This is a genomic window from Arthrobacter sp. ISL-28, from assembly GCF_018613875.1.
Taxonomy (GTDB): domain Bacteria; phylum Actinomycetota; class Actinomycetes; order Actinomycetales; family Micrococcaceae; genus Arthrobacter.
The window spans coordinates 1-56965 of sequence record NZ_JAGGPJ010000003.1 but is presented as its reverse complement, the minus strand read 5'-3'; the positions used below and the strand labels follow the sequence as shown (position 1 = coordinate 56965).

The 56965-nt window shown below is 64.4% G+C and carries 53 protein-coding genes and 1 pseudogene (1 of these 54 cut by a window edge); 32 read left to right on the top strand and 22 right to left on the bottom strand.

What is annotated here, in order from left to right; all coding sequences use genetic code 11:
- Positions 1–2073 carry the 3' portion of an exodeoxyribonuclease V subunit beta gene (locus J7E80_RS02005; RefSeq protein WP_215049811.1) on the top strand. The gene continues 1104 nt to the left of window position 1, outside the view, so only the last 2073 of its 3177 coding nucleotides appear in the window; its start codon lies off the left edge, out of view; the stop codon is at positions 2071–2073.
- Positions 2074–2125: 52 nt separating this feature from the next.
- Here J7E80_RS02005 and J7E80_RS02000 read toward each other — a convergent pair whose 3' ends face one another.
- The 3 genes from J7E80_RS02000 to hisC (J7E80_RS01990) all read right to left on the bottom strand — a co-directional run bounded on the left by J7E80_RS02000 (position 2126) and on the right by hisC (J7E80_RS01990) (position 5796).
- A complete protein-coding gene (locus J7E80_RS02000) occupies positions 2126–2743 on the bottom strand; it encodes a DUF6308 family protein (RefSeq protein ID WP_215049810.1) in 618 nt (205 codons plus the stop codon).
- A gap of 488 nt (positions 2744–3231) precedes the next feature.
- The gene (locus tag J7E80_RS01995; protein ID WP_215049809.1) at positions 3232–4644 is read right to left on the bottom strand and encodes an amino acid permease; all 1413 of its coding nucleotides are present in this window, start codon (positions 4642–4644) and stop codon (positions 3232–3234) included.
- A 54-nt stretch (positions 4645–4698) separates the two neighbouring features.
- Positions 4699–5796 carry a histidinol-phosphate transaminase gene (gene hisC, locus J7E80_RS01990; RefSeq protein ID WP_215049808.1) on the bottom strand — a complete coding sequence of 366 codons (1098 nt, stop codon included), beginning with the start codon at positions 5794–5796 and terminating at the stop codon, positions 4699–4701.
- 93 nt (positions 5797–5889) lie between these two features.
- Here hisC (J7E80_RS01990) and J7E80_RS01985 point away from each other — a divergent pair, with 93 nt between their 5' ends.
- Both J7E80_RS01985 and J7E80_RS01980 read left to right on the top strand, forming a co-directional pair.
- Entirely contained in the window at positions 5890–6393 is a 504-nt protein-coding gene (locus J7E80_RS01985) for an Lrp/AsnC family transcriptional regulator (RefSeq protein WP_215049807.1), read from the top strand.
- A gap of 120 nt (positions 6394–6513) precedes the next feature.
- Complete coding sequence (locus tag J7E80_RS01980) at positions 6514–8187, top strand: thiamine pyrophosphate-binding protein (protein ID WP_215049806.1); 1674 nt, start codon at positions 6514–6516, stop codon at positions 8185–8187.
- Positions 8188–8397: 210 nt separating this feature from the next.
- Here the strand turns inward: J7E80_RS01980 and J7E80_RS24180 are convergent, their stop codons facing one another.
- A complete protein-coding gene (locus J7E80_RS24180; protein WP_285291779.1) occupies positions 8398–8532 on the bottom strand; it encodes a hypothetical protein in 135 nt (44 codons plus the stop codon).
- Between the two features lie 15 nt (positions 8533–8547).
- Positions 8548–9222, bottom strand: coding sequence for a DUF6308 family protein (locus J7E80_RS01975; RefSeq protein WP_215049805.1), 675 nt, complete (start codon positions 9220–9222; stop codon positions 8548–8550).
- Between the two features lie 696 nt (positions 9223–9918).
- Here J7E80_RS01975 and J7E80_RS01970 point away from each other — a divergent pair.
- The 3 genes from J7E80_RS01970 (at position 9919) to J7E80_RS01960 (ending at position 11970) form a co-directional block, all read left to right on the top strand.
- Positions 9919–10335 carry a hypothetical protein gene (locus tag J7E80_RS01970; RefSeq protein ID WP_215049926.1) on the top strand — a complete coding sequence of 139 codons (417 nt, stop codon included), beginning with the start codon at positions 9919–9921 and terminating at the stop codon, positions 10333–10335.
- Between the two features lie 113 nt (positions 10336–10448).
- Positions 10449–11072 carry a DUF4190 domain-containing protein gene (locus J7E80_RS01965; protein WP_215049804.1) on the top strand — a complete coding sequence of 208 codons (624 nt, stop codon included), beginning with the start codon at positions 10449–10451 and terminating at the stop codon, positions 11070–11072.
- 181 nt (positions 11073–11253) lie between these two features.
- Positions 11254–11970, top strand: a complete 717-nt coding sequence (locus tag J7E80_RS01960) for a zinc ribbon domain-containing protein (RefSeq protein WP_215049803.1) — start codon at positions 11254–11256, stop codon at positions 11968–11970.
- Positions 11971–12257: 287 nt separating this feature from the next.
- Here J7E80_RS01960 and J7E80_RS01955 read toward each other — a convergent pair whose 3' ends face one another.
- Positions 12258–12461 carry a hypothetical protein gene (locus J7E80_RS01955; protein WP_215049802.1) on the bottom strand — a complete coding sequence of 68 codons (204 nt, stop codon included), beginning with the start codon at positions 12459–12461 and terminating at the stop codon, positions 12258–12260.
- A 104-nt stretch (positions 12462–12565) separates the two neighbouring features.
- Between J7E80_RS01955 and J7E80_RS01950 the strand changes: the two genes are divergently transcribed.
- Positions 12566–12844, top strand: coding sequence for a hypothetical protein (locus tag J7E80_RS01950; RefSeq protein ID WP_215049801.1), 279 nt, complete (start codon positions 12566–12568; stop codon positions 12842–12844).
- Positions 12845–13285: 441 nt separating this feature from the next.
- Positions 13286–14986, top strand: a complete 1701-nt coding sequence (locus J7E80_RS23590) for a helix-turn-helix transcriptional regulator (RefSeq protein WP_251036326.1) — start codon at positions 13286–13288, stop codon at positions 14984–14986.
- A 106-nt stretch (positions 14987–15092) separates the two neighbouring features.
- Here the strand turns inward: J7E80_RS23590 and J7E80_RS01940 are convergent, their stop codons facing one another.
- Complete coding sequence (locus J7E80_RS01940; protein ID WP_215049800.1) at positions 15093–15824, bottom strand: hypothetical protein; 732 nt, start codon at positions 15822–15824, stop codon at positions 15093–15095.
- 376 nt (positions 15825–16200) lie between these two features.
- On the opposite strand from J7E80_RS01940, the gene J7E80_RS01935 reads away from it, so the two are divergent.
- The 5 genes from J7E80_RS01935 to J7E80_RS01915 all read left to right on the top strand — a co-directional run bounded on the left by J7E80_RS01935 (position 16201) and on the right by J7E80_RS01915 (position 19395).
- The gene (locus tag J7E80_RS01935; protein ID WP_215049799.1) at positions 16201–16812 is read left to right on the top strand and encodes a carbonic anhydrase; all 612 of its coding nucleotides are present in this window, start codon (positions 16201–16203) and stop codon (positions 16810–16812) included.
- 133 nt (positions 16813–16945) lie between these two features.
- On the top strand, positions 16946–17269 hold the full coding sequence (locus J7E80_RS01930; RefSeq protein WP_215049798.1) for a hypothetical protein: 324 nt from the start codon (positions 16946–16948) through the stop codon (positions 17267–17269).
- Positions 17247–18389: an NAD(P)/FAD-dependent oxidoreductase gene (locus J7E80_RS01925; protein WP_215049797.1), complete on the top strand. Its 1143-nt coding sequence runs from the start codon at positions 17247–17249 to the stop codon at positions 18387–18389. The genes J7E80_RS01930 and J7E80_RS01925 overlap by 23 nt, the downstream gene beginning before the upstream one ends.
- A gap of 126 nt (positions 18390–18515) precedes the next feature.
- The gene (locus J7E80_RS01920; RefSeq protein ID WP_215049796.1) at positions 18516–18839 is read left to right on the top strand and encodes a hypothetical protein; all 324 of its coding nucleotides are present in this window, start codon (positions 18516–18518) and stop codon (positions 18837–18839) included.
- A gap of 58 nt (positions 18840–18897) precedes the next feature.
- Positions 18898–19395, top strand: coding sequence for a DinB family protein (locus J7E80_RS01915; protein WP_215049795.1), 498 nt, complete (start codon positions 18898–18900; stop codon positions 19393–19395).
- Positions 19396–19727: 332 nt separating this feature from the next.
- Here the strand turns inward: J7E80_RS01915 and J7E80_RS01910 are convergent, their stop codons facing one another.
- Positions 19728–20927, bottom strand: coding sequence for a beta-propeller fold lactonase family protein (locus tag J7E80_RS01910; protein WP_215049794.1), 1200 nt, complete (start codon positions 20925–20927; stop codon positions 19728–19730).
- Between the two features lie 660 nt (positions 20928–21587).
- Here J7E80_RS01910 and J7E80_RS01905 point away from each other — a divergent pair.
- Both J7E80_RS01905 and J7E80_RS01900 read left to right on the top strand, forming a co-directional pair.
- Positions 21588–21965, top strand: coding sequence for a MarR family winged helix-turn-helix transcriptional regulator (locus tag J7E80_RS01905; RefSeq protein WP_215049917.1), 378 nt, complete (start codon positions 21588–21590; stop codon positions 21963–21965).
- Positions 21962–23236, top strand: a complete 1275-nt coding sequence (locus tag J7E80_RS01900; RefSeq protein ID WP_215049793.1) for an MFS transporter — start codon at positions 21962–21964, stop codon at positions 23234–23236. The genes J7E80_RS01905 and J7E80_RS01900 overlap by 4 nt, the downstream gene beginning before the upstream one ends.
- Positions 23237–24062: 826 nt before the next feature.
- On the opposite strand, the gene J7E80_RS01895 is transcribed toward J7E80_RS01900, so the two are convergent.
- Both J7E80_RS01895 and J7E80_RS01890 read right to left on the bottom strand, forming a co-directional pair.
- The gene (locus tag J7E80_RS01895) at positions 24063–25577 is read right to left on the bottom strand and encodes an MFS transporter (protein ID WP_215049916.1); all 1515 of its coding nucleotides are present in this window, start codon (positions 25575–25577) and stop codon (positions 24063–24065) included.
- A 99-nt stretch (positions 25578–25676) separates the two neighbouring features.
- Positions 25677–26108 carry an ester cyclase gene (locus tag J7E80_RS01890; RefSeq protein ID WP_215049792.1) on the bottom strand — a complete coding sequence of 144 codons (432 nt, stop codon included), beginning with the start codon at positions 26106–26108 and terminating at the stop codon, positions 25677–25679.
- A 294-nt stretch (positions 26109–26402) separates the two neighbouring features.
- Between J7E80_RS01890 and J7E80_RS01885 the strand changes: the two genes are divergently transcribed.
- The gene (locus J7E80_RS01885) at positions 26403–26909 is read left to right on the top strand and encodes an ester cyclase (RefSeq protein WP_215049791.1); all 507 of its coding nucleotides are present in this window, start codon (positions 26403–26405) and stop codon (positions 26907–26909) included.
- A 193-nt stretch (positions 26910–27102) separates the two neighbouring features.
- Positions 27103–28403 (top strand): annotated as a pseudogene (locus J7E80_RS01880) (hemolysin family protein).
- Positions 28404–28495: 92 nt separating this feature from the next.
- Here the strand turns inward: J7E80_RS01880 and J7E80_RS01875 are convergent.
- The 3 genes from J7E80_RS01875 to J7E80_RS01865 form a co-directional block, all read right to left on the bottom strand.
- Complete coding sequence (locus J7E80_RS01875; RefSeq protein WP_215049790.1) at positions 28496–29860, bottom strand: MFS transporter; 1365 nt, start codon at positions 29858–29860, stop codon at positions 28496–28498.
- A gap of 79 nt (positions 29861–29939) precedes the next feature.
- The gene (locus J7E80_RS01870) at positions 29940–30458 is read right to left on the bottom strand and encodes a serine protease (RefSeq protein ID WP_215049789.1); all 519 of its coding nucleotides are present in this window, start codon (positions 30456–30458) and stop codon (positions 29940–29942) included.
- A gap of 278 nt (positions 30459–30736) precedes the next feature.
- Entirely contained in the window at positions 30737–31342 is a 606-nt protein-coding gene (locus tag J7E80_RS01865) for a hypothetical protein (protein WP_215049788.1), read from the bottom strand.
- A 301-nt stretch (positions 31343–31643) separates the two neighbouring features.
- On the opposite strand from J7E80_RS01865, the gene J7E80_RS01860 reads away from it, so the two are divergent.
- From J7E80_RS01860 to J7E80_RS01820, 9 genes are all read left to right on the top strand, one after another.
- The gene (locus J7E80_RS01860; protein WP_215049787.1) at positions 31644–31796 is read left to right on the top strand and encodes a hypothetical protein; all 153 of its coding nucleotides are present in this window, start codon (positions 31644–31646) and stop codon (positions 31794–31796) included.
- A 34-nt stretch (positions 31797–31830) separates the two neighbouring features.
- On the top strand, positions 31831–32892 hold the full coding sequence (locus J7E80_RS01855; protein ID WP_251036325.1) for a hypothetical protein: 1062 nt from the start codon (positions 31831–31833) through the stop codon (positions 32890–32892).
- Between the two features lie 149 nt (positions 32893–33041).
- Complete coding sequence (locus tag J7E80_RS01850) at positions 33042–34046, top strand: LacI family DNA-binding transcriptional regulator (protein ID WP_215049786.1); 1005 nt, start codon at positions 33042–33044, stop codon at positions 34044–34046.
- A 249-nt stretch (positions 34047–34295) separates the two neighbouring features.
- Positions 34296–35306, top strand: a complete 1011-nt coding sequence (locus J7E80_RS01845) for a LacI family DNA-binding transcriptional regulator (protein ID WP_215049785.1) — start codon at positions 34296–34298, stop codon at positions 35304–35306.
- A gap of 74 nt (positions 35307–35380) precedes the next feature.
- On the top strand, positions 35381–36685 hold the full coding sequence (locus tag J7E80_RS01840; RefSeq protein WP_215049784.1) for a sugar ABC transporter substrate-binding protein: 1305 nt from the start codon (positions 35381–35383) through the stop codon (positions 36683–36685).
- On the top strand, positions 36682–37638 hold the full coding sequence (locus J7E80_RS01835) for a carbohydrate ABC transporter permease (RefSeq protein WP_215049783.1): 957 nt from the start codon (positions 36682–36684) through the stop codon (positions 37636–37638). Before J7E80_RS01840 ends, J7E80_RS01835 begins: the two co-directional genes overlap by 4 nt.
- On the top strand, positions 37631–38518 hold the full coding sequence (locus tag J7E80_RS01830; protein WP_215049782.1) for a carbohydrate ABC transporter permease: 888 nt from the start codon (positions 37631–37633) through the stop codon (positions 38516–38518). The genes J7E80_RS01835 and J7E80_RS01830 overlap by 8 nt, the downstream gene beginning before the upstream one ends.
- 31 nt (positions 38519–38549) lie before the next feature.
- A complete protein-coding gene (locus J7E80_RS01825) occupies positions 38550–39914 on the top strand; it encodes a glycoside hydrolase family 172 protein (RefSeq protein ID WP_215049781.1) in 1365 nt (454 codons plus the stop codon).
- 32 nt (positions 39915–39946) lie between these two features.
- A complete protein-coding gene (locus J7E80_RS01820) occupies positions 39947–41305 on the top strand; it encodes a glycoside hydrolase family 32 protein (RefSeq protein ID WP_215049780.1) in 1359 nt (452 codons plus the stop codon).
- Between the two features lie 128 nt (positions 41306–41433).
- On the opposite strand, the gene J7E80_RS01815 is transcribed toward J7E80_RS01820, so the two are convergent.
- Positions 41434–41916 (bottom strand): hypothetical protein, encoded by a 483-nt coding sequence (locus J7E80_RS01815; RefSeq protein WP_215049779.1) that lies wholly within the window; start codon positions 41914–41916, stop codon positions 41434–41436.
- A 142-nt stretch (positions 41917–42058) separates the two neighbouring features.
- Between J7E80_RS01815 and J7E80_RS01810 the strand changes: the two genes are divergently transcribed.
- Positions 42059–43651, top strand: coding sequence for a serine hydrolase (locus tag J7E80_RS01810; RefSeq protein WP_215049778.1), 1593 nt, complete (start codon positions 42059–42061; stop codon positions 43649–43651).
- 106 nt (positions 43652–43757) lie between these two features.
- Here J7E80_RS01810 and J7E80_RS01805 read toward each other — a convergent pair whose 3' ends face one another.
- From J7E80_RS01805 to J7E80_RS23585, 4 genes are all read right to left on the bottom strand, one after another.
- A complete protein-coding gene (locus tag J7E80_RS01805) occupies positions 43758–44126 on the bottom strand; it encodes a PH domain-containing protein (RefSeq protein WP_215049777.1) in 369 nt (122 codons plus the stop codon).
- 47 nt (positions 44127–44173) lie between these two features.
- Entirely contained in the window at positions 44174–44764 is a 591-nt protein-coding gene (locus J7E80_RS01800) for a TM2 domain-containing protein (protein ID WP_215049776.1), read from the bottom strand.
- Positions 44765–45031: 267 nt separating this feature from the next.
- Positions 45032–45448, bottom strand: a complete 417-nt coding sequence (locus J7E80_RS01795) for an ester cyclase (protein WP_215049775.1) — start codon at positions 45446–45448, stop codon at positions 45032–45034.
- Between the two features lie 79 nt (positions 45449–45527).
- A complete protein-coding gene (locus J7E80_RS23585; RefSeq protein WP_251036324.1) occupies positions 45528–46091 on the bottom strand; it encodes a DUF2182 domain-containing protein in 564 nt (187 codons plus the stop codon).
- On the opposite strand from J7E80_RS23585, the gene J7E80_RS23580 reads away from it, so the two are divergent.
- On the top strand, positions 46090–46296 hold the full coding sequence (locus tag J7E80_RS23580) for a hypothetical protein (protein ID WP_251036323.1): 207 nt from the start codon (positions 46090–46092) through the stop codon (positions 46294–46296). The two genes, J7E80_RS23585 and J7E80_RS23580, sit on opposite strands and share 2 nt — an antisense overlap.
- Positions 46297–46426: 130 nt before the next feature.
- On the opposite strand, the gene J7E80_RS01785 is transcribed toward J7E80_RS23580, so the two are convergent.
- A complete protein-coding gene (locus J7E80_RS01785; RefSeq protein WP_285291783.1) occupies positions 46427–47032 on the bottom strand; it encodes a DUF1326 domain-containing protein in 606 nt (201 codons plus the stop codon).
- 364 nt (positions 47033–47396) lie between these two features.
- Here J7E80_RS01785 and J7E80_RS01780 point away from each other — a divergent pair, with 364 nt between their 5' ends.
- On the top strand, positions 47397–48476 hold the full coding sequence (locus J7E80_RS01780) for a glycerophosphodiester phosphodiesterase family protein (protein ID WP_215049773.1): 1080 nt from the start codon (positions 47397–47399) through the stop codon (positions 48474–48476).
- Between the two features lie 74 nt (positions 48477–48550).
- On the opposite strand, the gene J7E80_RS01775 is transcribed toward J7E80_RS01780, so the two are convergent.
- Together J7E80_RS01775 and hisC (J7E80_RS01770) are read right to left on the bottom strand one after the other, a co-directional pair.
- Positions 48551–50197 (bottom strand): thiamine pyrophosphate-binding protein, encoded by a 1647-nt coding sequence (locus tag J7E80_RS01775; RefSeq protein ID WP_215049772.1) that lies wholly within the window; start codon positions 50195–50197, stop codon positions 48551–48553.
- 8 nt (positions 50198–50205) lie between these two features.
- On the bottom strand, positions 50206–51300 hold the full coding sequence (hisC, locus tag J7E80_RS01770; protein WP_215049771.1) for a histidinol-phosphate transaminase: 1095 nt from the start codon (positions 51298–51300) through the stop codon (positions 50206–50208).
- A gap of 320 nt (positions 51301–51620) precedes the next feature.
- Between hisC (J7E80_RS01770) and J7E80_RS01765 the strand changes: the two genes are divergently transcribed.
- Positions 51621–53039 (top strand): amino acid permease, encoded by a 1419-nt coding sequence (locus tag J7E80_RS01765; protein WP_215049770.1) that lies wholly within the window; start codon positions 51621–51623, stop codon positions 53037–53039.
- Positions 53040–53065: 26 nt separating this feature from the next.
- Here J7E80_RS01765 and J7E80_RS01760 read toward each other — a convergent pair whose 3' ends face one another.
- Entirely contained in the window at positions 53066–53401 is a 336-nt protein-coding gene (locus J7E80_RS01760; protein WP_215049769.1) for a cupin domain-containing protein, read from the bottom strand.
- 221 nt (positions 53402–53622) lie between these two features.
- Between J7E80_RS01760 and J7E80_RS01755 the strand changes: the two genes are divergently transcribed.
- Together J7E80_RS01755 and J7E80_RS01750 are read left to right on the top strand one after the other, a co-directional pair.
- Entirely contained in the window at positions 53623–55383 is a 1761-nt protein-coding gene (locus J7E80_RS01755; RefSeq protein ID WP_215049914.1) for a RecQ family ATP-dependent DNA helicase, read from the top strand.
- 483 nt (positions 55384–55866) lie between these two features.
- The gene (locus tag J7E80_RS01750; protein ID WP_215049768.1) at positions 55867–56574 is read left to right on the top strand and encodes a FadR/GntR family transcriptional regulator; all 708 of its coding nucleotides are present in this window, start codon (positions 55867–55869) and stop codon (positions 56572–56574) included.
- Positions 56575–56965 lie beyond the last annotated feature (391 nt).

Genomic DNA, 56965 nt, shown 5'->3' with positions numbered 1-56965 from the left:
CCTCTTCAGCTGGAGCTCTTCCTTCAGCTCAGCCGGCTCGTAGAAGAGGCCGTCTGGGTGGGCGACCCGAAGCAGGCCATTTACGGGTTCCGGGGCACGGACCCCGAGCTCATGGAGGCTGTCGTTAAGAAAGTGAACCACCGGGAGCAGCTGTCCCATACGTGGCGTTCCCACCAGGCCGTCGTTGACCTGAGCAACGCGGTGTTCGAGCCGGTGTTCGAACTGCATGGCATGCCGGCCGCGACCGTTCACCTCGAGCTCCCGAACGCACATTCTGATTGGTCGCCCGGCACGCTGGAGGCCTGGACGCGGCCGCAAACGAACGACGGCGAACGGCTGAAAGCAACAGCCGCAGGCGTGGCAGCTATGTTGGCGCGCCGACCAGAGGTGAACCCGAGCGACGTTGCTGTGCTAGCACGGTCAAACGCGGACGTCATGGCGCTTGCAGCAGCACTCCATGAGTTGGGAATCCGCGCCAGCCGCAATCCACGCATGTTGTCCGGCTCCCGGGAAGTGCAACTGGCCCGTGCGGGCCTGGCGTTCGTAGCTGACGGGTACGACACCGTAGCCCTAGCCGAGGTCGTAGCCCTGCACCCGGGACACTCCGCAAACGCAACTTGGCAGCAGGAATTGCTGTCGGCCTCCGATCCTGCGCCCGTACTCGAAGCGTGGAAAGCGGACCCCATTTTCAAATCCCTGGATGTCCTCCGGGAACGGGCAGCAACAGCGACGCCCACAGAGGTCTTCGACGCTGTGCTCGGTGCACTCGGGCTGCCCCGCTTGATCGCGGGATGGTCCTCCCCCGCCACCCGGCTGAGAAACCTGGATGCCGTCCGCGGTGTCATCAAGACCTACTACGAGCGGTGCCTCGCACTGCGCTCACCTGCAACCTTGCGCGGATTCCTCACGTTTTTCGGTTCGGAGGAGCAGCGGTCGGCCGACAACGCCGGAAGTGACGTTGTCAACGTCTTCACGTATCACCAAGCCAAAGGACTCGAATGGCCTGTCGTCATTCTGGAGGGGCTTGATAAGGATCTGCGGTTCGCGGCGTTTGGCGCGGCAGTAGAGCAGGACGGCGCCGTCGACCTGGCGCAGCCTCTGGCGGGCCGCTGGATCCGCTTCTGGCCCAGCCCTTTCCCCTATGGAGGGTCGCCGCTTGATGCCCGCGGAGACTCGAGCGATGTGGCCCGCGCTGCCGAGGAACGCGACCGTCGGAACATGGCCAGGCTCATGTATGTGGGCATGACCCGCGCAGTCGAAACTACCGTACTTACCGGCAAGAAGACCGTGCCGGGGCTCCTCAATAACTTGGGTGCTCCCTCGCTCCTGTCGTGGACGCCTGGCGATGAGGACAGCGCGGACGGTGCCATCCTGGTTGCAGATGGGACGATCCTCGCAGCACGCGTAGAAGAACTCGACCCCGTAGACGCGTCACTTGTGGCTGCGGACTGGATGCCCCATTTCTACGATGTGCCCGTTGATCTGCCGGCCCTGGTGCCGCGTCCGGCACGCTTCGCAGCGTCCTCCCTGGATTCCGTCGGGCACGAAGCTTGTGTCAATGCTGTGGCAGAACTCGGTCCCCGGCTTGCGGAGCACGGATCGGACGACTGGGGTGCCGTCGGCAGTGCCGTGCACGCCTATCTCGGAACGCAGTTCTCGGTCCTCGACCCGATGGAGCAGCGGAACCTCGCCGAGCGGATAATCAAACGCTGGCACGTAGAGGGAACGATCGACCCGTCACTGTTGCTCACTGCAGGGCTGAGGTTCGAGTCGTATCTGGACGCGGAGTTCCCCGGCTGGGTCAGGCACCGAGAAGCAGCGATCGGTTGGCGGCCTGAGAACCAGGTCATGGAAGGCTGGATTGACCTGCTGTTGGAGGGACCCGACGGATTCGTGCTCGTTGATCACAAGACCTACCCAGGCAATGACCCCGACGGACATGTGCGCGACAAGTACCTTGGCCAGATGGCCGCATACCGCGATGCCGTCCTCGCTGCGACAGGGAAACCGGTACTGCGGACACTGATCCATTTCCCGGCTCTGGGACGGGTTTACGAGATCAGACCGCGGTAGAAGCGGACTGCCGGAGGGATCATGTCTTGGGGGTTTGGGGCCTGAGCATTGGCTACAACCCTACCGATGCGCGGGCGCGGTTGGCGTTGCGCGATCGGCTGTAGCGCATCCAGACAGCGGCGTCGAGTAGTCGCAGGGTGGTAATCAGTGAAGAAAGATTTGCTGGTCGAAGCGACTCAATGGCTTCCCGCCGCGACTCGACAGCCAATGCTGCACGTAGTTCTTTGGCAGGGTTGGAGCCTAGCGGTAGTCCCCGCCGAACAACACTGTCAATTACAGGAATAAGACGTGGCCGCTTTCGAGCGAGCAGTTTGCTGGCCTTCGTTTCCCCGACGCCGGCATAGCTATCCAGAGCTTCGTGAAGGGCAAGCGCCGCCTCAAGGTCTCTGTCTTCCGCTTCCCATAAATCCACTTCAGCCGGTACTTCTGACAACATTTCCGACAGCTCTACGGCGTCCCGCTCCAAGATTGCGCGGACGGCACGCGGTTCGTATCTGACGTCAAGCAGGCTAACTGCAACCAAGTCAGATGGCCCGATTTCGTAACGGGCGTTATCGCCGAGCTCATCGAATGTCGCCCCGGCGAAAGGCCCATCTCTATCAAAAAAGTGACGCAAAAGTCCGTCTGAGGGGTTGGTTATTACATTATCGATTCGCTCACCCAGCGTCATGATGCCAAGCCTAATGGGGGCGTGTCTTTAACAGGAGAGGCTCCCCACGAGAGGGCCGTATTGTCCTAAAGCCGAGGTGATTCATCAGAGGCCCCCGATGTCGGTGACTTCAGCAATAGCGTGTAATTCATTTACGTCTGTCCCGGCTTCTTTGCGGGCCTCGCGTTCGTCATGGCTGCACTGTAAGCCCCGGCACCGACAACCAGAAGGCCGCAAGCACTTACAAAAATTTTTCCACTCGCTAAGGGCTTTCTGTAACTCTGTCAGGACCTGCAGTATCACTAAACCACTTGTTAGCTTCCCGCGCAGTCGCGGCTGGTGGATTCCAGTGTTATAGCCGACCGCGATGTCGATGAGAAACGGCCACCCGCTGCCCAGTCTTCTCGGACCGAGTCAACACCGGCATCGCATAGGGAAGGGCGCGCCCGGCCAAAGCCGGACGCGGCTTCGTGTGCCCCGAACCCACGACGTGGTTAACGGCACCTCATTCAGTCGATGAGCACCGGTGCCTTGGCGCGCTCCGAAGCTTCGACGCGGCCCGGAACATTGCGTGAACGGTGGTTCACCCAGTTCGCCACCGCCAGCAGTGCCACAAGCGCGAAAGTGCTCAGCAGCTGTGGGCGGGAATCCTCGCCGATGAAGCCCACCGTGAAGATCGCCGCGAGGATCAGCAGGCCAAGGGAGGTGAGCCACGGGAAGCCGGGCATCCGCAGGGGAAGCTCCGTTCCCTCGCGGTCGGCGCGGAGGCGCAGCGCGAGCTGGGCAAGGAGCGCCGAGGTCCACACCAGCAGGCATGTCGAACCCACGATATTCAGCAGGACCGGAAGCACCATTTCGGGGAAAGCCATCTCAAGCACAACCGTGACAACGCCGAAGGCAACGCTGGCCAGGACCGCGACAACCGGAACCCGGGCCTTGGACACGGAAGCGAGCAGGCGCGGCGCTTCACCCCGCTCGGCCAGGGAGAAAGCCATCCGGGAGGCACCGTAGAGGTTGGCGTTGAGGGCCGAGAGCAATGCCGCCACGGCTACCAAGGTGATTGCTGTGCCGGCGCCGGGCATGCCGGCGGCGTCCAGCACCGCGGCGAACGGGCTCTTCAGCCCCTCCGAACCCACGGGAACCACGGCCGCGATCACGAAGATGGCACCGATGTAGAACACCAGAATGCGCCACAGCACCGTCCGGACTGCTTTCTTCACACTGCGGGCAGGCTCGGCGGTCTCGGCCGCTGCCACGGACACGATCTCGGTGCCGCCGAAAGCAAACGCCACCACGAACAGCGCCGTGGCGATTCCGGCAAACCCGCTGGGCGCGAATCCTTCCCCGGTGAAGTTGGCCAGGCCCGGCGACTGCACGCCCGGCAGCCATCCAAAGAGCAGGGCGGCGCCCACCAGGAGGAATCCGACGATGGCCGCTACTTTCAGCAGGGCGAACCAGAACTCGAATTCACCGAAGTTCTTCACGCTGGTGAGGTTCACGGCGGTGAGCACCACGATGAACACGAAGGCCATCAGCCACACCGGCAAGGCGGGGAAGATGGTGGCCAGCAGGCCTGCCGCGCCGAGCGCCTCTGCCGCGATCACCACCACGAGCTGCAGCCACCACAGCCAGCCCACCGTGGCACCGGCCACCGGCCCGTAGGCCTTGGCTGTGTAGACGGAGAAGGCACCGCTGTCCGGGTTGGCCGCGGCCATCTCGCCGAGGGCCCACATCACCAGGATGATGAGCGTGCCGGCCACGAGGTAGGAGATGAGCACCGCCGGGCCGGCGGCCTGGATGCCGGCGCCCGAGCCGATGAACAGGCCCGCGCCGATGGCGCTGCCCAGGCCCATCATGGTGAGCTGGCGGGGTTTGAGGGCCGCGCCGAGGGCGCGGGCAGACGTCTTTGTCTGTTGTTCCATGGGGATTCCTCTTATGTGTAGGTGGAACGGGTTGGGGTAATGGTCAGTCGGTTGTCACGCCGCGTGGGCTGCGAGGAGCCTGAGCACGCGGTCGTTGGAGGCGGGGTCGGCAACGGTGATCCGCACGCCGTCGCCCTGGTACGCCCGGACCAGGATGCCGGCGCGGTCGAACGCGTCCACCAGCCTGGCCAGGAGGCGGTCATCCGCCCGGATCCAGAGGAAGTTGCCCTGGCTCGGCTGCAGTTTCCAGCCCTGGGCTTCCAGCTGCGCGGCCATCCGGACGCGCTCCTGCCTGACGGCGGCCACCCGCGCTTCCATCTCCTCCCCCGCGTCCAGCGACGCGATGGCGGCCTTCTGGGCCAGCGCGCTCACGGCGAAGGGAAGGGCGGTGCGGCGCAGTCCCTCGGCGATGGGCGGCGCCGCCACGGCGTAGCCCACGCGCAGGCCGGCGAGTCCGTACGCCTTGGAGAAGGTGCGCAGGATGCAGACGTTCGGGTACCGGCGGTACAGGGCCAGGGAATCGGGGCCGCTGCCTGCTTCGGCGTATTCCACATAGGCCTCGTCGACCACCACCAGGATGTCGGAGCGGACGGAGTGCAGGAAGGCCTCGATGCGGTCATGGCTGATCGGAACGCCGGTCGGGTTGTTGGGGGTGCAGAGCAGGATGACCTTCGTGCGGGCGGTGACGGCCGCGGCCATGGCCTCGAGGTCGTGGCCCTCAGCGCGGTCCAGCGGGATGCGGACGGGCCGGGCGCCCGCCAGCTCAACCAGGATGGGGTAGGCCTCGAAGGAGCGCCACGCGAAGATCACTTCATCCCCGGCATCGCACAGGCCGGTGATGATCTGCTGCAGGACGCCGACGCTGCCGGGTCCCACCGCCACCTCTCCGGCCGTGACGCCGAGGTGGCGGGCAATCCGTTCACGGAGTTCGACGGCGGCACTGTCAGGGTAGCGGTTCATCATACCGGCCGCTGCGGCCACCGCAGCGGCGGCAGCGGGCAGCGGCTCGTAGTGGCTTTCGTTGCTGGCGAGGGCCGCAATGTCCATGCCGGCGCCGCGCCGGCCCGGGACGTAGGGCGGGAGGCCGGCCACAGCGCCACGAAGGGTGGGAAGTGCGGTTTCCGGTGCGGTCAGGAGCTGATCACGGGTCATGAGGACCGATCATGATTGTGATCCTGCCCACAATGCAAGATACCCTCAAGCCATTGGGACTTCTGCTCAACTTCTAGTACCTCTGGTGAAAATATGACCATCGCGAACCCCCGCACCCTGGATTCACTCGACGGCAGGATCATCCTGGCCCTCGACAAGGACCCCGAAGCCAGCGCCCTGGCACTCTCCCGGACGCTCGGCGTCGCACGGAACACGGTCCACGCACGGCTGGCACGGCTGGAGCGCAGCGGCGCGCTCCGCTCCTTCAGCCGGAGGCTGGACCCCGCCGCCCTCGGCTACGAGCTCATGGCCTTTCTCTCGCTGTCCATCAGCCAGACGCGGACGGGCGCGGTGGAAAACGGGCTCGCGGCGATCCCGGAGGTCATCGAGGTGCACGCAACCACCGGGGACGCGGACCTCATGGCCAAGGTGGTGGCCCGCGGCACGGCCGACCTCTACCGCATCACCAACCAGATCCTGGAAATCGAGGGGATCCAACGGACCAGCACGGCCATTTCCGTGCTGGAACTCATGCCGCCGCGCTACGACGGCCTCCTGAGCAGGCTGTCCGAGCAAGAATCCCGCCCTTCCCACTAAGCGCGGGTGACGCACGCCACAAGTGGGCAAATTTTCAGTTCCGACTTTATCAGCCTGCCAAATATCCCAATCAAACTAGAGTCTCTTGCCTATCTGCGGACCAGACCAGAAGATTCCTGCATGACTTCACTTACCGTCTCCGGCCGTGTGGCGCAGGTTCTCAGCAGCTACGTCAGCGATGTCTTCGGCGTCATGGGCAACGGGAACGCCTACTTCCTTGACGCCGCGGAAAAGCAGGGCCTCCGCTTCTCCCCCGTCCGGCATGAAGGCGCCGCCATCGCCGCTGCCGACGCCTACTACCGGGCATCCGGACGCCTCGCAGCGGGCACCACGACCTACGGCCCCGGCTACACCAACGCGCTCACTGCCCTTGCCGAGGCGGTCCGGGCGCAGATCCCCGTCGTGCTGGTCACCGGGGACGCCCCGAGCAGCGGCGCCCGGCCCTGGGACGTGGACCAGGCAGCTATCGCCTCCGGCCTCGGCGCGGCGACCTTTACCGTCACCCGCGACGCCGCGGGCTCCCTCACCCGGCAGGCGGTGGAATACGCACTCACCCAGCGCACCGCCGTCGTGATTGCCATCCCCTACGACCTCGCGGCGCTTGAAGCGGCGGACGAGGACCTTCCGGTGCCACACGCACCAAAGGTGACGGACGACGTCGACGGCGGCCTTGGGCAGGCCGCCCGCCTGCTCGCCGGGGCCAAGCGGCCGCTGATCCTGGCCGGCCGGGGTGCCCACCTCGCCGGTGCCGGCCCGGAGCTCCGGGAGCTCGCCGACCGACTGGGCGCGCTGACCGCCGGAACCGCTCTGGCGCTCAACCTCCTCCAGGGCGAGGGGTACCTCGGCGTCGCGGGCGGCTTCGGCACGGACACCGCGGCCGGGCTCATGGGTGAGGCCGATGTGGTCCTCGTGGCCGGGGCAAGCCTGAGCCCCTTCACCATGCGGTTCGGGCACCTGCTCGGCCCGGACAGCACCGTTATCCAGATCGACGCCGCCCTGCAGCCGACGCACCCTCGTGTGGACCTGTTCGTCAGCGCGGATGCGAAGTCTGCCGCGGGACACATCCTGAGAATGCTGGATGGCCCGGCCTCGCCGGACGCCAGCCGCGCAGAAGCCTGGCGCGCGGAAGCCCGCAAACGCCTGGCCGAAGGACCGGCGCACCACCCGGGCTCCGACGTAACCGCGGACGGCCGGCTGGACCCGCGCGCCCTTGCCTCCGCCCTGGACGCCGTGCTGCCGGAGCGCCGCACGGTGGTCCAGGACGGAGGGCACTTCATGGGCTGGGCACCCATGTATTGGCGCATTCCGAGGCCCCAGGACCTGGTCATGGTGGGGACGGCTTACCAGACGATCGGGCTCGGCCTTGCCAGCGCCGTCGGGGCAGCCCGGGCAGTGGGGGACGGCCGAACCCTGGTGCTGGCCTCCGGCGACGGCGGTTTCCTGATGGGCCTGTCCGACCTCGAATCGCTCATCGCCGCGGCAAGCAGCGCCGTCGTCGTGATCTACAACGACGCCGCCTACGGAGCCGAAATCCACCAGTACGGCTCCCAGGGCCTGACCGAAAAGCCGATGCTGATCCCCGAGGTGGACTTCAGCGGAATCGCCCGCGCGCTCGGAGCCGAGTCGGCGATCATCCGCTCACTGGCAGACCTTGAGACGCTCAAGGACTGGATCGACGCCGGCGCCAGGGGAACCTTCGTGGCCGACTGCCGCATCACGTCGAGCGTCCGGGCCCCGTGGATGAGCGAGTGGATGAGGGCGTCGCAGGCCGCGAAGGCTGCGGTGGCGGGGTAGCCCTGACGCTCTTAGGTCGAAAACTTCTTGCAGTTGGCTGGCGAGGGACCAGGGACAGAACTAGTCCCTGCTCAGTTTTCCAGCCAGATCCGTTCGGCGAACCCGCCACGCTGTTCACGTTTCACTGTTGCCTCCGCGGCAACGTCAGAAATCGTGTACCCCGATTGCTGATTATGGTGGTGAAAACCTCCAGAACATCTGGCCCCCGGCCTAGTCCTCGCCCGCCCGCTCCTGGTGCCCGTCGCCGCCCTGCCAGTCGTCGTAGCCCTGTTCATCACGCTGGCGGGCCGCAAGCACGCCTACCCGCCGGGCACCCGCGAATCCGTATGGAAGAAGCCCGGGCAATCCCGACCGGCACCGTCAGCTTTCCTCCGCCTCGTCGACACTCTCCGGCCCGACCGTTCCCTGACTGCCGTGCATCCATAGCACGACGTCGAGGACACGAAGAAGCGAGATCCCCTGCAGCCCAGCTGCAGAGCGCAGGGAAACTAGCCTCTCAACAAGCTCACCGTCTGTAGCAAATGCGTGGTGCCACGCACTCCAGGTCCCGTCCGAATTGTTGAAACCTGTTACCCGACCAACAACAGAATCGTAAATGGGGATTAGTCCGGGACGTTTACGGGCCATGAGCTTGCTGGCCGTCGTGGCGCCAATGCCCCAGCGAGTGCTGTCTTGCCTCCGAAGCAGCCGCCAAAGGCGCAACGCTGGAGTTCCATCACCAAAGTATTTGTCATGTTCGTCGAACGGGATGTCTTCAAGTGACAGATCAGGCGGAATGTATGCGAGAAGAGTCGTGATCTTGATTGAATAATCGCCAAGGATTCCTAACGCGGCCCGAGCCGGTACGTGTTTAGACAAACACGCTATGGCCATCACATCATCTGCGGTCATGGCGTTGGGCGCATTGGTGCCGAAAGTATCGAAATAGGCCCCAGTGAACTCGTTATCTTGCCACTCTCCGAGGCCGAAATAGCGTTTCAAATATGAGTGCGCGGCCTCGTCAGGAATTTCTTCAAAAGCACTAGAGATTGTCATGCCCTGTCCCCCATTGGTTTCCGTGGTCCGGCTTTTCCGCTCAACAGTGAGCTCGAGGACAATCTACTCGCACAGAGTCGTCATAGGGAGGTCCGGCAAGCTCAATCGGCAACTGTGCACCACCACGCCCTTCAAGGTATGCAGTCGTAATTCCGATTCAGATACCGGTGGTTTCGTAATTCCGTTGGGTGGCACGTGTCGCGGCGCCGCTACCCTAATAGCGGCCGAGATCCGGTGCGGTACCGAGGCAGGCGAACGGGGTCATGAAGCACTTCAACTCTTTCAGGAACGAAGCGGGCGCCTAGTCATCACTGCCGTCGGCAGCGTCGGGCCGGGCCTACAGCCCGCGCTGCCGGAACATCGGGAGGGTTACCCGCACCCGCGCGACCACCAATAATGCCCCTCCGAATTCTGATCCACCAGGCTCACCATGCAGACCAGATTTCGTGGACAGTCGGCCACGTCCACGCTCCCCGCAGGTTTTACTCAAGGTTTCCACAGCATTCGCTGAAGAATCATAATCTTGGGTTTTAGGACGCTTTTTTAGCGGACAATGGCTGTGTCGGATTAGGCCACGGCAGTGCTGCCACGGTCAAGCTAAATGCATGAACCGACACGGTAACGCTCGGTCACGTTGCAGAATGCCTTGTTGGATTCACTAACGATGACCCTATCCATGGGGGATTTAATTTGGGAATGAATAAAACGCTGGCTATTGGGGCCTTCTTGTGCCTGGCTCTCGCCGGGTGCGGCGGCGGAGGTACGCCGCAAGCAGCCCCTACAGTCACACACACGGTGATCCAGACGGCGACTGCAACGGTGACAGCGACAGCAACCGTGACGGCAGCGCCTGTTGCGAATGCCGCTGTCCCCCCTTCGTCAGCACCGGCTCCTGTCGCCCCGACAACCGCCACCATTCCTGCCAACGTAGCAGGCATGAATGCGGAGGCCTTGGATGATGACCTCACTGCCCTGGGGTTCACGAAGATCATCTACAACTCCGACACGGGAAAGACGGTTTTGTTGCTGAGTAACTGGACTGTCACTGGCATCGATAATCCAGGCGCAGAACAGTCCATGGAGAAAGCGGTTGTAGTTCACGTAACAAAATAAGGTGCACGCTCCGGCGGCCCTACAATCCACCACCCGACAGCTGGTCACTGTTGGGGGCAACGCACAGTATCGATCCGCGAGGGTCTCAACAGCATCAGAAAAAGGGGAAAACTATGTCCAACATCAAAAATGACACAGCATATTCGGCATTGCCGGAGCAGCCGATACACCGCGTCCGGATGGTCGAGGAAAAGCGCAAGAACGGTCTCGGCGTGGCAGCCCTCGTCGTGGGCATCGTCGCCGCAGTGTTCAGCATCATTCCACTCGTAGGTATGATCGCCTTCTTCCTTGGTCCGGTCGCAATCATTCTCGGCATCATTGCCCTCTTCCTTAAGAATCGGAAAAAGGGAATGGCAATCACCGGATTCATCCTCGGCGTCGTCAGCCTCATCGTCGCCGGACTGGTCACTGCCGGTGTTAGCGCCGCTGCAAAGTCTATTGACGAGAGCATCAATGCTGAGCACACGGTAGAGTACGTCGTCACTACGTCAGGTCCGGCCAGCATTTCATACTGGACCCCGGGAGGAACCTCGACGGAAGACATCACGGCCGCATGGAAGAAGTCCATCACGTCGAAGGAATTCAATATCACGAGTATCTCCGTCACCGGGAGCTACAGCGACGCTTCCGCCGCTGTCACCTGCGAGATCCTGATCGACGGCAAGAGCGCAGGAAAGAACACGGGCAAGGGCACCGGTGCCCACGCTTCCTGCTCAGGAAACACCTGGCAGAAGTAGATTCGCGATAGGGCTGGTACTGGGTCTGAACTGTCTGCCGGTACCAGCCCTTTCACGTCTGACTGTCCCGCCGCCGGCCATCGATGCGCAGGCCATCGCCCAGTCCGGCGTGAGATCTGTGGCCCTCGCGTAGCCGCTGCTCGGCGTCGGGAATCATGAAATATCGGCAAGGAGCACCCCTTTGAGTAACCCCACTGGCGCCGACGCGCCAACAGAAAAGATCGCAGCCCAGGATAAGCAGCCCGAGCCAGCTGCCAGCACGGACCAGACGACAGAGTCCGTCGAATTCGAGGAACCCCCCGCGAAGGTATGCCCCAAATGCAGCGTACAAACTCAAACTGCTGGCAACTTTTGCCCGCATTGCGGTGCTGCCTACACGCGCCAACGTCAGATTCCGAAGCTCAGCAAGCGGGTCATTCTAAGTGCCGTCGGCGCTCTGATTATTGCCATCGCTGGACTAGCGATTGCACTTAGCATTCAACACAATAATCAGGTGAATTCCGAGATGGCAGCTGCGGCCGCAGCGGCAGAGGCTCAGCAGGAACGCGAGGCCGAGGAAGCCCGAGCCTCGGCCGCCGCCTCGGCATCAGCGGCTGCAAAAGAAGAAGCTGACTCTGCCGAGCGAGTGAAGCGGACGGCCATTGTCACTGCGCTGGAAGAATCTGTTCTTAAGGACGCCAAGTCTCGCGTCGATAAGGGTGTTCTAGACGGACCCATTACGCGCGCATCATGCACGCCGCTGGGTGGAGGATCCACAGACGATCTAACTGCAATCACTGGCACCTTCGAATGCATTGCCGTGAACAAAACCGAAGCAGATGGCTCAGAATCCGGCTACCGCTTTTCGGCGACAGCCAACTGGAACGAAGCCAGTTACTCCTGGCACCTCGGCAGCTGATTTCTGCCCGTTTCACAGGGATTACACCTGAAGACAATGGGGCCGCTGCCTAGCGGACGGCGGCCCCATCGGGTTCGCAAGGTTGACGATGAGCAGCATCAATCACTCGACTAATCTCCTAGTAGGGCGCCCATCGCCGCGCGAAGCGCCCTGTAAAAAGCGCGGCTGGTCCGGGGCCGCCATCAACGAGCCGGAAGCCGCGGAACCGGTGTTTCGACACTGGCCAGGAGGCCGGCGTGCCGGCCTCCTGGCTTCAGATCCGTCCCTTCCAGGTTCACATCCCGGCATCAGCCCGAGCTGCCGATCTTCCCGTCCCCGCCGGAGGCGAAGGAGGTCCCGGATCCGGTCACCGACTTGCCCGCCAGAAATTTCCTTTCTCTCATGCGCAGCGGCCCGGTGTTGCCGATAAACTCGATTTTCGCCGCCACCTCGTCGTCGCTGATCACCCGCTTGTGGTTCTGGCGTACATGTCCGGAAACGCCGTGAACCATGCTTCCATGTAGGCCTGACCCTGTTCCCGCTGCGGAACGGCTCAGACGTCATGACATCCGAAAAGGTGAAACCATCGGCCAGTAGGCCGGCGAACCGACGTGTCATGCTGGTCCCAAGCCGCCATTCCGCGGTCGTCGAGCTGCTCTACTTCAGCGCAAGCCCAAGTACACCAGCGGCAGCGGCCGGGGTTCCTGCCGAGCAGCCGCAGGTCCAGGAACGGCGCTTGAAGCTCAGCTCGCGCCCGGTGGATGTTGTGTCGCCCTGCCTGGCCCCAGCGCCGACCAAGACGACGGCACTCGGGTACGCCGTCGCGGTCTCCAGCGCCATGAGCGCGGGCGATGCAGTCGAACACGAAGTTGGGCGAGAAGGGCGAGACGTCTGAGGAACTCCCTATGATTAGGCTTCCGCAACTACCCACGTTAAGCCTAGCGATTTGGCTAATGCAGCCGTCTCAATGGTCTCGCTGATCAACTCAGTCTCTGAAGCGGAGAATCGTCGACCAGACCACTCCAGCTCGGATAGAAGCAGTCGCTGGACGTCTGGTTCGCTATGCGGAAACCCGGCGCAGTGTTGAAGGTCTACCCCGACGTGGCGCACATGGTTCTGTGGGAATGCCCCGAGCGGGTCGCCGAGGACGCGGCAGCGTTCCTCAGCTCGTGTGCCTGACACCCCGCGACGGAGGAGCCCCGCACCTTGCCGCCCCTTAACCCCGGCAGTAGCCTGAAAAGCAGATGACGGGCCGCGCCGCCCACCACCGGCTCCGAGAGTGCCGGCTCCGGCGGCGCCCATAGGATCAGGCCCGCCACCGGGAACGGGAGACGCGATGTCTTCACTCGCAGAGGGCCGGGAAGCCTACGCCGAACGGCGCTGGCCGGACGCCGTCGGGCAGTACACCGATGCAGACCGCGACGCCGAACTGCCGGCCGGCGATCTGGAACAGCTGGCCACCTCCGTCATCCTCACCGGCCGGGGCTCGGAGGGAGTGGACATCCTGGCCCGGGCGCACCTGAAGCACCTCGCCGACGGAGACTACCCCGCCGCCGTCCGCTGCGCCGTCTGGACCGGGATCAACCTCATCCTGCTGAGCGAACCGGCCCGCAGCGCCGGCTGGCTAGCCCGCGCCCACCGGATCGTCGACGACTTGCCCGAACCCTGCCGCTTCGAGGGCATGCTGTTCTTACCTGCCGGGCTGGGCGCCCTCTACCAAGGCGACGGCGCCGCCGCCGCGGAAGCCTTCGCCCGGGCCGCCGACCTCGGGCGGGAACGTGGCGATGCTGACACAGTGGCCCTCGGCATGCTGGGCCTCGGGCAGGCAAAGGTCATGTTGGGCCAACTCGACGACGGACTGGCTCTGCTCGACGAAGCCATGGTCGCCGTTACCGTCGGGGAAATCACTCCGGTCCCCTCCGGGATCATCTACTGCGCAGTGGTCGAAACCTGCCATCTGGCCTTCGACGTGCACCGCGCTCACGAGTGGACACGGGCGCTGGACCGGTGGTGCGACGCGCAACAGAACCTGGTGGCCTTCAGCGGCCAGTGCCAGAGGCACCGAGCCGAGCTGTACCGGCTGCACGGCGCCTGGACCGAGGCGATCGATGCGGCCAAAATGGCTCAGGACCTCGCCTTCCGCGGCGACCGGATGGCCACCTACGGCGGCTTCTACGAACAGGGCGAAATCCACCGGCTCCGGGGCGACTTCGATGCCGCCGAGGCCGCTTACCTGCACGCTCAGCAGACAGGCTTCCCGCCGCAGCCCGGGCTGGCGCTCCTCCGCCTGGCCCAAGGCAAGCCGGACCAGGCCCAGTCTATGCTCCGGCAGGCCATGGACGGCGCCGGCGGCGACTACCGGCGCCGGGTGCTCCCCTCCCAGGTGGAAATCGAACTGGCAGCAGGCGACGCACCGGCAGCACGGGCCGCCATGGAGGAGTTGGCCTCGCTCTGCGCCACGTTCGACATGCCCATGCTGCACGCCCTCGCCGAGCAGTCCGAGGCCGCCGTCCTGTTCCACGAAGGCGACCCCCAGGCCGCGCTGGTCCTGGTCCGCCGCGCGTGGTCCCGCTGGCTCGGCCTCGACGCGCCGTTCGAAGCGGCCCGCTGCCGCGCCCTCCTGGCCAGCCTGTGCGCCGCGCTCGGCGATGAGGAATCCGCCCGGCTGGAGCGAGAGGCGGCCCGGGCCGTCTTTTCCGAGCTGGGAGCCGCACCGGCGCTATCGGAGCTTGAGCAACCGGACCTTGAGCAACCGGGGCTTGAGCAACAAACACCCGTTGCGCCGGACGCCCGGACAGCCCCACTGCCAGCCTCCGGGAACGACGCCGGTCACGCCGCCGGCGCCGGGCCGCTCACCGCCCGCGAAACCGAGGTTCTCCAGCTCGTGTCTGCCGGACTGGGCAACCGGGACATCGCCGCCGAGCTGTTCATCAGCGAGAAAACGGTGGCCCGGCACCTGAGCAATATCTTCACCAAGTTGGGCCTTAGCTCCCGGACCGCCGCCACGGCCTACGCTTACCGGCACGGACTCGTCTGACCTCCCCTGTGACTGTTCAGATTGGGCTCACATCCAAGAGTCAGGGATGGTGGTTCCTGCCGCTGCCCGCCGTGATTCGACGGCGACGGGCAGCGCTTACGGGTCGTCAGCCTGCGGCGAGAGCTGCGTTGACGAGCTTGACGAGTTCGGGTGCGTCGGCTGCGGTGACCGCACCGACGGCGCCGGTCTTCATCACAGAGACCGCCAGCGTCCCCTTAACTCCCAAGACAGTGACATTACAGACCTGTTTCTTCCCGGCGGGGGTGGTCTGGATGGTCAGCGCAGCCAGCGACTTATCGGCCTCCACCGTGACGTCCACAGGTTTCATTTCGTTCGTGATCTTCTGCCCCTTCAACTCGATGGTGTACGTCGAGCAGTCATTCAGCGCCGCTGCGCTCTTCTCGAACTGGGCAGTCATCACCGAAGGGTCTTTGACAGCGAAGACGGTCATGACCGTCGCCGTTTTGGCTTTCGCCGCCAGGCTGGCCCCCGCAGCGTAGGTGCTGCCCTCGGGAACCTGGGTGTTGTTATCGATCAGCACGCCGCAGGCCTTGGGCGTGATGACGGCGGTTCTGAGCATTTCCCGGGCTGCTATCAGTCCCTGGTCGATCTGGGCGGCGGGGACCACGGTGAGGGGCTGTCCCTGGGCATCCTTGAGGCCGGCGACGATGGCGGTGAGTTCCTCGTTGGTATAGGCCTTCGGCGTCGGGGTCGGGACCGAAGACGCCGGGGATGGGCTCCCGGACGCGGTGGTACCGGACGGGGAGGAGCCGCCGCAGCCTGTGAGAGTAAGAACTGCTGCGATGGCGAGGGCGACTGAAGCATTGCTTCTTTTCATGACTGGATCCCGTTCAACTGTGCCGGCCTGCCCGAGGATTTTCGCGGGCTCGTTCCGGACTGCGCCGTCAGTTGCCGCGAGCTGGCGGGCACAGCACACCGCGTACGTCGGCGATGTTTGGATCGGTCAGGGCCGGCCTGCGGGGACCGTGTCCTGGTGTAGTGGTCCCTCTTTTCACCGCTGGCTGGCGCGATTGCTCAGAGCATACGACGTGCGCGCCGCCAGCGCCAGAGCGGGCGGTACGCTGACCTCATTGACCTCCACTGAGATCAGCTCTGATTAATCGACGCCCCCTCCAGCGGTTCGATGCAGCCTACGCGCGCAATGGGGCGATCCCTTCCTTTGTGAGCCGGCACGCCACCGTAAGGTAAGCAGGGTGAGCAGAATCAGCCCGTACGATGCATGGCAGCGCCTGCTTGAAGGCAACGAGCGTTTCGTCTCGGGAGATTCGCTGCATCCGAACCAGAACGCCTCCCGGCGCAGCGCGCTGGCGCACACCCAAAACCCGTTTGCAGTCATCTTTGGCTGCGCAGACTCCCGTCTCGCCGCGGAGATCATCTTCGACGTCGGCCTCGGCGACGTCTTCGTGGTGCGCACAGCCGGGCACGTAATCGACGACGCCGTTCTCGGCTCGCTCGAGTACGGCGTCTCGGTGCTCAAGGTCCCGCTGATCGTCGTCCTCGGACATGACAACTGCGGCGCCGTCACGGCCGCGAAAGACGCCGTGGAAACCGGGGAGGTGCCCTCGGGCCACATCCGCGACCTGGTTGAACGGATCACACCGTCGGTACTGAGCTCGCTGCGTGAGGACAAGACGGACGTCAACGACATGGTCGTCGAACACGCGAAGCAGACCGTGCGCCGGCTGCTGGACAGTTCACGGATAATTTTCGACGCCGTGGACAATTACTCCACCGCGGTAATCGCCGTCGCGTACCGGCTCGAAGAGGGCCGGGCGCAGCTCGTCTCCGCATCTGGCGTCCTCTAACCACCACTTTCCGCTAACCGTCACTGACCTCCCGCCCTGCATAAAATTACCCATTCCCGCCCGCCGGCTTCAGCTCCGGAAATGGGTGATTCGCCCGATTCGCCGCGCCGCGCCGAAAAATAGCGTTAGTGGCATGAACATTTCGGTGCTCGCAGGAATGGTTTCCACCGTCCTCTTCGCGGTGAGCTACCTGCCAATGCTGCTCAAGGCCCTGCGCACCAGGGATCTTGACTCCTACAGCCTGGGCTACCTCGCGCTGAGCAATGCCGCCAACGCAGTGCACTCCGTGTACGTCCTCAGCCTCCCGCCGGGGCCGATCTGGGCGCTGCACTTCTTCTACGTCGTCGCCTCCGCGCTGCTGCTCATCTGGTACCTGCGCTTCCGGTCCGTTCATAACCACCAAACCGCACCTGCATCACCAAGGAGGCACCACCATGAACACCACCCCAGCAACTGACACCGGCGGCACCGCCGGCACCTCCGCCGTCGACACCGTCATCATCGGCGCCGGACAGTCCGGCCTGGCCCTGGGCTACTACCTGGCGCAGCAGCACCGGAACTTTGTCATTCTCGACGCCGCCGCACGGGTCGGCGACGCCTGGCGGAACCGCTGGGACTCGCTGCGCCTGTTCACCCCCGCCAAGTACGACGGCCTGCCCGGCCTGCCCTTCCCCGGCGACCCGCTCGCCTTCCCCACCAAGGACGAGCAGGCGGACTATCTGGAGGACTATGCCACCCGGTTCCACCTGCCGGTCCGGTCCAACACGGCCGTCACCCGGCTGAGCCACGACGGGCAGCGGTTCCATGTCACGGCAGGAGCGCAGCGCTGGGCGGCGGCGAACGTCATCCTCGCCACGGGCGCCTACCACCTGCCCAAGACGCCGCGCTTTGCGGCGGAACTGCCGTCCGACGTCGTACAGTTCCACTCCTCCGGCTACAAGAACGCGGCCCAGCTCAAGCCCGGTCCGGTCCTGGTGGTGGGGGTGGGCAACTCCGGGGCGGAGATCGCCCTGGAGACCAGCCGCACACATGAAACCTGGCTGGCCGGCAAGCCGAGTGGCGAGATGCCGTTCCGGCACGGCCGGACCGCGGCCCGGTTCCTTATCCCGATGGTCCGCTTCGCCGGGATGTATGTGCTGACCACCAACACGCCGGTCGGGCGCAAGATGCTGCCCAAGATGGCTGCCATGGCTACGCCATTGATCCGCACGAAGGTCGCGGACCTCGCCGCCGCCGGCGTCCACCTGGTGCCGCGCGTCGCCGGAGTCCAGGACGGAGTAATGCTCGACGACGGCCGGAGCCTTCCGGTGGCAAACGTCATCTGGTGCACCGGCTTCACCGAGGCCTACCCGTGGCTGGACATCCCGGCGCTGCCCGCGGACTGGCGGGAGCAGCAGCACCGCGGGATCGTGGATGCACTGCCGGGCCTGTACCTGCTGGGGAAAGACGTCATCTTCGCGGCAGCTTCGGAAACCCTCCCCGGCGCGTGCCGGGACGCCAGGTATCTGGCGAAGCACCTGGCCGCCACCCGGGCTCAGCAGGACGAAGCCGAGGTCCACAGCGGGCTGGCGGCCTAACGCTCGCCACGGGGAAAGGCCCAGGCTGCAGCTTCCCCTTCAGTCAGAGGGCTTTCAGTCAGAGGGCTTTCAGTCAGAGCGCCGGGGTCCCGGCCCCGGCGCCTGGGCGCGCGGGATAATGGAAGCATGACGGATCGGGATCAGGACGGGGATCTGTGGGAAGAGTTCGACCGGCTCCCACCCGCGGGCCCCGACCGCGTCGAGGGCTTACCCGGAGGACAGCCGCAGGGCTTTGGCTTCCGTACCGGCGTGCGCAGTGCAAAGGTGGCCTTCGGTTTCGCCGTGTATGCGCTGGTCCTCGGAACCGTGCTTGTCCTCACAGGCGTAGTCGTCTTCATCGGTCAGGGGCAGTGGCTGCTGGTCGGACTGATGGTGTTGGTCGAGGCAGTCTTCGTTTTTGCCTTCAAGCGGCTCGCTGAGCAGGCGCGCAACCGCCGCTCCGCCGAGTAGCCGGGGCGGGCATGATCTGGTCGTTGCCCCGCGCTGACGGCCTTGCGATACTTCACACATGCCCGCCCTTCCCGCTTCCTTCGCCGACGGCGTCATTGATCAGCCGGTCCGCGTCCAGTTCGAGGCATTCCTCGATGAACACCGCAGCATGCTCAATTCCTGTTTGAACGGGCTGACCGAGGAACAGGCGCGCCGCTCACTGGTGCCCTCGCGGACCACCCTGCTGGGCCTAGTGAAGCACGCCGCCTTCGTCGAGAAGGTCTGGTTCGACGAGGCAGTCACCTGCCGGCCCCGCACCGAGATCGGCATCCCCGCCACGCCTGACGAATCGTTCATTCTCGACGACGGCGATTCCATCGCCAGCATCCAGCAGGCCCACCGCGAGGCGTGCGAGGCGTCGCGCCGGGCGGCGTCGTCCCTGCGGCTCGATGATCTGGTTCTGGGCAACAGGCGGGGTCCGCTGCCGCTGCGCTGGGTGTACCTTCACATGCTGCGCGAGCTCGCCCAGCACGGCGGGCACGCGGACATCCTGCGCGAACAGGTCCTCAATGCATAACCAGTAGTCCGAAGCGGCCGCCGACTACAACTGTGGAGTTGATCGCCCTTGGAGGCGTTCTGTTATAGCAGCGTGTCGTTCTAAGCGGACGCGACACCGAGCCGTTCCAGCCTCGCTGCCGCTTCGAAACGCGTACATAAGGGATCAGTTTCGTCACGGGCAGCTTCGATGTCTCTACTAACTAGCGGTGGATACGGCGATTCAAACCAGAAGGTTGTGAGGCATAGTTACGAGGATCGCTGGCCTCGGACGAACCGAGTGGAGTTGACCTGCCATCATCAGCGTCCCCTCAGACATACATGAACGATTCGTCAAACCCGTCATCCACATGCTCAGCGGACCTTGCCCTTGGTTATGGTGATCGTGATGCGTGAGGTGACCGCGTTGGGGCTGACTCCGTTGGTGGCGGTCACCGTAAACGTTGCCTTGCCGGCCTTGGTCGGGGTTCCGGAAAGGACCCCCGTGTTGGAGTCCAGGCTCAGCCCCGTGGGCAGTGCACCGGAGGACACGTAGAAGGTCGGCGCCGGGTCACCCGTGGCTCTGAACGTGAAGCTGTAGGCGACACGCGTGGTCGCTTTGGTCGGCGGTGTGGCCGCGGTGAACACCGGCGGTGCTGCGTTCACATCGATGACCGACACCGTGTTGGACCAGTTGTTGGTGACGTAGGCCGTCGACCCGTCCGGGGCGATCGCAACACCGCCCGGACCCGACCCGACCTGGATCGTGGAGGTCACCGTGCCCGACGGCACGGCGATGACCGAAACCGTGTCGGAACCGGAGTTGCTGACGTAGGCCGTCGACCCGTCCGGGCTGAACGCAACACCCCCCGGGCCCCACCCGACCTGGATCGTGGAGGTCACCGTCCCCGACGCCACATCAATGACCGACACCGTGTCGCTCTCGTTGTTCGTGACGTAGGCCGCCGACCCGTCCGGGGCGAACGCAACACCGCTCGGAGACGGTCCGACCGGGATCGTGGAGGTCCACGTGCCCGACGCCACATCGATGACCGACACCATGTTGGAATCCTGCCCGTTGGTCACGTAGGCCGTCGAACCGTCCGGGGTGAGCGCGATAGCGCCCGGAAGCTCCCCGACCGGGATTGTGGAGGTCACGGTGCCCGAGGCCACATCGATAACCGACACCATGTCGGGACGGCTATTGGTGACGTAGGCCGTCGACCCGTTCGGGCCGAACGCAACACCGCTCGGAGACGGTCCCACCGGGATCGTGGAGGTCACAGTGCCCGACGCCACACCGATGACCGACACCGTGCCGGAATCGGCGTTGGTGACGTAGGCCGTCAACCCGTCCGGGGCGACTGCAACACCGACTGGAAACGACCCAACCGGGATCGTGGAGGTCACCGTGCCCGACGCCACATCGATGACCGACACTGTGTGGGAGTCGAGGTTGGTGACGTAGGCCGTCGCCCCGTCCGGGGCGAACGCAACACCGATCGGAGTCAACCCGACCGGGATCGTGGAGGTCACCGTCCCCGCAGCAGCAGGCTGAATAGTGGCAACGACCATGAGCGCCGCCAGGATCGTGCTGATGATGGCTGCATGCCGCCGGAACAGAAGAGAATCGGGTCTACCCCCGCGGAACCGGCGGTTGCCGGCTCCCGGTTGTTTCGTACCCGGGGCGGAAGGCCGCCCCGGGTGCCGCCGGGACAATCCTGCTAAGAACCGCATCAGTTCCTCCTGCGTGTGGAGAGCGAAGTCTGTTGGGCCGCGTTCGTGCGGCCTTGCGGAAGATGACCTGCCGTCATTGACGGACGGGAATCGTCCCGGCAACGATGCGCCGAGACCCTCAGGTGCCGGCAGACACCCTTATCACGGTTGGCCGATATAACGGCTCAGTCCGGAGTTTATAGATCAGGCAAACCTACGGTCACCAGTAATCTGTACCTGTCTTTTTGGGCTGGCACTACCCTGTTTCCTTGGGTCCGAGAGAGCAGGCGGCGCCCATCTACGAGCGATCACGGAATCTCGCCACCAAGCGTTTTAGTCCGCCGCCTACAACCGCCCCACTTGCCGCCGGCACTCCACAGGAGCATAATGGTTAGCAGGGCTAATTAGCATTGCTAACTAAATTCGCAGGAGGCGCAGCGCACAGTGACGGCAACGGACCGGGAGCGTAAGGACAGCATCAAGCCGGACATTTTGGCTATCGACCTTCGGACAGCGGTGATGCGCACCTCCCGCAGGCTCCGGGTGGAGGCAACCGGCGACGTCATCACTCCCGGCCAGTACACGGTCCTGGCCCAACTGAACGGCAACGGCCCGCAAACCCTCCGCGCACTGGCGGAACGCGAGCACGTGCAGGCGCCGTCGATGACCCGGATCGTCAACGCCCTCGCGGAGCAGGGCTTTGTCACCCGGACAGCCCACCCCGCAGACGGCCGCCAGGTCCAGGTGGGAATCACCCCCGCCGGGAAGGATGTCCTGGCGGAGGCCCGCGAACAGCGGACAGCCTGGCTGGCCCAACGCGTCGCCGGCCTCAGTGACGAGGACCGCCAGATCCTCAGCCGTGCCGCCCAGATCATGCAGCAGCTGAGCGCCAAATGAGCGCCATGTTCCAGGCACTGGAGAACCGAAACTACCGCGTGTGGGCGGCAGGAGCGCTCGTCTCCAATATCGGTACATGGATGCAGCGGATCGCACAGGACTGGCTGGTACTGACCGTCCTCACCGACCATTCCGGCACCGCCGTCGGCATCACCACCGGCCTTCAGTTCCTGCCGATGCTGCTGCTTGGCCCCTACGGCGGTGTCCTCGCAGACCGGCACCGCAAACGCCTGATCCTGCTGTGGACGCAGCTGGCGATGGGTCTGTGCGGGCTGGCCATCGGACTCCTTGTGGTGACGGGCACTGCCCAGCTGTGGCATGCCTACCTTGCCGCCCTGTGCCTTGGGCTCGCCAGCGCCATCGACGCGCCGGCCCGCCAGTCCTTCGTCTCTGAACTGGTGGGGCAGGACAGGGTGGCCAATGCAGTCGCACTGAACTCCGCCTCCTTCAACACCGCCAGGCTCACGGGCCCTGCCATCGCCGGTGTATTGATCGCCTGGGTGGGCACCGGACCGGTCTTCCTGCTCAACGCGGCCAGCTTCGCCGCCGTCATCATCTCGCTGTTCCGGATCCGCACTTCCGAACTGGCCCCGGCCACGCTGGCCGTCCGCGGCAAGCACCAGGTGGCCGAGGGCCTGCGCTATGTCTGGGGCCGGCCGGATCTGACACTCATCCTGGTCATGGTGGGGGTTCTTGGCGCCTTTGGCATGAACTTCCCCATCACCAATGCGCTGATGTCCACCGCGGAGTTCGGGGTGGGGCCGGGTGAATTCGGGCTGCTGGGCTCCATCATGGCCGTCGGGACCCTGGCCGGTGCCCTGCTCGCGGCCCGCCGGGCCGGCCCCCGGCTGCGTTTCCTGCTCGGCGGGGCCCTCGGACTCGGGTTCTTCACGCTGGTAGGCAGCGTGTCGCCGTCGTTCTGGCTGTACGCCGCCGTGCTGATACCCGTAGGCCTGGCCTCAATAACATTCCTGAACAGCTGCAACACCAGCATCCAGCTCTCCGTGGAGCCGCAGTTCCGGGGCCGTGTGCTGGCGCTTTACCTGGGCGTACTGCAGGGCGGCACCGCCGTGGGAGCGCCGCTCATGGGGTGGATCGGCACGGAGTTCGGCGCGCGCTGGTCGGTGGCCGCCGGCGGCACGATCGTGCTGCTGACCGGCCTGCTCTCCGTCATTGCTGTCAGCCGTCGCAGCCCGCTGACGTTCCGGGCACAGGTCCGGACCGCTTTCCCCGGAAAACGCGCCCGGGGCATGAGCGTCTCCGACGCCTAGGTCGCATCTCCTAATTCGGGAGTCGTGACCCGCTGTTTTCATACGTGAGAGGGGTCTCGCCAGAGCGTTCTCACGTTAGACCGCTGGGACCATCCAGAAACCGGCGACGGCAGTGAGGCCTCGCTCGCTGGTCATGCGAGTGGCGTGGGCAGACACCGGTCCTACGTGAAGATCGAGCTTCACGCTCGTTGTGGTTCCGCAATCAAGGGCAACTTCATGCGCAGTTCCTCCTCGTCGATCGGATTGCGAGATGGTGATCGATGCTTTCACCACGCCGACGCAGGCAGCGGTGATGGTGTAGCTGCCCTTCGGTATTCCCGGGACGGATGTCCGGAATCCGTCTGTGCCGAGTCCGCCTGATGCGCCCATCACAAGACCCTCGGGTCTAGGGCCCAAGCGGCTGTCCAGTTGCGCCTGATTTCTTGCCTGGACCTGGGCAAGGCCGGGGTCGGACTTTGGCGGTGGAGGGGGCGCGGTTCGGGAGGGTCCGGCTGGCGTGTCAGCCACGACCGGAACGGCGTCCTCATACTCGCAGGCACTTAAGGCGGCACCGGAACTGGCCAAAACCAGCAAAAGTGCGATAGCACGCGACCAACGTTTTCCCCCGAATGCCGACATGGCCCAAAGCCTATCGGCCCCAAGAGCTTGTCTCCTAAATTCTGGCGTTGTGATCCTCGATGCCTGATGGGTGTCTCGTACCTCTGTTTTGACTGATGGGCAGTGGACCCGCATTCAGCCGTTGCTGCCGTCACCTCGTTGGGGCATCGGGGTCATCCGTTCGCTCAACTAGGACTAAGTGGTGGTGCAGCAGGTCACGTAGACCGCGTCAGCCCGCGGTCGGCCTCCCACCAGGCCGCCTGTGCGACGCCCTCGCCGCCTCGTAGCTGCTGTCGAACGGCAGCGTGTCCATGTCCAGCAACGGGTTCCCGTCCTGCGTCGCCACCAGCTCACGGGCCGCTTGTTCCGAGTCCACGCTGGGCATGGAACCGGGCAGGTGCCGCCGGGCGGATTCGGGGAGGAAGTAGATCGCGACCGCTGCGATGGCCGACACCGCCATGAGGTAGAACGCTGGCATCAGGTCGTTGCCTGTCGCCTGGATGAGCGCGGCGATGATGAACGGGGCGGTGCCGCCGAAGATCGCCACGGCGAAGTTGTAGGCGATGCCCATGGCAGAGTAACGATGGGCCGTGGGAAACAGCGCCGGCAGCGCCGACGCGAGAATGGCAACGAAGAACGCCACGGGGAAGGCCACAAGGGCCAGGCCGGCCAGCGTGGCGGGAACGGTTCCGATCGCGATCAGCAGGAACGCGGGCAGAGACAGCACCATGGTGCTGACGGCCCCGATCCAGAGCACGGGTCGGCGACCGATCCTGTCTGAGAGGCGTCCAGTCAGCGGAATGCACAGGGACATGGCCACCAACACCGGAACGGTCAGCAGCGTCCCGTGGACCTCGTCGTATCCCTTGTTGGTGGTCAGGTAAGTGGGCATGTAGGACGTGAGCGCGTAGCCCACGGTGTTTCCGGCGGCCACGAGGATCATGGCCAGCACGATGCTGCGCCAGTGGTCCTTGAAGATCGCCACCGGGCCCACCGGGCGGAGCTCGTCTCCGGTCTCGTGGTGGGCGGCGGCCACGGCTTCGGCCTCCTGAGTGGCCTTGAAGGCCGGCGACTCCTCGATCTTCAGCCGGAAGTAGATGGCGACGGCGCCTAGCGGACCGGCGACAAGGAACGGAATCCGCCAGCCCCACGCCTCCATCTGTTCCTGGCCCAGCGTCAGCTGGAGGGCGGAAACCAGCGCCGCGCCCAAGGCGAAGCCGAGGTAGCTGCCCATGTCCAGGAAGCTGACGAAGAAGCCGCGGCGCCTGTCCGGCGAATGCTCGCAGACGAACGTGGTGGCACCGGCATACTCGCCGCCGGTGGAAAAGCCCTGGATCAGTTTGGTGACCACGAGAAGCACCGCGGCCCAGATGCCCAGCACAGCGTATCCGGGGAGCACGCCGACGGCGAACGTCGCCGCTGCCATCAGCATCAGGGTCATGGCCAGCACGTTCTGCCGGCCGATCTTGTCGCCAAGCCAGCCGAAGAACATGCCGCCCAGCGGACGGGCGATAAACGTGGCCCCAAAGGTTCCCAGGAGGAACAGGTTTTGCACTGCCCTGTCGGCCTCCGGCAGGAACACCGGGCCCATGGTGGTGATCAGATACCCGAAGACGCCGACGTCGTACCATTCCATCGTGTTGCCGACGATTGTCCCGCCGAGGGCTTTCCTCAGGGTGCGGTGGTCGACGACATTGATGTCGGAAACCCGCAGACGCCGCGCTTTCAGAGGCTGTTCGGTCATGACGGCGTCACCGCGGCCTCGGTCTTCATGCTGACCCATGACTGTTCTTCCGGCATTTTCCGTTCCTCCAAGGGAGACCAGGCGTCATACACGGATGGCTCACATCCCGGGCATCATTCCCAGTTGCCCCATCATCCCAGCGACGTCCGGATAGACCCGGAAGGAGACAAACTTTCCATCCTTGACGGAGGCAAAGTAGGTGCCGGTGCCGGTGACCGGCTTGCCTGTGGCCGGAAGCTCCTGATTCCCCATCCGCAACGGCCCCGTGTTGGTGCCGGTGAACTCCACTTCCGCCGCCACCTGATCCTCGGTAACGACTCTGTTTGTAGTTTTGGCTCGCATGTCCGGGAACGCCGTAAACCACCCTTCCATGTACTCCTGCACCTGCTCCCTGTTAATGAACGCCTCGGGCGCCATCACATCCGAAAACGTAAACTCATCGGCCAGCAGAGCGGTGAACGCCGCCGTATCATGCTGGTCCCAGGCCGCCATTCCGCGGTCATCAAGCTGCTCTACTTCGGCGCGTGACATGACACATCTCCTCCTTGAAATGTACTGGTGCGGCCAATAGTAGGCCTTCCGGTGTGGCGGTCAATGCCCGGACGCAAACCGCTCCCCTTTATCGTCTTCCATGCGCTGAATGCTGAGGCTGGCGCGACCTTCCACAGGCTCTGCTCCTGCCCTACAATGGGGCTGGCTGCCTCCGGTGCAGCCATGCTCACGGGTTGCCGCGAAGGCTCTTTGCAGGCTTTCGAGGCTGCCCGCACTCAACGCCACGGGCTGGGGCTGGCACCTTAACTGGCCTTCAAGCAAAGAAGCATGCAAATGTTCATTCGCAGATTCATGACAATTCTCATGACCACCCAGAGCTATGACACAACAGACGCCGGCCAGACGATGCCCACAGACAGCAGGCAGGCACTCGAGGCGCAGACGCAGGCGATTAACGCCCATGACGCTCAGGCCTTTGCCAGCTTCTATGCGGACGACGCCGTCGTCGTCGACCCCCAGTACCCCGAGCCGCTGCGGGGCCGGGCTGCAATCGAACAGGACGCGGTGACTTTCCTCAGAGCATTTCCGGACCTCGAATTCTCTCTGATCAACATACTGGTCGATGACCGCTTGGTCGCTGGCGAGGGCAAAATCGTCGGAACCAACAACGGGCCCATCCACATGCCTGGCGCAGACGAAATTCCGGCAACGGGCCGACGGGTGGAATCCCCCATGGCGTTCTTCAGCCGTCTCGACGAGTCCGGCAAGATCGTCGAGGAGCGCCGCTACTACGACATCGCGAGTCAGCAGGAGCAACTCGGGCTGACCCAGATGCCTTAGCAGAATGATGCATTAGCAGAACCAAGGGAGCCGAGCGCCGTACGATCTCGCCACAACATCCCGGGCGGACGACGGCGGCGCCCGGCTCCTGGAGGCCATTCCAATGGTCAGTCTGGGGCTTCTGCTGCAGTCGGCGCCTTCAGCGGAGGAGGCTGGGGCCCAGTTATGCCCGCCGGTTCGATAGTGTCGGTTTATGGACAGCGACACCCTCGTCAATTTCCTGTTGGTCCTCTTTTTTGTGCTGTTGGGAGGAGTCTTCGCCGGCACGGAAATGGCGCTCGTTTCCCTCCGTGAGAGCCAAGTGCGCCGGATGGAAAAGGCAGGAAAACACGGAGCCAGAGTTGCAGCCTTGGCCGGGAATCCCAACCGTTTTCTCTCAACTGTTCAGATCGGCGTGACGCTTTCCGGTTTCTTCTCGGCCGCCTACGGCGCCTCCACTATCGCCCCTGATGTCGAGCCCCTCCTGGAAGCCGTGGGATTTGGTCCCGCGGCTGAATCTGTTGCGTTTATCGGCATGACGCTGCTGGTGGCCTATCTTTCCTTGGTGCTGGGTGAGCTGGTGCCCAAGAGGCTGGCCATGCAAAGCGCTGCTGGTTTCGCGAAGGTTCTGGCCCCGCCCTTGCTCGTCCTCTCGGAATTCATGCGGCCCGTCGTCTGGCTGCTGTCGGTTTCAACCGACGCGGTTGTCAGGCTCTTTGGGGGTGATCCCAATGCAAGACAGGAGGGCATCAGCGCTGAGGAACTGCGGGAGATGGTGACGCAGAACGACCGGCTGGAGGAACACAGCCGAAGCATCCTGACCGATGTTTTTGGCGCCGGAAGCCGCTCGTTGCAGGAGGTCATGCGCCCCCGCACTGAAGTAACCTTCATCGACGGCGTCCTGACGGTTGCTGCTGCGCGCAGCATGGTCAGGGACGCGCCCTATTCGCGTTATCCGTGATCGCCAGGACCCCGGATGACGTCCTGGGTTTCATCCACATCCGTGACCTGATGCCCCGAGACGAACATTATGACGAGCGGATTGTGATGGACATTGTTCGTGAGATTCTCCCGCTGCCGGGAACGAACAAGGTGCTGCCCTCGCTGTCACGCATGCGCAAACTGGGCCAGCACATCGCGCTGGTGGTAGACGAGTATGGAGGCACCGACGGCATCGTCACTCTGGAGGATCTGATGGAGGAGCTGGTCGGTGAAATCTACGACGAGTACGACATCGGGGCTGAGCCCGAGGATCGCGTCCGCGTGACGAACGGATCGATTGAGGTCGACGGCGGGCTGATCCTGCAGGAATTCGCGTCGGCATCCGGCATAGCGCTGCCGGAGGGTCATTACGAGACAGTGGCCGGGTTCGTTATCGACCGGTTGGGCCGGCTTCCTCATGTAGGCGACCGGGTCGAGATGGCAGGCCACGTGCTGACGGTGACCGCCGTGGACAGGCTGCGGATTGCACGGATCCGGGTGACCCCAGCCGACAGACAGCCTGAGGAACTTTGAGCATTTTCCACGAACGCCATGGCGGCCAGAGGACAGCGCTTTCAATTCGAAGTGGCGTTAAGTACCGGACGGCCGGTCGGGCCCGTCAATGGCTACTCAGCTTGCCGCTCCCGCCACAACAGCGAAACCACGAACGTCACTGCGCACAGGCCCAGCATGACCAGCACCATGCGGCCCCAGTTCTCCTGGTTGACGCCGCTGCCGTAGAAGATGCCGATCATCACGGTGGCGCTGATGGCGCCGACGTACCGGCAGGTCTGGTAGATCCCGGCGGCCACTCCCCTGTCCCCGGGCGCCGCGGACACGTACAGGCCCTGGTTGGAGGCGATGGCGACCGCCCCGTACGGCACGCCCATCAGCGCCGTCAGCGCCAGCACCAGCAGGACGGCGAACGATGCCGTCAGCAGCCAGAGTGCCGCTGCCGCCACAGTAAGAATCACGACGCCGGCGATCAGCACCCGCCGAACGCCGAACCGGTCGATCGCACGCGCGGCGAGCGGCGTGACAACCACGGACATGGCAGCCAGCGGCAGCATCAGCACGCCCACCACGCCAGGGTCGTAGCCGCCGGCCTCCTGCAGCAGCTGGGGCAGGCCGAAGAACGCGAAGTAGTAGACGCCGCTGAACACCGTGAAGCCCAGGTACACCAGCAGCAGCGGCCGGTTCCTGCCCAGCAGCCGCAGGTCCAGGAACGGCCGTTTGAAGCTCAGCTCCCGCCAGGCGAACAGCACGGCCAGCACCATCGCCCCGCCCAGCAACGGCCAGCGGTAGCCGGGCAGCGCATCCAGCAGACCCATGAGAAGCAGCACCATGGCGCCCGCGAACGCCAGGATGCCGGGAATGTCCGAGTCGCGCAGCAGGCTGGCCATGCTGCCCTGCTCCCGCCCCTGGTCAGCAGGGGCGGCTTTCCGCACGATGAGCAGGGCTGCCAGCGACAGCGGCACGTTAATCAGGAACAGCGCCTCCCAGCCCACCAGGCTCACCAGCAGCCCGCCCACCACCGGACCGACCGCAGCCCCGGACGTGTTGGCCATCTGGATCCGGCCCAACGGCCGGGTCGTTGGCACGTCCGCCTGCCTGGCCAGGGCACCGACCATGACGACGGCGCTCGGGTACGCCGTCGCGGTCCCCAGCGCCATGAGCGCTCGGACGATGCAGACGAACACAAAATTAGGCGAGAAGGGCGCCAGCGCGCAGGACACCGCCACCAGCGCCATGCCCAGCATGAAAAGCCGCCGCGGCCCGAACCTGTCAGCGAGCCGCCCCATCAGCGGCTGGCCCGCTGCCGAGGTGATGTAGAAGGCGGTGATCACCCAGGTGACGGTGGCGACGTCGAGCCTGAAGTCCTCGCGCAGCACCACCAAGGCGACGGCGATCATCGACGAGTTCAGCGGGTTCAGCGACGTGCCCAGGCTGAGGCCAGCCACGGCAAGGCCGGTACGGGGAGAGTTGCTCACGGCAACAGTCTTCCGCACACGGGCTGTACGTCACGAATTCAGAGAACAGCTCTCTTATCAGCGAATCTCGGCGGATCCTCTAGTAAGGAGCACCATCACAAGCTGATGCGGAATTGGAGTAGCCGCCAGGGTTGTTTAGGACTTGGTTAAGAACTTCCACGGGGACCGCCAGATACTTGTCCCCGTCCCCCGCATACGCAACTCCGACCAGCCGCCCTGCATCGTTGATAAGCGGGCTTCCGGAACTGCCATGTTCAATCGGGGCATCGTTGACCAGCATTGGGAGTGTGGACCATCCGATGGGGTCCGGGGCATACCCTAAGACTTTTCCGTGTGTGGTCGTCAAGGGGCCGCCAAGCGGAAAGCCCACGGCCGTGACATCAGCTCCTACATCGGGATTTTCGGTAGCCAGAGCGATTGTCGCGGGCAACGCTTCCTTCGTCCAAACCAGTGCGAGATCAGCTATGACGGCGGCGCCTGCGGTAGCGACATCGATATCATGCCCGTCGAAAGTACTGACTTGAAGAACTGCCGCGCCACCGACCACGTGACGATTGGTGACGAATACATGGTCCGCAATCGCAAATCCAGAACCCATCGAAACAGTTCCACAGCCTACGTTGCGCACGCGGAGCGACGCCCGTTCGTAATCGGTGAAACCGCGTGCTTCAACTTGATCCTTGGTGTACGTCGGCAGTGCACTACTTGTCGGAAGCCAGTCCCTCGACGAATCTGCGGGAGCTGTAGTTGGAGCCGCCGCGGCAGAACTGGAACTAACGGATGGCGGAGGTACCGGCACAAGTCCACACCCTGCCAGGCCCACAAATAAAAGCGAGATCAACGACAGCAGACGCGCAGTTGAACCCAGTGGCGCTCTCAACCCGCCAGCTTCTTCGAGAGTGCGTCACTGTCGGCACGAGCCTTATTGCAGCCATCATTGATCTGCGTCGCGTATGAAATTAGCGCTTCTGGATCATACGAAGAGAAATCGACCAAGTAAGTTTGAAGCTTCTGCAGGTTCCCAATACACCCGTCCATCTCCGCGGTAACTCCTTGGGACATCGCCACCAAGGTCTCCATGTAGGCGGCCTGGTCACCCACTTGGGCCTTCTCGTCGGCCAGGGAGCGGACACGGTCTGTCGCCGTGTTGTAATCCGAGGTGACCCCGTCAAGCTGCTTCTGCGTATCCACAAGCTTCGTGTTCACGCCGTCAAGCCGATTTTGCAATTCTTGCGCGTCAATTTTGAGATCATCACGTTGTTTGGTCATTGCTACTAGGTCGCCGGACGTCTTTGCAAGGTCGTCGGACGTTTTGTTGGCGGCGCTCCGCCACTCCTGCGCGGAGTGTGTGGAGTAGGCGAAACCAACGCCGAGGCCTGCAGCAACGAGAGACAGGGCAACGATGGAAACGACGAATGGCCAACGGCGGATGGCTCGATAGGGAGGCGGCGCCCAACCGCCGTTCGGGTACAACTCAACCAATTCCGTGGACTCTCTTCATCCTGGTTCGCGAGCGAACAAAGCCGATGTCGAAAGTCTAATCTCGGGCTGAGTGATCCTCGTATTACCTCAGGGAAACCTGCGGCATTCTTGATGGATCCTTGAGGCGCCGTCGTTACGTGATGCCCTCACCTGTCACAGCCGCTTTCCCTTGGGGGAACAATGAAAGTCAACTCCAATATGCTTTCGCTCCCGAAAATCGGGTGGCGGCCGACTCTACTCTTCTGGGCAGTGGTGGCGATCGTGCTGTTTATTCTCCTGATCGCAGCTAAATCTGGAGTCTTTGCAGGGCTCTGGTTTCCTGAGCATCATCGCTCTTATCGGCGTTTCCGGGATCCTCGTGTTTATGCACTATCTCGGCGACCTCATGACGGCCGGGGGCGATGTCGGTATCAAGGACCTGTTCCCCGCACACTTGAACGCTGCTCCCTTGTGAGCGCCCAGCCACCGCAGTACCATCCCCTCACCTGATGGCTCCGTTGAAGTGGGCAACTATGCTCGATACTGCGCGCAACACAAGGGCCGGCGGACTCCGCGATCTGGTCACCGAGCTCCTGGGTCTGTGGCTGCTGCTGGCCGTCTTCCTCGACGGCTGGGCGCACCTGAACGTCCCGGGGCTGGAGACGTTCTTCACGCCGTGGCACGCCGCCCTCTACTCCGGCATGGTCGCCACGGCGGTGTGGACCGCCGTCGTGATCTGGCGGAACCGGGCGCCCGGGCAGACATTGCGGCAGGCCGTTCCGCCCGGTTACCGGGGAACCGTAGTCGGGGTCATCCTATTTGCGATTGCCGGCGGCCTGGACCTGCTCTGGCACGAGACCTTGGGCCTCGAGGTGTCGCTGGATGCGCTGGTCAGCCCCACCCACCTGCTGCTCGGGTTCAGCCTCTTCCTGATTCTGGGCACCGCCGTCCGCAGTGCCCGTGCGAGCGGCCACCCCCGGAACTTCACGTGGACAGCGGCGGCGATGTTCGCCGTCGTCCTGATGACCGGGCTGGGAGCGTTCTTCCTTGTCTATGCCTCGGCCTTCGTCCGGCCGGGGCCGACCGCCCTTTTCACTCCAATGCCGGTGGGTACGCCCGGACGCATCCAGGCGGAGATGCCGGTGGTCGTCAGCCTGACGAGCTACCTGCTGACCACCGCGCTGATCATCGCGCCCTTCCTTTTTACGCTCTCCGCCGCCCGGCACCCCGCACGCGGGATTACGACCATGCTTGTCGTGGCAGCGGCCTGGCTACCCGTTGCGATGGTGGGCCTGCAGCCCTACGCAATCGCCGGAGCTGCGGGCGCCACAGTGGCAGCCGTGGTGGCCGACCTGTTGCTTGCCAGACTCCCGGAAGTCTGGCTGCACCGGCGGCTGCCTGCGGTCACGGCAGGCATCACGGCACTCCTGTGGACGGGCCAGCTCGTCGCCTTCGCCGTGACGGACGCGATCCGCTGGCCGCCATCGCTCTGGCTGGGGGCAGTGGTGCTGAGTGCCGCAGCAGCCGCAGGCCTCGCCGCCCTCAGTTCCTGGGACCCGGCACGTTCCTGAAGCCAAGCGCATTCCTAAAGCGGCTCGGGCCCCGTTGTTCCTGTACCTGCAGGAGCAACGGGGCCCTCTGCCCACTCTCGGGCGCCCGTCTGTAGACTGGCGGAGGCGGCGCGAAACGTTCGCGTAAACGATTCTCCAAGGCGGCGACGATGACGACGATGGTAAAAGTGGCGCAGCTTGCCGGCGTGTCCATCTCCACTGTTTCCCACGTCCTGAACGGCACCCGGCACGTCGGAGAAGAGACGCGGCAGCGCGTCCTCAAAGCCATCGAGGAAACCTCCTACCGCCAGGACGCCCTGGCCCGTGCCATGCGGCGCTCCCGGACTGACAGCATCGGGCTGATCGTTTCCGACGGCGGCGAGCCGGCTTTCGCCGAGATGATCCGCGGCGTGGAAGAGACTGCCGCGAATCAGGGCATCACCCTCCTCCTTGCCAATTCCGCCGAAAACCCGCAACGCGAGGCCCGCGCCATCCAGGCCCTCCTGGAGCGCAGGGTGGATGGCCTCATCCTGGCCCGCGCCGCCGGCTCCGGGCCGGACACCCTGGCCGAGTTCGCCAACCAGGACACGCCGCTGGTGCTGATGGACCGGCTGTCCGAGGACCCCTTCGACCAGGTGGGCGTCGAAAACAACGCGTCGATCAACGAACTGGTTCAGCACCTCACGTCGCAGGGCCATGACCGCATTCTGCTGGTGGCCGGGGACACCCGGGTTTCCACACTGCGGGAGCGGCACAGCGCCTTCCAGAACGCCATGACGGCAGCCGGCATCGCGCCGTCGGACCAGCTCACCGTCACGGCCGCCGACCAGGCAGGGGCCGACGCCGGGATAGAGGAAGCGCTGTCGGCGGCCGCCCCGCCGACCGCAGTCATCGCGTGCAGCACTGTATTGGCCGCGGCCGCGCTGCGGCGCATCCAGCAGCGGGGGCTGAGGATGCCCGAGGACATCGCCTTCGCCGCCTTCGACGGCTTCGCCTATTCGGACCTGTTCGAGCCCCAGCTCACCACCGTCCGCCAGCCGGCCTTCCAGGTGGGTGCCGCCGCCGCCGAGCTGTTGACCAAGCGCATCGCTGACAAGTCGGGCGAGACCTCCGTGGTCCGGCTGGCGCCAACCATCGAATACCGGGCCTCGACCGGCCCGGCCCCGGTCTCCTAGAAGCCGCTGCCGGCCGCAGAACCCCGTTCCGGCCGCAGCTGGTCAGGGCGCACCTAACCAGAGCGCCGGCTTGCGAGCGGACGAGGCGGCCGGCCGGCCCTCGGACAAGGCGACCGGCCGGACCCGGCAAGCCTCCAGAAAACCCGCACCGAGAAATCTCCACACTTTTTCCTGTGACCCATTGCACATCGAAACGTTTGTCTCTACTATCGAAACGTTCGCGCAATCGTTTTTCTTGAGGAGTAAGCAGTGGCAACCATCGTCGATGTCGCATCACTTGCCGGCGTTTCGACGTCCACTGTGTCGCACGTCCTCAACGAAACGCGGCACGTTGAACCGGAGACCAAGGCCCGCGTCATGAGTGCGGTGCAGGCCACGGGCTACCGGCGGGACGTGCTGGCCCGTTCAATGCGCCGGGCCAGGACCGACTCCATTGGCCTCGTCGTCTCAGATGCCGGGGAGCCGGCCTTTGCGGACATGGTGCACGGGGTGGAGGAGGCCGCGGCTCAGCTAGGCCTGTCCCTGCTGCTGGCGAACTCGGCGGAAGATCCCGCCAGGGAACGCGCCGCGGTGGAGGCTCTTCTGGACCGCCGCGTCGATGGCCTGATCATCGCACGGGCAGCCGGGTCAAGGGCAGGGCTGCTTGAGCGGATTCGTGGCCAGAAGAAGCCCCTGGTCCTGCTGGACCGGCTCGCGGATCTGGACGTTGACCAGGTGGGGGTGAACAACCAGGCCGCCATGGCAGCACTGGTTGGCCATCTCACGGACCGCGGGCACGAACGGATCATGCTCGTCTCAGGCGACCTGCGGGTCTCCTCGCTCCGCGAGCGCCATGACGGTTTCCGCGCCGCCATGCTGCAGCGGGGCCTTGAGGTACCGGCCAGTCTGCTGTGTGAAGGCACGGTGACAGCCGCAGCGACGTTTGACCGGGTCCGACCGCTGCTTCGCGACCCCGCGGCGGGTCCGACGGCGATCCTGGCCTGCAGCACTCTGCTGGCGGCGGGAGCCCTCCGTGCAGTCCAGCACCAAGGGCTGCAGGTTCCCGGCACCATGGCCTTCGCCACGTTTGACGGCTTTACCTACCCGGACCTGTTCCAGCCCCAGATCACCACCGTACGACAACCGGCTTTCCAACTCGGCGAGAGCGCCGTGGGTCTACTCATGCGGCGCCTCGATAACCCCTCCGCCCCCACCAAGGTCCTGCGGCTCGAATCCGAGATCGAGTTCCGCAACTCCACTGAATATCCGCTCCACCAGTAGCTCCCCAATAGCTTCTGTATAAACCCCATCGCATCCCATCAGCGCACCCCGCGCCGCATGCAAAGGAGCATCACATGAGAACAACAGTCCGCACCTCCATCGCCACGGCGGCAGCCGCGGCGATGCTGGCCCTCACCGCCTGCGGAAGCGCCACGGAGTCCGCCGCGCCGGCAGCAGACGGGCCCTACTCCGCCCCTGCGAAGGACATCACCGCCACCATCTCGGTCTCGAACTGGGGTGACCCGGGAGACAAAGCCGTGTACGACGGCGTCGCCAAACGCTTCAAGGAGAAGTACCCGAACGTGACGGTGAACAACAACTTCACCCCCATCACCACCTGGACCGAATACGTCAACAAGCTGGTCACACAGGCGGCTGCCGGGCAGGCTCCGGACGTCATCAACATCGCCACCGAGGGCGTGGAGCTGGGCCTGGCCAACGAGCTGTTCACTCCCCTGGACGGTTTCCTCAAGAATGACCCCGAGGCGGCATCCCTGCGGAAGGAGATCGACCCGAAGCTCCTCGAAGGGTTCAGCAAGGACGGCTCCACCTACCTGATGCCCAACACGTTCAACACCATGGTGATCTACTACAACACCAAGATGTTCGAAGCGGCCGGCATCGAACGGCCCAGCGACGACTGGACCTGGGACGATTTTCTGGCGATCGCCAAGAAGCTGACCACCGGGTCAGGCGCCAACAAGGTCTACGGCTTCGCCATGCCGTACTACTCCTTTGGCATCACCCCGTGGCTGTACTCCAACGGCACGTCCATGATGAGCGAGGACCTGCAAACCGCCCAGCTGACTGACAATAAGGTCAAGGAAACGGTGGGCTGGGTCCGCGATCTTGTCACCGAACACGGAGTGTCACCGCAGCCCAAGGGATCGGACCCCTATCAGCTGTTCCCCGCCGGCAAGGCAGCCATGACCGGCGCCGGCCACTTCGTCACCGGCGGCTTCGAAAAGGCAGGCTTCTCCGACTACGACATCCTCCCGTGGCCGAAGGGAACCACCAAGTCGACGGTATTCGGCGCCGGAGCGTTCGCCGTCTCCAAGACATCCAAGAACCCGGAGCTGTCCTGGGAGTTCATCAAGATGCTCACCGACCAGCAGACGCAGAAGAAATGGGCCGACGCCGGCGCCGCCGTTCCGTCCACCAAGACTGCCGCCTCATCACCGGAGTTCCTCGCCTCCCCCAAGCACGCCGAAGAGTTCTACAACTCCCTGTCCTACGCCAAGCCCGTAGCGGCCCCCCGCGCCTACAACGTGCTGGATCCGGCATTCATGCGGGCCATGGACGAGATCATGTCCGGCCAGGACATCGGCTCCTCACTGGAGAAGGCCCAAAAGGACGTTGAGGAGGCGCTGCAGCAATGACATTGACCGCCCCCACAACGAAGCTGCCGCCCGCGCCCCCAACGGGGCGCGGGGGCCGCCCCGGGCAGCGAAGCGCGGCCCGCCGTCGGGAAGCCATCACCGGCTACCTGTTCACGGCCCCCACAGTTATCGGCTTCCTGGTTTTCGTCCTGGGACCGCTGGTGGCCGCCCTGTACCTGAGCCTTACGAAGTACAACATCCTCACGGCGCCCAAGTTCGTCGGCCTCGACAACTACGCCCGCATGTTCCGGGACGAAAGGCTCGCCACCACCTACGGCAACACGGTCCTCTACGTCGCGGCCGCCGTCGTCCTCATCAATGGTTTCGCGCTCCTGTTCGCCGTCCTGATCAACCAGCGGCTCCCCCGGGCCCTGACCTACGTCTTCCGCTCGGCGTATTTCTTCCCCTACTTAGTGGCCCTGGTGTACGTGTCCATCATCTGGCAGGCACTGTTCCAGAAGGACACGGGCATCCTGAACTACTACCTCACCGCGATAGGCGGCGACCGGATCGACTGGCTCAACAGCTCCGAGTTCGCCAAGGTCTCGGTGATCATTGTGGACACCTGGCGGAACGTGGGGTTCGCCATGCTGATCTTCGTGGCGGCCCTGCAGGAAGTCCCCAAGGACATGGTGGAGGCCGCCCGCATGGACGGCGCCAACGAGTGGCAGGTCTTCCGCCGGATCGTCCTGCCGATGATCAGCCAGGCAACGTTCTTCAACATCACCATCACCATCATCGGCGCGTTCCAGATCTACGAATCGATCATCGTGCTCACCAGGGGCGGCCCGGGCGATGCCAGCCGCAGCGTGGTGATGTACATCGCGGAAGTGGCCTTCAACAAGTTCGATATGGGCTATGCCTCAGCCATCGCGGTCACGCTGTTCCTCATCATCATGCTGGTGACGCTGGTACAGTTCCGCCTCAGGAAGTCATGGGTGAACAATGAGTAACCTCAACGTCCCGGTCCTACCGTCCCGCAAAAGTGACGGAAGAGGCGTACGACGGCGGCCCGGCGTCGGGAAGTCTGTATCGGTGGCGCTGCTGGTCCTTGGCGCCATAGGCATGGTGGCCCCGTTCCTGTGGATGTTCACCACGTCGCTCCGGGACGCCAGCCACGCCTATGACCTGCCGCCTCAGTGGCTGCCCACCGAATGGAACTGGTCCAACTACGCCGCGGCAGTCAGCGGTCCGGTGCCCATCCTGCGGAACATGCTCAACAGCGCCGTCATCGCCATCGCCGTCAGCATCGGCATGATCATCACGGCGCCGATGGCCGGCTATGCCTTCGCCAAGCTGGAATTCCCCGGCCGCAACTCCATCTTCGTGGGCCTGCTGTCCTCGCTGATGGTTCCGGCGCAGGTGACCATCATTCCGCTGTTCCTGCTGATGCGGACGTTCGGCCTGCTGGACAACCCGCTCAGCCTGATCCTGCCCGGCATCACCGGAGCCCTGGGCGTCTTCCTGCTGCGGCAGTTCTTCCTGGGGCTGCCGCAGGAAATCATCGACGCGGCCCGCATGGACGGTGCCACCGCCTGGCAGACCTACCGGCTGATCGCGCTGCCGCTGGCCAAGAACGCCGTGAGCACCCTGGGTGTGATCACGTTCCTGGGCAGCTGGAACGCCTACTTCGCGCCGTCGATCTTCCTCAACAGCACGGATACCGCCACCCTGCCGCTGGGCCTGGTCCTGATGCTCGGCCCATATGGTGCCGGGAATGTGGCCGAGGTGATGGCCGCAACCACCATCGCCATCGCCCCGGCGCTCATTGTCTTCCTCGTGGCCCAGCGGTGGATCATCGCCAGCCTCACCCAATCAGCCGTCAAGGGCTAACCAACACCTTCTTCCGAAAGGCAACACCACCATGGCTTCATCGCCCCGCTCCGGCCTGCTCTCAAGCCTGACCAAGCTCTCCACCGCCCGCACCGCCCGCGCGTCCAGCTGGGACCAGACCGGCCGCAACCGCGACAACTGGATCGTCATGCCCGGCGAGGAACGCGTCCTGGCCGACATCGAGGGCCCGGGCGCCATCACCCACATCTGGATGACCCAGTCGTGCCGGATCCAGCCGGGCCCCGGACAGATCTCCCCGGAACTGGTGGGCGTACCCATGCTGGAAATTCACAACGCCCTCGGCGTCAGCTGGGAGGTCGTTGACCCCGACTACTACCGCAAGATCGTGCTGAAAATGTACTGGGACGACCAGGAAACCCCCAGCGTCATCGCGCCGCTGGGCGACTTCTTCGGCCTGCTGAACTCGCTGTCCGGCTCCTACGACTCGCTGCCCCTGTCCGTCTCCGCGAAAGAAGGGGAACTGAACACCTTCGGCGGCAGCGCGGCGTTCAACAGCTACTTCGAAATGCCGTTCAACTCCCGTGCCAAGATCGTCGTCGAAAACCAGAACGACATCCCCTACCTGCAGTACTTCTACATCGACTACGAGCTCTACACCGAGCCCCTGCCCGGGGACACCGCCTACTTCCACGCCCACTGGCGCCGGCAGAAGCCCAACGCCGGCTGGGGCCCGGACCTGCAGACCAACAGCATCGAGGTGGCCATCCCCAACCTGTCCGGTGACGACAACTACGTTGTCCTGGAGACCGAGGGCCAGGGACACTACGTGGGCTGCAACCTGGCCGTGCGCCACTTCCAGGGCTCCTGGTGGGGCGAGGGTGACGACATGATCTTCATCGACGACGACACCTGGCCCCCCAGCCTGCACGGCACCGGCATGGAGGACTACTTCGGCCACGCCTGGGGCATGCAGCACAACGCTTTCCTGATGAACGGCACCATGGTCCACGAGGAAAACGTGCCCGGCTTCCACCACAGCTACCGCTTCCACATGACAGACCCCATCCGGTTCCAGAAGCGCATCAAAGTCACGTTTGAGCACGGCCACGCCAACCACCTCTCCGATGACTGGTCCTCCACCGCCTACTGGTACCAGACCCTCCCCTCCCCCGTGCTGGACATCGACGCCGTGGAGGAGCGCCTGCCGCTCCGGCCGCGGGAGCAGGTCGAAGAGCGCCCCCTGCCGGAACTGACGCCTGCCCAGCAGGCTGCCCGTGACGCCGCGGCCGCCCGGATGAAGCAGTTCACCGAAACGCGCGACGCCGTCCGGAACGAACGCAGGGCAGAAATCGACGCATGGGAGAAGGCGAACGCCGAGCAGGCGCGGGAAGTCCGGCAACGGTTCCTGGCCGCCAACAGCGTCCCGGCACACTAAGCCCCTCCAGCAGCCAGCACAGAAGGATCAGCATGAACACGCAGGAACCCCGGCCCGCCCTCCACTTCACAGCCGCCGAAGGATGGATCAACGATCCGCTTGGTGTGACCTGGAAGGACGGCCAGTACCACCTCTTCTACCAGTACGTTCCCGGCCGCACCACGTGGGCCTCCAACTGCCACTGGGGCCACGCCACCTCCCCGGACATGATCGCCTGGACCGAGCAGGGTGTCGCCGTGGCCCCCGGGAAAGGGGACGACGGCGTCTGGTCGGGTTCCATTGTTACCGGCCAGGACGGCGCCGCCACCATGTTCTACACATCGGTCACCGAACCGGACATCGGCATCGGCACGGTCCGCACCGCCACCCCGGACGATGCCTCCTGGACCACGTGGACCAAGGGCGGGAAGCTGATGACCGCGCCGGATCTCGGGGTGGTGGCCTACCGGGACCCGTTCGTTTTCCGCGACGGCCGGCAGTGGCGCATGTTCGTAGGCGCCGGGCTGGAGGGAGGAACCGCCGCCGCGGTTTCGTACAGCTCCCCGGACCTTTCGCAGTGGACGCTGGACGGCATCGCCGCGCAGCGGACCGGCGCGGAGACGGACCCCGTCTGGACCGGAACCATGTGGGAGTGCCCCCAGCTGTTTGAGATCGGCGGCTCCCACGTCCTAGTCACCTCCATTTGGGAGGATGACGTGCTGCACTATGTGGCCTACGGCGTGGGCAGCTACTCCGACGGGAAGTTCACCGCCCGTTCCTGGGGGCAGCTCAGCTTCGGCAAGAGCTACTACGCCCCGTCCTTCTTCCGGGACAGGCATGGAGCGCCGTCGCTGATTTTCTGGGTCCGCGGCGTTATCAGCCCGGAGGGGCAGTGGGCCAGCGCGCTGAGCATTCCGCACACACTGACCCTCGACGGCGACACCCTGGTGGCCACCCCGCACGCCGACCTCGCGGCGTACTCCCAGCCGGCCTCCCTCGAGCAGGTCAGCACCGCGGTTTACGAGACCGTGCTCGACGGCGGCGCGGACCTGCGGTGCACCGTCACCGCCGGGACGGCCCTCCGTCTGGCCACCCTGGAAGGGCCCCTGGCCACCCTCCGGCATGACGGGGAGGGCCTCCGGGTGACGGCCGACGGGAACAGCGACTTCGTCGACGCGTTCCTCCCGGCGGATGAGGGGTCCGAACTCCGGATGATCATCGATGCCGGAGTGCTGGAACTCTCCGGCCGGAAAGGCATCATGGCGGTCCCGCTGCCCATCGTTGCCTCGCCGGTGAGGCTGACCGTGAATGGTGCCCCCGGCACACCCCGGCTCAGCACGGTTACCGGGGCGGCAGCCCAGGCGGAGGATCCGCATCTCGCTGCTACCTCCCTGCCGTACCGCCTCGGTTAGCACCGGACCCCTGCCGGCCGTATAGCTTCCTACCTGGAGATTGCGGCCGCAGGGGAACCGGTTACCAGCCAATGGCGAACACCCATTGACGTGAAGGTTGGCGTGGTCTTCTCCCCGCCACCGTGCTCTTAGCGGTACACGTGCAAGGCTGCGCCATACCCCAGCGGCAATCCCTGCCCGTGCAGCCATGACACCATCACTTCCGACACCGCCGCCAGACTTAGGTTCTGCGAAAGGGTCACTTCCTTGTACGGCTCGTTGCCGGCTTCATCCGCCAGCAGGCCCAGCCCAACTCGCCAGTTGTACGTTGTCCCGTCGCTCACATGGGCGACCTCCAGCTGGTATCCCCTGCCGGTGTTCATGGCTTGGGCGTACCGCCCTGCCGGCTGTGAGTCCAGGCCTTTCGTTTGCACCACGAGCCAGTCGCCGTCGTGGGAGATGCCATGGATAACGGCCACGAGATGGGACGAGGATTCCAGGTTCTGCCAGTCCGTGTACTGCCCCTTTACTTCCGAGTTCCACTCCAGCGATTCTTCCGGCTGGACCTGCAGCATCAGTTCGAGTCTTGTATCAGGAATAGTGAGTGTTTCCAGCATCTTTGTTTCCAGCATCTGGCCCCTTTCAAAGCTGGTTTACACTCCAATGCTGCGCCAACCCACTGACAATTTCCCGCTATCCCCACGAACCCGGTCGTTGTTTTCCCTCTGGTCAGGCAATACCGTGTAGAGACGGTCGGCCGAGGCAGGTACGGGCATGCGAGAGATTTCATCGTCATCGCGCTGCATTCTGTCGTGCTTCCTGGCGGTCGCCTTTCTCTGCTTCACCACGCCGGCAGCGGTCGCCGTCGAAACACCGGCGCCCGCCGCCGTCGAAACGTCTGCGGCCGGGCCCCCGATCCCGGACCAGGCATTTGAGGCGGTGGACGTCTTCCTGCGGGAGCAGATTGACGCGATGGGGCTTCCCGGAGCTGCCATCGTCGTCGTCAAGGACGGCGTCGAGGTGCACTCTGCCGCGTTTGGCCGCGCCGATGACTCGGGCCGGCCGATGACTCCCCAGACTCCGGTGCTGCTGGCTTCGACCACCAAGTCCCTCACGACCATTGCCGTGATGCAGCAGGTTGAGGCCGGCCGCCTCCGGTTGGATGAGCCGGTACGGACTTACCTGCCCTGGTTTACGTTGAAGGGCAGCCGCGCTTCCGAGATCACGGTCCGCCATTTGCTCCATCAGGCCAGCGGCATGGCTTCCAAGGACACGGCCTTCGAAGGCTCCGACGAACAGGGGCCGCAGGCCATCGAAGAAGGTGTGCGCGCCCTGTCAGGTTCCCGTCTGGCCGGAATCCCCGGCGAGGCATTCGGATATGCCAACGCCAACTTCAACATCCTGGGCCTCCTGGTGCAGACAGTCGCCAGCCAGCCGTTCGGGGAGTACATGGAGCAGTACGTCTTCGAGCCCCTGGGGATGACCCACAGCCATCCCACGCGTGCTGCTGCCCGCGAGGACAACGTGGCTGCCGGCTATTCGCTGTGGTTCGGCTCCTTCTGGCAGCCGACCCGCGTGCCCGCACCCACCACCGGAATGCCGTCCACCACCATGTACGCCTCGTCCGAGGACAAGAGCCACGAGCTGATCGCCCTGCTGGACGAGGGGCTGTACCGCGAGCGCCGCATTCTTAAGCCGGAAAGCGTCAAGGCCCTGCTCGAGCCACGGGTGCAGGTGGACGAGACCAAGGGGTACGCCATGGGGTGGTTCACCCGGCGCCTCGTGGAGTCCGCCGACCCCGCAGAACAGCCCGACATGGACACATTGCCGCTGCTCGTGGAGCACCAGGGGGAATGGGGCAATTCGCACACCTACCAGGCGATGGTTCCCGCCTCCAGCCTTGGTGTTGCCCTGGTCATCAATGCCAATGACACGTCGGCCCCGTCACGGCTCAAGGCCATCGATACCAACGTCCTGCGGATTCTCCACGGGCAGCCGCCCGCACCGGCCGTAGTTCACGAGGACTGGCTTCAGCGCAACAGCTGGGCCGTCTCGCTGGCCCTGCTGCTGGCACAACTGCTGAGTCTGGGGCTGGCGCTCTACGTTCTGCTCTGGAGATCCGGCGGCAAGCGGTGGATGCCGTGGGCCGTGGGCCTTACCGCGCTCGTCCTCGACGGGTTCGCGCTCTGGCTGTGCTTCATCTACGCCCCCACCAAGTTCGACACCAACCTTGCGGTGATAATCCGCCAGTTCCCCGACGTCGGAGTCATGCTCGTGCCCGTGCTCGCGCTGGCCATTGCCTGGCCGGTCCCCCGCACCATATGGCTGCTCTCCAGGATGCGGGCACGTCCACACACCCACCGGTGATTTACACCGGAAAGCCCTTCCTGCCGTGGCCACCGGGCGGGAAATGCGGGCCCGCCTGAGATGTCAAAGGGCGGCCGGCGCAACCGACCGCCCTTGTAGAAGCCTGCTATGACTGCAGCACGTTCCAAAGAATCAGGTCGTGGGCGTGCTTGGCTTTGTCATCGCCGCGGAAATCAGCTTCTTTGATGCTGCCGCCGGTGTCGATGCCAATGCTGGAAGAAGAGGCAAAGCGGCCAAGCATCGACTTGTTGGATAGCATCGAAACGGAACGGATGTTCTTGTACGGGACGGAGACGATGGCAAGCTTATTGCCGACGAAGCTTTTGTCCTGCAGGATGACGCGCATGTTGGTGATGCCGATGAAGCCGGTGCCAACTCCGATGCAGTCGTAGACAGCGTAGACGATTTCGCCCTGGAGCAGCCCGGCGTTGATCTGCTCAAGCTGTTCCCGCCGATCGTGGATGATCTGGGTCAAGGTGTTCTCCCTGGTATTCGGATGGACGATGAGCGTAGCGGGCCAACTCAGTCGCGAAGCGGAATTCCCTTCGCGTCCTGCCGGAAGTAGTTGGCGCCGGCGAGGATCATGATGCCCTCAATGAAACCCCACAGGCCTACAAGCCCGAACGTGAAGATCCCCAGGAATACCGTGAGGACAATCTGAATAATCCCGATCGTGGTGTACCCCAGGTAGAAGCGGTGGATGCCAAGTCCGCCCAGAAAGATGCCAAGGAGTCCGGCGGCGAGCTTGGATTTGGGCTGCGGATAGCCGTAGGCCGGGTTCGGCATCGGCGGCTGCTGTGACATCTGCGGATACTGACTCTGGCCCTGATACGAGGGCGACGGCGTCTGGTACTGCGGCGGTGTCGGGTAGTTCTGATGGTTTGTAGGCGCCGGGGGCTGCTGCTGGGCAAGATGTGCTGGAAGGCCGTGGCGCTGGGCGGGCATCGGCGGCTGAGACGGGTCGAATGACTGTACGGGGAGCGTTGCCGGTGCCTGAGCCTCAGCCAAGGGATTCGAGGCGGGCTGGCTTACGGCATGGCTGCCGGGGCGTGCTGTCATCGGCGCTTCCGCTTCGGAAGGGGCCGGAGGCTGTTCTGCATTGGACTGGGTCATGATGGTGCCTTTCGATGTTGTGATGATGCAGCCCAAGGCTTAAGGGCAGCAGCTCACCGTAGAAAGGCATCCCCCAAGAAAATCCATGCGCCGTCATTATTCTGACGGATGAGGGGCACATTTGCCGTGTATGTCGGGATTTCCTTCATCGGCCCAGTATCTGCAGCTTGCGACCATGAGAAATCACGGAGGCGCTCAACTAAACCACGACGGCGGCCGCCCGGGTTTGGGCGGCCGCCGCAGAACGCTACGGTAACCAGGCCCGCGCTATCCGGGGATTGCGCCGATCTGCTGCATGAGCCTCATGTTGTCGGTGGTCCCCCAGTGCTCTGCGACCTTACCGCCCTCGACACGGATGATGTCGGTCCCGCCGAACTCGACGCTCTTGCCCGTTCCTGCAATGCCAGCCAGCTCTCCACGATGAGTGCCCGTGAGGACTACGTGGCACGCTTCCATATTTCCGTCTACCAGCGTCGGCTCGAGCGACTTGACCCTGATATCCGGGAACGCCGTCCGCACCGCATTCACGAAGTAGCGGGCGCCCTCCTTGCCAGGCGGCTGTCCGGGAAGAGCCTCTTCGTGATCCACAAAGTCGTCCGACGACAACTCATCAATGAGGGAGAGGTTCCCACCCTCGAGGATCTCCCTGTAAAAACGCTCGATCAGTCCACTCCCGCTAGCCATTTCCGAATCCCCTCGTGCATGAGACCGATCAAAAATCCCCCAGGCTTGAATGCCGGATAGCGGCGTGCAAAACCCGCTGCTACATCACCATGCCGTCCGTCGGAGCGGGCGACAGTGCAACACCGAGCGCAATCACCACCAGCGCCACGGCGACCGAGCGGTTGGCGAACCGTTTCCAGGGGAGCATCTTCTCCGCAGCAATGAATGCCCCGACCACCGCCATCCAGCCGACGCTCATCACGCCGAGCGCGAACAATGCCACCATCAACGCCCAGCAGCATCCGACGCACCAGGCGCCGTGTTCCAGTCCCATACGCAGCGCGCCAGCATACCCGTGCCGCATGCGGTGGAGGATGAAGTCCATCGGCGTCCGGCATTTCATCAGGCACAGGTCCTTGGCGGCGGTGAATTGATAGGCGGCCGCCACCATGATCACTCCGACTGCCAGATATCGGCTGCCTTGTTCCGAAGTGAAGAACCCGGGAAATAGGGACGCGACAGACATGTAGAGCAAATAGGCGATCACACAAAAGGCCGTCCACGTGATCAGGTAGCCGGCCACAAAAATGGCGGTGCTCCCCGGCGGCGCATACCGCCCCATCTTGCGGCGGTGGCTGTGAATCCGGGCGTAAGAGACGACCATGGGTGCCACGGATGGGAACATCATCCGCCAGCATGACGACCCACGTCGTGAGGAAGAATCCCAGCGGTCCCGGATCCGTCCAGCGGCCCATGTCCATCCCGCTCATCTGCACCGAGGTGAAGACCCAGCTCGCCGCGGCGAGTACCAGCAGGACGGCGATCAGGCCGAGTTCCCGCGGATCGGCCCGGAATGCGGCAGCCGGTGAAGCAGCTGCAGCGGGTGTAACAGCGGCGCCAGGGGAAGCGGACGCCGTGGCAGGTGAAACGGCGGCGCGCCCGATTGGGTGCTCGCCGCCTCTCTTAAACAGTTTCCTGCGCAGCATCAGTCAACCGGGTTCAGGCCCGGCCCCTGGAGGCGCCCTCGGCCATCTCGCTTGCGAAGGTGAAGTCCGCCGTCTCGCCGTAGACCGCCTCAAAGTCAAGGCCGAAGAGGTCCGAGCCGCCCTTGCCCTTACCGATCAGGAACTCGGGGGCGAAACCAAACATCGCGTTCTTGACCGTGGTGACTCCTCCGTCCGGGCCCGGAAGCGATTCGAAGGCCAAGTTTGTGTGCCCTGCCACCGAGGCTGACGGGGTGTCGCCGTCGGAGAAGGTGACGTTTCCGTGCTCGACGCCGAGCCACTCACCGTAGAAGCCGGCGAAGTCGGCGAACGGCCCGCCCTCGTCGCCATGGAGTATGCGCTCCAGGGCGCTGGCCTGGCCATCCGAGGCGCCTTCGTCGAGGACAATGCCGACCTTCCAGTTGCCCGAGGTCAGGTTCGACGGGAGGCTGAGGCAGAAGCCGAAGTCAACGCCCGAAAGATCGGTGTCATCGAGCCGGCCGCTGGCGATGTGGAAGATTATAGTGACGCGGCATTCCCCGTTAGGCCCCGTGGGCGGACCGTCCACGGGACACGGACAGATCATCTGACAGTTGCAATTCGAAATATACTTTCCGGACATTTCCCAAGACATGAGAACCCTCCTCGCTCGCACCCTCGCCTAGCAGAAATGGCCCAGACTCAGCGCCGAAAATACTTGGAAACGAGGCAGAATGCCCCGTTAAGGCAGATTGTCTTCCCGGGTGCCAACGCTGTCAATATGCCGTTATTAGGTCCTGAATGCAGTTCATTTGATACCTGCCGCAACACCGAAATGACCTTCGATTAAGCGGGCTAGTGCTGCTGGGACGCTGTCCACGCCCCGGCACGACCCCTCCGTTAACCTCGTTGACAACTCCGGTCATGCGTTTTGTCATCTGGTCTTCCTATAGTGGACGGGTCGCCGGCGCAGCGTCGGCGACCCGCAACCAGGAGGAACCATACCCATGCGCACAGTCCTGACCGCCGCGGCCGCCGCCGCACTCATCGCCTCCCTGGCGAGCCCCGCCGTCGCCGCTCTGGCCGCGGAAGCCAGCCCGCCGTCGTCGAACACTGCATCGTCGAACACTGCGTCGTCGAGCCCTGCAGCAATCAAGACCACCGAACGCAACGGCTCCTTTGACCTGCAGTCCCACCGCGGGGGCCGCGGCGAATGGACCGAGGAGTCCCTGGCGGCGTTCGCCAACTCGCTGGAGCTGGGCGTGACCACGCTGGAGCTGGACACCCACCTGACCGAAGACGGCAAGGTCATCGTCTGGCATGACGACACGATTCAGGCGAACAAGTGCGCGGATACCGCCCCCGCTGCCCCGGGCGACGCCGAATTCCCCTACGTCGGCGACCGCGTGGCCGAGCTGTCGCTGGCGCAGATCAAGACCCTCAACTGCGGTTTCACGCAGCTGGCCGGTTATCCCGAGCAGGACGTCATCGAGGGCAACCGGATTGTCGAACTCAGGGACGTCTTCCTGCTGGCCTCGAGCTTCAACGCCAAGAAGGTCCGCTTCAACGTGGAGACCAAGGTCGAGGACGGCAAGGCCGGCGGCGCGGGCATGGAGGCGCTGACCAAGGCCGTGGTCATCGAGATCTACAAGGCGGGCATGTCGCACCGCACCACCGTGCAGTCCTTCGACTGGTCCTCGCTCAACCTGACCGCGAAGATCGCCCCGCAGCTCCCCCTCGTGGCCCTCTCCAGCGGCGACGCCTGGCTCCAGGCGGGCCAGCCCGGCGCCAGCCCCAACCTCGGCGGCATCGATATCGACGACTACCACGGGTCGCTCGCCAAGGCGGCAGCCGCCTTGGGCTACGACGTCATCTCCCCCGCCTTCGGCACCGTCACGCCGGAAATGATCGCGGAGGCCCGCGAGTTCGGCCTGCCCGTCATCCCGTGGACCGTGAACACCAAGGCCGACATGGAGGCCATGATGGACCTCGGCGTGGACGGCATCATCACCGACTACCCCACGCGCCTGCGCAGCCTCATGGAAGAGCGCGGCATGAAGCTCCCGAAGGCGTACGTGCTCGGCTGACGCGCCCTTCACGCGTAAAGTACGACGGCGGCCGTCCCCTTGGGGCGGCCACCGCGCCGTCTGTGGGGGTGCTGCTAGGCAGCAGCCAGTATGCCGGCCATGCTTTCGCGCATGTAGGCGGCGACGACGGCCTGCGAAATAGCAACATCCAGGACGAAGAGGCCCTCGGCGCCATCGGCCAGCCATTGCTCAAGGACTTCAATGTCCGCCAGGGAACGCATCTTGATGCCCTGGGCGCCCATTGCCCTGCCAAGTGCGCTGAAATCCACTTCCTGGATCTGCATGGCCGTGTCATCCAGGCCGCGCACCGCATATTGATGGATTTCCGCACCGTAGGCGGCATCGCTGAAGACCACCATGACGCCGCTGGGGATCGTCCGCACGGCGGTCTCCAGATCCGCCAGGGCCATGAGGGCGCCGCCGTCACCGGAAATAAGGACCGTCATCCTGTCGGGGCGGGCCACGGCTGCTCCAACCGCTGCCGGCAGGCCGAGGCCGATGGTCTGGAAGGCAGTTCCCACCATCATCAGGCCCTCAGGATCGGGGGCCTGGCAGTACATCGGAACCCAGCCGGAGAAATGTCCGCCATCCTGGACGATGGTGCGGTTGGCCGGCAGGACGGAATCCAGGAGCTGGGCCACGGCGGGCGGGTTGAGGCGGCCATCCGGGGCGAACTCGGCTATCGACTGGTTCAGGCGCAGCGAGCCATCTGCCACGTCGGGGCGTTCCGCCCGCCATCCACCGTGCGCCGCCGGCCGGACAGCGTCGGCCAGGGACCACGCAAAGGCGGCCGCATCTGCCCACACAAAGTCCGTCACCTGGTCACAGGTAGGTGCTTCAAGTTCATCCACCTGGATCACCACGGTGTCAGGAGAGAACAGGGAGCCGTAGCGCGTCTGGAAGGTGTTCAGGCTTGCCCCGACCACCAGCACCGTGTCCGCGCTGCGCATGATGTCCACATTCTCCTGCCGGGCGAAGCCACCGGCTATGCCCAGGTCCCATGGCGAATCAAAAAACTGTCGTGCCCTCACCGACGTGGCAAACAGAGCTCCCAGCTTGTCGCCCAGTTCCAGCAGCGCAGCACGCGCCCCAGCCACCACAGCACCATGTCCGGCGATGATCAAAGGCCGTTGGGCCTGCATCAGCAGCCCGGCAATTCGCTGTGCGGCCAGCGCATCAAGGTGTAGCGGCTGGATGGATTCCGGGTTCTGCGGTGCCTGTTGCGGGCCGGCTTCCAAAGCCGAGATGTCGTAGGGAATCGCCACCAGAACCGGCACCCGCTTCCGAAACGCGATCGACCAGGCTTCCTCCGTGATCCGCGCGGCACTCTCCGGGGTAACCGTCAGCGTCTGGACGCCCAGTCCTTGCGCCACCATGACCTGGTCGATGTCCCAGGCCCGGGCTCCGGTGGTGGGGGCATCACCCACCACCACAACCATCGGGATGCGTGCCTTTGCCGCTTCGGTGAGGGCAGTCAGGCTATTGGTGAACCCGGCCCCATAGGTGACGGTCGCAATGGCAAGTTTGCCGCACGCCCGGTGATAGGCATCTGCCATCGCGATGGTTCCGGCCTCGTGCCGCGCGCTGACATAGCGCATGCCACGGCTGGTGAGGTTGCTGATAAAGAAGGCGTTGCCATTGCCCATCAGCCCAAAAGCCACGTCTGCACGGCTGGCGCACACATCGGCAACAACGTCGGAAACGGTCTGGTTGTTCGTCATCTTTTGTCCTAGGCGATCAGGGATGGGAAGTTCAGCAGGGAGGCGGCCTGCCGGGCGGCGGCAAGAACGCGGTCGTTGCTTTCCGGAGTGCCGACAGAGATGCGGATTCCTTCACCGGGGAAGGCGCGGATGGAGAGCGCGTTTGCTTCGAATACCTTGGCGACGGCCTCGGTCTGGACGCCGCTGTCCAGCCAGAGGAAGTTTGCCTGCGACGGCAGCACCGGCAGACCGGCGTCGAGCAGTCCGGCATAGACGCGCTGGCGTTCGGCAACCAGGACGTCGATGCGTTCCTGCAGTTCCTTCTCGGCGTCGAGCGAGGCTATTCCGGCGGCCTGGGCCAGGGCGGTGACTGCAAAAGGAATCGCGGCCTTTCGCAGATTAGCGATCACTTCAGGGCCACCAATGGCGTAGCCAAGGCGGAGGCCTGCCAGTCCGTAGGCCTTGGAAAAGGTGTGCAGGACAACAACATTGGAGTGCCTGCGGAAAAGGTCGATTCCAATGGCCGTTTCGGAATGCTTATTGAAGTGCAGGTACGCCTCATCAATGACAACCAGCACGTTGGATGGCACTGCTGCAAGGAATTGTTCGACGGCGGAGGCAGTCAGCGCCGCTCCGGTGGGGTTATTGGGATTGCAGAGGAATATCACTCGTGTCCGCGGGGTCAAAGCAGCCGCCATTGCTGGTAGGTCATGGCCACCTTCCGGCGTCAAGGGAACAGGCTGTGGAACCGCTCCTGCGACCGTGGCCAGGATGGGATAGGCCTCAAAGGAGCGCCATGCAAACATCACCTGGTCCCCCGGGTTGGTTGCCGCGTGAATGAGCTGGGAAGCAACCTCCACCGAACCCGCGCCAAGAGCAATACTCTCGGGGGCAACGTGCCAACGTTCTGCCAGCGCGCCGGTCAGGGCGTCCGCGGACATGGAGGGATAGAGATTGATACTCCCGACTGCGGCTGCCACGACCTCCGCCACTGAGGGTAAGGGAGGATACGGGTTCTCGTTGGACGACAGCTTGAACGGTTCCAAACCATCGACAGGCTTGGGGAGGGTTCCCTGCTTATAGGACGGGATCGCCTCGAACCCGGTTCGCTGCGGGATGGTCATGTGTCCTCCAGATGTTGGTGTGCCAAGCGGCCCTGGTGCGTTCCTGTGGCTTCGAACACACGTTAAGAGCAGGGCCCGGGGTAGGCAAGTTCACATCCCAGCGGTGTGCAAGCTGTGCAGTTTGCCGCCATCGCCCGCCAGAATAAATAGCAGCTTGTACATTGATTTCGGCTTTGCTTGCACTCCCTGCCCAGAAGTGACTAGCGTCACGTTCGGACTCCCCATCGTGGAGTCGCGAGCCGGTCAAGGATGACCGCTCGCCGCGGTTACTGACCTCCAAGCGGAGCCATCCGCTTGCATACCCTGATGCGAGGCAACATATGAACAAGGCAGCTACCCTCGTCCCTCCTCCGGCCGTGACCCGGCCGGCGCTGGGACAAACCTTGAAGGCCCGGCAGCTCACCATGATGGGACTTGGCAGCGCCATCGGTGCGGGCCTGTTCCTGGGTTCGGGTGTTGGCGTCAAGGCCGCAGGCCCTGCCGTGCTGGTTTCCTATTTGGTAGCCGGGACCTTGGTGATCCTGGTGATGCGCGCACTGGGGGAGCTTGCGGCGTCCAACCCCAATATCGGCGCCTTCTCGGTTTATGCCCAGAAGGCCTTTGGCAAGACCGCCGGTTCAACCCTGGGCTGGCTGTGGTGGTTCCAATTGGTGGTGGTGATAGCTGCAGAAGCCGTGGGAGCGGCGGGGCTTCTGGCAACGCTGCTGCCGGATCTTCCGGTCTGGCTTTTATCGCTGGTTTTTGTCACAGCCTTCACGGCCGTGAATGTGGCGGGCGTGCGTAATTTCGGTGAATTTGAGTTCTGGTTCGCCATCCTCAAAGTCCTCGCCATCGGCGCCTTCATCCTGATCGGTGCTGCCCTCATCTTCGGGTGGCTCCCCGCCGTCACCTCCCCCGGACTGTCGAACCTCTTTGGGAACGGCGGATTCGCACCCACGGGAGTGGCCGGCATCGCCTCGGCGCTGCTCGTCGTGGTTTTCGCCTTTGGCGGTACGGAAATCGTCAGCGTCGCAGCCGCCGAAACCGAGGACCCGGTACGCAGCGTTGGCAAGGCGATTCGCACCGTTGTGTGGCGGATCATGGTGTTCTACATCGGATCGATCCTGGTGATCGTCACCGTCGTTTCGTGGGACTCCGAGCAGCTCAGCTCACCGTTTGCGGCGGTGCTCAGCGTCGCCAGGATTCCCGGTGCGGAAGCCGCCATCACCTTGGTCGCGGTCATCGCCCTTCTCTCTGCACTCAACGCCAACCTTTACGGCGCTTCGCGCATGGTGTATTCGCTGGCGGAACGTGGTGAGGCGCCCCGGGTATTGACCCGCCTCAACCGGTCAAAGGCGCCGGCCCTCGCGGTGCTGGCCTCCGTTGCCTTTGGGATCGGATCAACCGTGCTGGAGCTCTTCTTCCCGGGCCAGGTGCTGCCGCTGCTGCTCAACCTGGTCGGTTCAACCGTGCTCGTGGTCTGGACGTCCGTGCTTCTGTCACAGCTGGTCTTGCGTCGGCGGGCCGACAGGGAGGGCCGTGAACTTCCCCTGAAGATGTGGGCGTTCCCGCTTCTGACCTATGTTGCGATGGCCCTTCTGGCCGCCATCTTCATCCTTGGCTTTCTCGATCCCGGAGCAAGGATCCAGCTGCTGTCCACCGTCGCGCTGACGGCGGGTATCGCCGTCGCCTGCGGGCTCGCGGAGCGGCGTCGCAGCGGCAGCACGAGGGAAGGTGAAACGACGGCCGTAGGCAGCTAAGCCTCCGGCGCCTTTATTGGCCTGGCCTACTGGTTGACCTTCGCGACCGTGAGCAGGACCGCGGAATCCTCGTCCGCGTCCAGGCTGTGCATCCCCTCCGGAATGATCAGCAGGTCCCCGGACTTTCCCTGCCAGGACTCACCGCCGGCCCGGAGCCAGACCGAGCCGCGGAGGACGAAGATCGTGGCCTCCCCCGGGTTCTGGTGCTCGCTGAGGTTCCTGCCGGCCTTGAGCGCGATGACGGTCTGGCGCAGCACTTTCTCGTGTCCGCCAAAGACTGTATCGGCGGCGCGGCCGTTGCTGGTTCCGGCCGCGGCCTCGAGTTGCTGCGTGGCCAGGGCATCAATCGATATCTTCTGCATGTGGCAACCGTACCCACTGACCCGGCACGGCGGTATGGGGAGAAGGGACTGGGTTACCCGGCAGGAGCTGAGCCACCGGGAACACAGGCACGACGACAGCGGCGGCAGTCCCGCCGTCGTCGTCCTCCCGCTGGACGTGTGCTCATTGTCGGACCCGCGTTAGGCTGGACATCTCGGCTGAAGACACCCGGCCATTGGACCGCACCCACGGAGCTGCCATCATGACCGAGGCCATCGCCCCCACAACCGCCAATGACACCGCCGCAGATCCCGACGCCGGCCTCCGCCAGCTCGCGGCCGGCACCTTCGGGCTCCCCCGCCTCCGCGAAGGCCAGCTCGCCGGAATGCGCGCCCTCGTTGCCGGCCGGGACGTCCTCGCCGTGATGCCCACCGGCTACGGCAAGTCGGCGATCTACCAGGTCGCGGCGCTGCAGCTGCACCGCAACCCGACCCAGCGCAGCCCGGCACCGGACGGGCGCCCGGCCCGGAGCGGGCCAAACAGCGCAGGGCGCGGTCCCGCCGTCGTCGTTTCGCCGCTGATCGCCCTGCAGGAGGACCAGCTGGACGGCCTGTTGGAGACGCTCGGCGGGGAGGCCGCCGTCGCCATCAACTCCGGCCGCAGCGATGCCGAGGTGAATGCCGCCTGGGACGCGGCCGAACGCGGCGACGCCGTCTTCGTCTTCCTCGCCCCCGAGCAGCTGGCCAAGACCGAAACCGTGGAACGGCTCGCCGCCCTGGACATCTCGCTGTTCGTCGTCGACGAGGCGCACTGCGTCTCCTCCTGGGGGCACGACTTCCGCCCCGACTACCTGCGCCTCGGCCAGGTCCGCTCGCAGCTGGGCAACCCGCCCGTCGTCGGCCTGACCGCCACCGCTTCTCCCCCGGTCCGCGACGAAATCCAGCAGCGCCTGGGCATGAAGGACCCGCTGGTGCTGGTCCACGGCTTCGACCGGGCCAACATCCGGCTGGACGTCGTCCGCCACTTCGACGACAGGGACAAGCGCAGCGCCGTGCTCGAGCAGGTGGCCGGGCTCAAGGGTCCCGGCCTGTTGTACGCCGCGACCCGCAAGGACACCGAGGCCTACGCCGCGGAGCTCACCGAACGCGGGCTGCGCGCCGAGGCGTACCACGCCGGCCGGAAGCAGAGCGAGCGGGACCGCGTCCACGAACAGTTCCTCGACGACCACCTCGACGTCGTGGTGGCCACCACTGCCTTCGGCATGGGCATCGACAAACCCAACGTCCGCTTCGTCATCCACGCCGACATCCCCGAATCGCTGGACAGCTACTACCAGGAGATCGGCCGCTCCGGGCGTGACGCCGAACCCGCCGCCGCGGTCCTCCACTACCGGCCCGAGGACCTGGGCCTGCGCAAGTTCTTCGGCACGCACACCCCGGACGAGGAATCACTGCTGGCCATCCTTCAGGTGCTGCGCGACGCCGACGGGCCGATGAAGCAGAAGGCCCTCGCCGAGCAGACCGGCCTCTCCCCGCGTCGTCTCACTGGGCTGGTAAACCAGCTGCAGGAAACCCGCGCCGTCAGGACCGGCAAGCGCGGCATCCGGCTGGAAGCCGGCGCGAACCTGCCCAGGGTGGTGGAGCGCGCCGTCGACCATGCTGAAGCACGCCAGCGTGTGGACCGCTCCCGCATCGAGATGATGCGCGGCTACGCCGAGACGGACGGCTGCCGGCGCCAGTTCCTGCTGGGCTACTTCGGCGAGGACCTCCCCGAGCCATGCGGCAACTGCGATACGTGCACCGACGGCTCCGCGTACGAGGCGGATTACGACGACGGCGCCGCGGCCGCCGCGGGCGGGGAACCTTTCCCGCTCCAAGCCGCCGTTGTACATAAGGAATGGGGGCCGGGCCTGGTCATGCGGCACGAGGAGGACGTGATCACCGTGCTGTTCGAGCAGGAGGGGTATAAGACCCTGTCGCGCCAGGCCGTGATGGAAGGCGGGCTGCTGACGCTGGCGAAGTGACGCCGGACCCCCGCAGCCCTGGCAGCCCCTCAAGCTTGCGGCCGGGAACCCTTGGCCGTAACCGAAAAACAACTGTGGATCCGTCTCAATAGCTTGATGTGCGCATACACTTCGAACATGCGCGTCTTCGACACTATTCTTCCTGCCGTTCGACAACTTCGAGCGGCCCGGGACACCGGCCACAAGAGATGAGTACGCGACGTACGGGGGGCCACGCTGGAGTTCATCGCAGCTCGAAATAGTCGGATGGCCAGGTGGGTCATGGAGCACCACCCCGAGATTGAAGTTCGCCAGTAGCGCCTTAGCTGCCTGCATTGTCGTTAAGTGACGCGCTTCCACCGGCCGATGACGCAACCATCCACCGCCTATCGGCTGAACCTCTAAGTAGCAGCACGCGCCGTTTTGAGGGCCGGAACGGCGCGTACTGCTACTTACTTGGGAAACACGTTGACAGGCGTAAGTGAGGCATGCCATATTTGCTGCATGAACCTGTTGGACAGCCGGACAGTCGGACAAGATAAGGTGATACGTGTCGGCGCCGCCGAAGCCGTGTTTGCAACTCTTCGAAGTGCCATCGAAGGCGGCAAGATTCCTGTCGGAGCCCGGTTGGATTCGGAAGCATCGCTGGCCCAGCAATACGGCGTAAGCCGGTCGATGGTTCGGGAAGCACTGAAGTCCTGCAACGCGCTCGGCCTGACAGCTACCTACACCGGCAAGGGCACCTTTGTCATCGCTGACCGGGCCGTTCAGGACCTGAAGCTCGGCAAGTACTCCGCCCGTGACCTGGTGGAGGCGCGGCCACACATCGAAGTGCCGGCTGCCGCCCTTGCCGCCGAACGCAGGACTGTTGAAGATGTGGAGGCACTTCGAGACATTCTCGGGGCCATGTCTGATGAAGATGATCTCCAGCAGTGGATCCTTCTTAACACTGAGTTTCACGCCACTATCGCCCGGTGCAGCGGCAACGGCGTCTTTGTGGGGGTTCTGGCGGACATCCGCGAGGCCATGGCCGACCAGTCGAACACCCTGAATCTCGTCGCTGATCGGCGGAAGGAATCTAACCGCGAGCATGCCCGCATTTTCGTGGCCATCGAGCGCGGATCCGCCCAAGAAGCGTCCCGGGCCATGACACGCCACCTGCACGGTGTGGAGTGTGCGCTGGGGAGCCTTGTGCCCGACGGCGGGAACTGATCGGCGGTCCCGCCGGTCCTTGATTCATCCCGGCAGCCAAGCTTATATCCGGCTGCCAAAGCTAACATCCTCGCTACAAACGCGCTGCCAGCGGCAGCCTCGGTTCGGCGTGCCCTCGGCGCGCCACGGACTATCGCACCACCATGCCCCATCACTCTGCCCACCATCCTTGGACTGCGGAACACCAACGTTCATGCCTTGTACGCGGCTGCCATCAATCAGGCCTGCCGCCGCACACTACTGATTTCCCGTCAAACCGTCAACGAAGCCATGAGGACCCCCTTGAACACCACCACTGCCCCTGATGTCCGTTTCGAGCAGGACGTCCGTTCCGAGCATGATCTGCTCGGCGACCGGGATGTCCCGGCCAGCGCGTACTGGGGTGTCCACA

Coding starts and splice junctions, on each gene's coding strand:
- J7E80_RS02000 (WP_215049810.1), bottom strand. CDS start 2,743: ATGACGCTGGGTGAGCGAATCGATAATGTAATAACCAACCCCTCAGAC.
- J7E80_RS01995 (WP_215049809.1), bottom strand. CDS start 4,644: ATGGAACAACAGACAAAGACGTCTGCCCGCGCCCTCGGCGCGGCCCTC.
- hisC (WP_215049808.1), bottom strand. CDS start 5,796: ATGACCCGTGATCAGCTCCTGACCGCACCGGAAACCGCACTTCCCACC.
- J7E80_RS01985 (WP_215049807.1), top strand. CDS start 5,890: ATGACCATCGCGAACCCCCGCACCCTGGATTCACTCGACGGCAGGATC.
- J7E80_RS01980 (WP_215049806.1), top strand. CDS start 6,514: ATGACTTCACTTACCGTCTCCGGCCGTGTGGCGCAGGTTCTCAGCAGC.
- J7E80_RS01975 (WP_215049805.1), bottom strand. CDS start 9,222: ATGACAATCTCTAGTGCTTTTGAAGAAATTCCTGACGAGGCCGCGCAC.
- J7E80_RS01970 (WP_215049926.1), top strand. CDS start 9,919: ATGAATAAAACGCTGGCTATTGGGGCCTTCTTGTGCCTGGCTCTCGCC.
- J7E80_RS01965 (WP_215049804.1), top strand. CDS start 10,449: ATGTCCAACATCAAAAATGACACAGCATATTCGGCATTGCCGGAGCAG.
- J7E80_RS01955 (WP_215049802.1), bottom strand. CDS start 12,461: ATGGTTCACGGCGTTTCCGGACATGTACGCCAGAACCACAAGCGGGTG.
- J7E80_RS01950 (WP_215049801.1), top strand. CDS start 12,566: ATGCTGGTCCCAAGCCGCCATTCCGCGGTCGTCGAGCTGCTCTACTTC.
- J7E80_RS23590 (WP_251036326.1), top strand. CDS start 13,286: ATGTCTTCACTCGCAGAGGGCCGGGAAGCCTACGCCGAACGGCGCTGG.
- J7E80_RS01940 (WP_215049800.1), bottom strand. CDS start 15,824: ATGAAAAGAAGCAATGCTTCAGTCGCCCTCGCCATCGCAGCAGTTCTT.
- J7E80_RS01930 (WP_215049798.1), top strand. CDS start 16,946: ATGAACATTTCGGTGCTCGCAGGAATGGTTTCCACCGTCCTCTTCGCG.
- J7E80_RS01925 (WP_215049797.1), top strand. CDS start 17,247: ATGAACACCACCCCAGCAACTGACACCGGCGGCACCGCCGGCACCTCC.
- J7E80_RS01920 (WP_215049796.1), top strand. CDS start 18,516: ATGACGGATCGGGATCAGGACGGGGATCTGTGGGAAGAGTTCGACCGG.
- J7E80_RS01915 (WP_215049795.1), top strand. CDS start 18,898: ATGCCCGCCCTTCCCGCTTCCTTCGCCGACGGCGTCATTGATCAGCCG.
- J7E80_RS01910 (WP_215049794.1), bottom strand. CDS start 20,927: ATGGTCGTTGCCACTATTCAGCCTGCTGCTGCGGGGACGGTGACCTCC.
- J7E80_RS01905 (WP_215049917.1), top strand. CDS start 21,588: ATGCGCACCTCCCGCAGGCTCCGGGTGGAGGCAACCGGCGACGTCATC.
- J7E80_RS01900 (WP_215049793.1), top strand. CDS start 21,962: ATGAGCGCCATGTTCCAGGCACTGGAGAACCGAAACTACCGCGTGTGG.
- J7E80_RS01895 (WP_215049916.1), bottom strand. CDS start 25,577: ATGACCGAACAGCCTCTGAAAGCGCGGCGTCTGCGGGTTTCCGACATC.
- J7E80_RS01890 (WP_215049792.1), bottom strand. CDS start 26,108: ATGTCACGCGCCGAAGTAGAGCAGCTTGATGACCGCGGAATGGCGGCC.
- J7E80_RS01885 (WP_215049791.1), top strand. CDS start 26,403: ATGTTCATTCGCAGATTCATGACAATTCTCATGACCACCCAGAGCTAT.
- J7E80_RS01870 (WP_215049789.1), bottom strand. CDS start 30,458: ATGGGTTCTGGATTTGCGATTGCGGACCATGTATTCGTCACCAATCGT.
- J7E80_RS01855 (WP_251036325.1), top strand. CDS start 31,831: ATGGCTCCGTTGAAGTGGGCAACTATGCTCGATACTGCGCGCAACACA.
- J7E80_RS01850 (WP_215049786.1), top strand. CDS start 33,042: ATGACGACGATGGTAAAAGTGGCGCAGCTTGCCGGCGTGTCCATCTCC.
- J7E80_RS01840 (WP_215049784.1), top strand. CDS start 35,381: ATGAGAACAACAGTCCGCACCTCCATCGCCACGGCGGCAGCCGCGGCG.
- J7E80_RS01835 (WP_215049783.1), top strand. CDS start 36,682: ATGACATTGACCGCCCCCACAACGAAGCTGCCGCCCGCGCCCCCAACG.
- J7E80_RS01830 (WP_215049782.1), top strand. CDS start 37,631: ATGAGTAACCTCAACGTCCCGGTCCTACCGTCCCGCAAAAGTGACGGA.
- J7E80_RS01825 (WP_215049781.1), top strand. CDS start 38,550: ATGGCTTCATCGCCCCGCTCCGGCCTGCTCTCAAGCCTGACCAAGCTC.
- J7E80_RS01820 (WP_215049780.1), top strand. CDS start 39,947: ATGAACACGCAGGAACCCCGGCCCGCCCTCCACTTCACAGCCGCCGAA.
- J7E80_RS01815 (WP_215049779.1), bottom strand. CDS start 41,916: ATGCTGGAAACAAAGATGCTGGAAACACTCACTATTCCTGATACAAGA.
- J7E80_RS01810 (WP_215049778.1), top strand. CDS start 42,059: ATGCGAGAGATTTCATCGTCATCGCGCTGCATTCTGTCGTGCTTCCTG.
- J7E80_RS01800 (WP_215049776.1), bottom strand. CDS start 44,764: ATGACCCAGTCCAATGCAGAACAGCCTCCGGCCCCTTCCGAAGCGGAA.
- J7E80_RS01795 (WP_215049775.1), bottom strand. CDS start 45,448: ATGGCTAGCGGGAGTGGACTGATCGAGCGTTTTTACAGGGAGATCCTC.
- J7E80_RS23580 (WP_251036323.1), top strand. CDS start 46,090: ATGGGTGCCACGGATGGGAACATCATCCGCCAGCATGACGACCCACGT.
- J7E80_RS23585 (WP_251036324.1), bottom strand. CDS start 46,091: ATGGTCGTCTCTTACGCCCGGATTCACAGCCACCGCCGCAAGATGGGG.
- J7E80_RS01785 (WP_285291783.1), bottom strand. CDS start 47,032: ATGTCCGGAAAGTATATTTCGAATTGCAACTGTCAGATGATCTGTCCG.
- J7E80_RS01780 (WP_215049773.1), top strand. CDS start 47,397: ATGCGCACAGTCCTGACCGCCGCGGCCGCCGCCGCACTCATCGCCTCC.
- J7E80_RS01775 (WP_215049772.1), bottom strand. CDS start 50,197: ATGACGAACAACCAGACCGTTTCCGACGTTGTTGCCGATGTGTGCGCC.
- hisC (WP_215049771.1), bottom strand. CDS start 51,300: ATGACCATCCCGCAGCGAACCGGGTTCGAGGCGATCCCGTCCTATAAG.
- J7E80_RS01765 (WP_215049770.1), top strand. CDS start 51,621: ATGAACAAGGCAGCTACCCTCGTCCCTCCTCCGGCCGTGACCCGGCCG.
- J7E80_RS01760 (WP_215049769.1), bottom strand. CDS start 53,401: ATGCAGAAGATATCGATTGATGCCCTGGCCACGCAGCAACTCGAGGCC.
- J7E80_RS01755 (WP_215049914.1), top strand. CDS start 53,623: ATGACCGAGGCCATCGCCCCCACAACCGCCAATGACACCGCCGCAGAT.
- J7E80_RS01750 (WP_215049768.1), top strand. CDS start 55,867: ATGAACCTGTTGGACAGCCGGACAGTCGGACAAGATAAGGTGATACGT.